We start from the raw sequence: 57,671 nt of genomic DNA, 5'->3' as shown, positions 1-57,671 counted from the left end.
CGCTAAGTGGCTGATCTATATCATGTTTTCTTTCGGGATTTTTTATCAATCAGATTGGATAGGTTTGATTTTCCCTGCTTTGCTCACAACAGGTGCAGTGGTTATATCTCGAGTTTCCTATCGAAAAATAGGCACGGTGACCAAACCATTTTTGTTTTTAATCGGCATCTCCTTTCTATTATCCGGACTTCAGTTTGGTCATCAACCGTCCTTGTTTCACGTAGGAGAAGTAGGATTTAATTTTTCCAACGGATTAGTCACGTTATTATCACTCAGTAAAATACTACTTATCATGATTTTGGGAGGGTTACTTTCAGCTACTACAAGTCCCTTACAAGTCAAACGAAGTCTTGAGCAGCCTCTCTCTCGTCTTCCAATGTTGCGCGTACCAGTAGAAGCATTTTCACTGGCAACCATGCTTATTTTTCGTTTTATTCCCATCATTTTTCGAGAAACAAACCGATTTTCTAAGATTACTCGAGCGCGAGCAAAACACTATACCAAACAGGGAACTATAACATTCACAGATATTGTAGCGTTGATCATCCCACTTCTTCTTTCCGTTTTACAGCTTGGATCTGATCTAGTACTCGCAATGGAATCTCGCGGCTACCAACGTATCGGAATGGAACGTACTTCTAGTACTCACCTACACATGAAGCGTGAGGATTATATCGCTTTATGTATAGGCTTATTGTCGTTTGTTTTTCTGTTATTAGCTCGCTAGGCTCTTATAAGAGCGGCTCTAATTCACGCAAATGGGATATAATTGCAAAAGGCTGGTCGTTTGTTGACGGTACTGCACCATCTAAGCGGATCCATACGGACTTCATGCCCGCATGGATCGCTCCTAATACATCAGATTCAAAAGAGTCACCCACAAATACAGTTTGATCAGGTCGTACACCATGCGGTGCTAATCCTTCTGCAAAAATCCTCACATCAGGTTTTGGAATTCCTCGATCTTCAGATAAAATAATATGGTCTGCCTTAAAATATGGGGAGAGACCTAAACGCATCACTTTTTCGTGTGTAATTTCAGCATGTCCATTTGTGATAATACCTAATGAATAACGGCTAGCTAAACGTTCGATAATTTCAATCACTTCTCGATCAGGTACAATGGCATTTACATAATTTCGCGCAAAATGACGGTTAAAATCATCAATTTCCAGCGTATCTGCATCAATGCCCAATGTTTGTAGCGTATGACCAATTCGATGACGTCGATACTCCACAAAATTAATCTCACCTGCAAAAACTTGTTTCCACAATGCCAATCTATGCTGTTGGAGTGTTTCATAGATCAATTGTGGATCAAATGACGTGGTCAGAGGATGTTCACGCAATGTGGTAAATAGCCCCATTTTAAATGCCCCAGCAGAATTAAATAACGTATCATCCAGATCAAAGAGAATTGCTCGATGGTCGTTCACGTACCCACGCCTCTCTTATATGATAATGTCTTGCTCTCATTTCATGGCGCATGTATTAGAGTTGTTCTGCAATCACCCGTGCCACATATACGCCACTACTCGCTGCCTGAGAAATACCACGCGAAATGCCTGGACCATCTCCAGCACAAAAGAGCCCTGAAATTTTTGTCTCTAATCGCTTATCGACGTCTGCACGAGAGGCATAAAATTTAGCCTCCACACCATAAAAGAGTGTATGATCACTTGCAATTCCAGGTGTCACGACATTGAGTGCCTCGATCATTTCTTGTAGTGCTACCATCGTCTTATAAGGTAGCACGAGTCCCAAATCACCAGGAACAGCTTCTTTCATAGAAGGTTCCACAAACCCTTCCGCAATTCGTTGTGGCGTACTTCTACGTCCTTTTAAGATATCGCCATATTTTTGAATAATAATGGATCCATTAGATAATTCATTGGCATGCCGGCAAATTTGTTTTGCAAATTCATTAGGACGATCAAATGGCTCAGTAAAGCGATGGCTGACAAGCAAAGCAAAATTGGTATTATCCGTTCCAAGTAAAGGATCTTTATAAGCGTGACCATTTGCAGCCATGACACCCGTGTGATTTTCCACCACTACATGCCCAGAAGGATTACTACAAAATGTCCTGACTCGCAAACCGGTTGACGGCGATTGGAAAATAAATTTCCCTTCATATAAATGTTCATTAATCTCTTGCATGACGACATTAGACGTTTCTACGCGTACGCCAATATCGACTTGATTGGTTGTCATTTTTAATTTGTGATTGCGAAATAATTCTGAAGCCCATGTGGCGCCATCTCGACCTGGTGCTAAAATAACAAAGCGCGCATACAGTTCTTCTCCATCGCGCAATCGCACACCAGCAATATGCGCATCATTTGTTTCACTCGTGTTATCTTTAACGAGAATATCCTCGACAAATGCTCGAAAGCGAAGGTCTATCCGCTCTTCTAAGTAAGTAAAAATACTGTTCATCAGTTCTAGGTTCTTATCTGTCCCAATATGCCGCACTTGTGCGCGCAATAACTTGAGTCCAGCACCAATGGCTCTTCGTTCGATCGCACTGACTGCATCTGTTGTAGGATCAGTTATAGAACCTGGAGCACCGTGAGATAAATTAATCTCATCCACATAGCGAATGAGTGAAAGCACCGCAGAGGGTGGCAGGTAATCCGTTAAGAATCCACCAAACTCTGATGTAATATTGAATTTACCATCACTAAAGCTTCCGGCCCCACCAGCTCCATTGATCACCCCACATGCAGGCCAACAACTAGCATATGTTTTAATTTTATTAGCTGGCGGGCACTTCTCAATTTTCCCTTCCATGATCGGACAATGCCGATACTTTGCTTCGACTCCTTTATCGATGAGCAATACTTTTGCTTGTGGTGCGATTCGAGTACATTCATAGGCCGCATATAGCCCTGCAGGTCCTGCACCTACTATGATTACATCGTATGTCTGTGCCACTACTGACGCCTCCGATTAACTTGTCTTACTTAGAAACTAGCTTCTAATTCATCCACTAGTTTGCCTACATAGGCAACTGCTTGGCGCAATGCCTGTGGTTTCTCCATGTCTACGCCAGCTATTTTTAAGAGTTCTAGTGGTGGCAATGTGCCTCCTGATTGTAGCGCTCGCAACCACCGATCCACTGCTGGTTGACCTTCCTCTTCAATCATGTGCGCCACAGCAGTTGATGCACTTAACCCAGCTGCGTATGTATACGGATATAGACCAGCATAGTAATGGGGTTGACGCATCCACGTAAGTCGTGCACCGTCATCGATAGTCACAGTATCTCCCCAAAATTGTGAAAGCACTTCTCCTTTTTGTTCACACAACACAGCTGCCGTGATCGGTTCATCTTGTTCAGCTAGTTCATAGACTCTCCGTTGCAATTCGCCCTCTAACAAGTGGGTCACAAAGTTGTGATAATACGTTCCAATGGATTGTAATAGTACCCAACGCCGCATCCTTTTGTCTGTTGTGTTTTTTACAATATGCAAAGCTAGTAAAAGTTCATTTAAAGTAGACGGGGCTTCAATAAAGTACATGGACGGCCAAACATTTAGCATTCGCTGCTTTTGTCCAGCCAATTCTCCATGGCCTGCATGACCTAACTCATGTGCAAGAGTAAATGCAGAGCGCATATTATCTACCCATGTCATAAGAATATATGGATGAACGCCATATACATCTGCACAAAAAGCACCGGAAGCCTTCCCTATATTATTAGCGCGATCAATCCAACGTTCCTTAAAGGCCCGAGATAACATCTGTCCATACTCTTCACCAAGTACAGATAGTCCTTCTAAAATCATCTTTTCTGTCTCTTCAAACGTTGTTTTCGGCAAAAAATCATCATCTAATGTTACTTTTAAGTCACAGACAAACATCTCATCTAATCCAAGAACACGTTGCCGTAGCTTTGTTAATTTCCTCATGTGTGGAGCAAGTTCCTCTTGAATAATGTCTAAAACATTATTGTACATCTCGACTGTCACCTGCTGTGAATGTAAGAGCATGTGGGTTGCAGACTCATATCCACGTAAACGCGCCATCACGACTTGTCGTTTGACTTCGGTTGCATAGGTAGAAGCAAACGCGTTTTGATATTGCTTCAGTGTGCTAACAAACGAATGATAAGCCTGTCTTCGTAGTGTGTGGTCTGGAGAAAGTTCATAGTGGTCTTCATATAAGGCAAAAGATACAGGATGTTCTTCCCCATGGTCATCGATCACAGGTGCAAATTGCATATCGGAGCTCTTCGTACGTTCATAAATCATCCCAGGAGACTCTAATACTTCTCCAAGTGCGGCCAATACAGCTTCCGTTTCTGGTAACAATTTGTGTGGTTTTGTATCTAAAATATCGTTTAGGTATTTTTGTACATTGGCTACTCGATCATGTGATGCTATGTATGAAGCGATTTTTCCATCTGGCAATGCGACAATCTCAGATTCAATAAAGGAAAGTTCCGTGCTCATGTGCGCATATAATGATCCTACGCGATCCATATTAGCTTGGTTGATCGGGTCTGTTCCATCTCCTGAACTAAGTAAACTGACATAGGTATATAAACGCATCATCCGTATAGATACAGCTTCCATTTCATCTAGGCAATCAGCTAATCGTTCTGCACTTTCACCTAAGTGGCCTGCATACTCGGTGACATGTTCAATAGCTGGTACTATAGCGATGAGTTCTTTTTCAAAATCCTCCATTGTAGAAAATAGATCACTCACATCAAACGTTAGCTCAACAGGAACTTCTTTGCGTGTATATTCATTGACCACTCTATATCTCACTCCTTTGACAAGCTGTACTACCTATATTACCAGACTATGTAGGAATTTGTACGCAAGTTCTGTTCAATCTGGTAGTATAGATTTCGAAGATCGAAACTTTGTGGGGGAGGACTTAATGTGACTGAATATTTAAATCAAACATGGGATTTAGAATCTATTTTTGCAGGTGGGAGTCACTCTGTAGCTCTTATGAAACACTTGGAGTTGACTCAATCCGAGATTGATCAACTACAGGCAGATATCATAGCAACTGACGCACATGCCGATGCAATGGCATGGTCTAGCCTCTTATATCGAATACAAGATGTCTCTGCGAAGTTGCGTGAAGCTGGAGCATTTTGCGGCTGCTTAGTGAGTCAAAATGTAAGAGATGAACAAGCAAAATTATTGTCAGGTCGCACAACACAACTTAGTGCTTCATTAACAAGCGCATATCTTGCTCTAGATGCAAAACTATTGGAAATGAACGAAGATACATGGAATACTTTACTTAATGAAAAAAGTATTGAAGAATTGCGCTTTAACTTAAAAGAACGGCGCATGCGTGCTTCTGATCGACTCGATCAAGCTCGGGAAACACTGATTGCAGATCTCAGTGTAGATGGATATCACGCTTGGAGCCGGCTTTATCGCACGGTCGTATCAAGGATGACTCTTCCCTTTTCAGTAAATGGTACCACAGTAGCGCTTTCTATGGGCCAGGCGGCCAATAAGTTGATGGATCCAGATCGTGCAGTACGCAGTGCTACGTTTAAAAAATGGGAAGACATATGGACGGAATCTGAAGATTTATGTGCAAGTGCACTCAATCACATTGCGGGGTACAAACTAGCTTTATACAAGCATCGTGGCTGGGATTCAGTACTTCACGAACCCTTACAGTATAACCGAATGACCGAGCGTACTTTACAAGTGATGTGGGATGTAATCGAACAACACCATGTACCTTTTGTTGATTATTTACATCGAAAAGCAAAACTTTTTGGAGTCGAAAAATTGAGCTGGCATGACGTTGCCGCACCTCTTGGCGAAGGAAGCAAAACATATACATATGAACAAGCCGCTGAGTTTATTGTTGAGCAATTCGGTAAGTTCAGCACTGACATGGCTGATTTCGCGCAAAAAGCACTACGCAATCGTTGGGTTGAGGCACAAGATCGTGCGGGAAAAGATACTGGAGGATACTGTACTAGTTTTCCTGTAAGCGAACAATCACGCATCTTCATGACCTTCTCAGGAACTTTTGGCAATGTATCTACTCTTGCACATGAACTTGGGCATGCCTATCACCAATCTGTGATGCGTGGAATACCGATCTTGGCAAAGGGCTACGCGATGAACGTTGCTGAAACAGCCTCGACGATGGCAGAACGTATTGTCACTGATGCCGCAGTTAAACATGCAACAGATCCACATGAACGTCTTGCTCTGTTAGAAGACAAAGTACAGCAGGCTGCAACCATGTTTATGAATATTCGCTCACGCTTCCTCTTTGAAACTCGGTTTTACGAACAGCGTCGCAAGGGACTTGTAGGCGCAAGTGAACTCAGTGAGATCATGGAACAAGCACAGCGAGATGCATTTCATCATTCACTTGGCGAATATCATCCACACTTTTGGGCATCGAAACAACATTTTTATGGTACAGGCGTGCCGTTTTACAATTTCCCATATACCTTTGGGTATCTATTTAGCAATGGGATCTATGCTTTAGCGCAAGAAGAAGGTCCTCAGTTTGCAGATAAGTATGTAGCACTTCTAAGAGATACTGGTCGCATGACAGTAGAAGATCTGGCGCGCAAACATCTAGGTGTCGACCTTACAAAAGCAGATTTCTGGGAACATGCGACACGGGTTGCGATCACTGATGCAACTGAATTTATGCAGTTAACGGAGCACATGTAACTACATTACCCAGATAGCTCTTATTGGCTAGAGGAAGGATATTCGTTACAATAGATTCTGGAGGTGGTTGTTATGTTTGAGGCACATAATCGTTTACAGGTTCAAAGTGAAGAACAAAGCCAGATGTTAGAACAGCGATTTTCCAAAGCTGCAGAACATATGAAGAAGGTTCCTGGATTTGTGAAGTTTAGCATGCTCCGTGCTCACGATGGATCCCATTATCTAGTTAAAACTTTGTGGGAAAGTGAACAACATTTTCATGATTGGGTGAAAAGTCCGCATTTTCAAGCAGCACATGGAGGCCGCGAACAAGGTGGCCAAGCAGAGGTAGCTACTTACCGCGTTATTTATTAGTGCATTCCTTATGAGTGTCATGCATAGTACTTAGACAAACATGACGCACAATTTGTCCACAATGTTACGGTCATTGTTACGATCGGACGAACACTGTGTGTTATTTGATCGTATCTCCCCTTTTACTCTCCATATTTGTGGCATACTACACATGTTGAGAGTAGAGGGGGACATTTTAATGAATCAGTTTGATACAGTAGCTATTGCCAATTTATCAGACGAAGAACGCGCACAAACAATGGGTGAACTCTTTAAGCAACTGAGCTCATTATCTGCAGATCAACAAATGGAAGCCTTGCGTCCACTGATTCAAGATATGGCACAAAGAGCAAATGATGAAGAGTACTTTAAGCTTTGCCAAACCAACCTAACTCTAGCAGCCGCTTTACCTGATGCACAGTTGAAACCATTTCTTGCAAATCGCATGAAGGCGTCTGCCAGTTTACCGGCCGAGCTTACAAAGCGAGATATGCAGCACGTTCAAGAAGCGATTTCCAAGGTGGATTCAACGGTTCGCGAAAAAATCACACGCAATATGTAATTACTTTTGATGCATACACAGACACGATGATTTCATGTAGGTCTGTGTATGCATCTTCCTCGTTTGTTTATCCTTCCGTTTTTATATCTATTTTTCGTTCGATGATCGCTGCAAGTGCTACGAATAACACAGCATAAATAAGTAAGATCAAGACACTCATCCATTGAATCGATTGCCCAGCTAGTAACTCCCAGGCCGGTTTTGCCAATCGATAGGTAGGTGTCCACTTTGCAATTTCTTGCATTACTTTTGGCAGTGCTTGTATAGGAGTCCATAGTCCGCCTAGCATAGAAAGCACGAGATATACGAGCGTTCCAAGTACTTGCGCAGCGTTACCTGCCATCCCAATGAGCACACCGAGTGCAGCAAATGGCAATGAACCGATCCATAGCCATAGAAAGACTTCAATCCACCTTACAAGTGGCATAGTGACATGTTGTGAAAATCCAGCAACAATAAAAACGACAAGAATGATCAATAAAGAAAGTGTAAGCTGTGTAAATACTTTTGCTAGCGCATATCCAACCGATGATAATGGCGTCGTTCGCAAAAATCGTACCCATCCGCTTTTACGCTCTGTTGCAAGCCTTACAGAAAGCGTATTAACTGATGATCCTACAACGCCAAACGCCGCCATAGAGACCATAAAGTACTCACTCCAATAGGTTCCATCGATTGCAACTTTAGTCCCTATTTCATTAATAAATATAAAATAAAATGCGATAGGCATACCAAGTGTCAAGAAAAAGAAGCGACGGTCTCTAATGGTACGTAGAAGATCCGCTTTCCACTGTGACCATAGAGCCCTCATGTGCGTGCCTCCTTTTCTATGGTTAGATGCACAAATGCGTCTTCTAAACCGCCACCAGTTACTTGGATATCACTTATGTCGTACTTCTGGATAATTAAGTTTCGCAAAAGCGCATCTGAATCTGATGTTCGTAAAGTAATTTGTCTCCCTGCTGTCTTTACATCAAGTACATGAGGTAACGAATGAAATCCATCGATGTCACATCTCATTCCAGCGATAAACGAAATTTGCCTGCCCGCAAACTGCATCTTAATTCCTTGCGGAGTATCATCTGCAACGATCGTTCCTGAATTCATGACGATCACGCGATCTGCAACCATATCTGCTTCCTGCAAATCATGAGTAGTAAGAAGCAGTGTTTTTCCGGCAGAGATAAATTGACGTAGCTCATCCCAAAATTGTCGTCTGGAAGTTACATCCATGCCTACAGTAGGCTCATCAAGAAAAATGACTTCGGGGTCTCCTGCTAGAGCTAAAGCAAATTGTAGTCTACGCATTTTTCCCCCTGACAAGGTACTCGCCATCGAACGCGAATCAGCGCCTAATCCAGAAACATTGAGCAGATGTTCCACAGGTAACGGATGTGGATAAAACCCGCGAAATAATTGGATGGTCTCAGTAACCGTAAGACGATCGGGCACGCTCACACCTTGGAGCATTACCCCCATGCGAACATGTTGACGTGCGTAACTAGGATCTCCTCCAAATAAGCGCACTTGACCACGAGATGGACGCACTAATCCTAACATCATAGCAATACTTGTTGTTTTTCCTGCCCCATTTGGACCTAGCAAAGCAATTGCGCTTCCTTTTTCAATGGCAAGAGATACGTCGCGCACAGCAACTTTAGAGCCAAACTGTTTTGTTACATTTGTCATTTCCACCACATTTGTCATCAACTCACTCCGTTCGCTCACCAGCCACTCTCCATGTTTTGTGCATCTCAAGATCAGATGGCAAAACAAATTGTTCTCTCATAGCGCGCCATGTCATCACAATCGATCCGATCAGCGCAAAATAAATAAAATAAGCATAAGGAACAAATTGCAAGGTTGATATGCCTAGAATTGCTCCTGCCTGTAATCCAAGAAGGTTCCAGGGAACAATGGCTGAAACTAGTTCAGATGAATCACCAATCACACGTAGTACTGATCGTCGATCGATGTTACGCCTTGCAAACTGTGGTAATAACGTATTACCACTCATGAGCGTTGCTAAGGATTGACTTCCCATTAACATAGCAAATGCAATACTAATCCCATAAGCAATCACGACCATACCTGATGCCTTATGTACGCGAGCAAAGAGGCGTTCAATTAACAGTTCAATCGCACCCCCTAGTGCTGTAACGCCTTGAAATGCCCCAGCCGTAAAAATGAGGAGGCTCGCCTGAACCATTTCTTGTAATCCTCCGACATAAAACTGTTTTTTTAGTATAACGAGTGGATACCCCCTCCATAGTTGACTTGCTAGTAACTGTACGGATTCGTGTGGGACTTTTGTCGCGTAAATGCTTCCAATCACTACAGCAACAATTAAATTATATAGTAAGGGGATACGCAGTGCCGCAAGAATGATCACAAGTATGGGCGGTACAATGAGAAGAAACGTAACCTGTGTCAAATGAACATGATGTAGCACAGGCATATGTGTGTATGTGGCATGTCCCATACTGTATATAGAAAATGTTAATAGGGTTAAAGCTACAGGCAAAATAGCCGTTCGGAGTAATTGACGTAGCGTTACAGATGGAGACAGATCAGCAGCTTTACTCATAATAATTACACTTGTTGACATGGGTGATGAACGGTCTCCTACCATGCCACCAGATACAAGAGCACCAGCTACTACCGGTAGTAGGTGCGGAGGGGTTAATGCAAGCATAGGTGGCCCGAGAATGCCCCATGTCGCCAAGGAACTTCCTATTACCATAGACAATACAGCTGACATTAAGAAAGCAATCCAAATTACATTGCTAGGGCGGATGAAATCTGATCCAATGGCTGTGAGAGTTGGGATCGTTCCATCAACCATCCATAGCGCGATGACGACGCCAACTAATAAAAGTACTACACATACACGCCACATATTTTGCATTCCTATCATACTCGCTCGATGAACTTCTCGCCACGTGGAACCTACAGCTAACGCATACAACATGGCCCCTACATACCCGATGACAATTCCAACATAAATAGGCCAACCTTTGATCATCACAAGGACGATCCCTACCATGAGAATAAGCGGAACAAACCAAGCATGTACTGTGTGTTTCTCTACGTTTATTTTTTTATTAGATGCAATCAATAGATAAACCTCCACGATCTGTAAGATGATTCCACTTGGTATTATACACCAAATCATCTTTACAGCTAGCACACGTCAGCCTGCATCAATGAAATTTCTACCAACATATCCCCCATCCCCATAAAAAGCTTGATGGCAACGAATCTCTATCACTGGCCGCTTGGCACGCTCGTGCAGCACTTATCATTTCATTATTCAGGAGGTTCAACAAATGCACAAAAGACAACAAATGACGTTATCCTTTACAGCCATAGCAATCGTGTTAGCTACGCTGACTCCTATTGCCGTATATGCGGATGCACGTAGCCATATAGAAAAACATGATTCAACCATAGAGCATCAAATACAGTCTCATCCCTATACTGTATCGTTGAAGGTGTATGGTACAACCGATCAAAAAGCACACGTTAAACCCATGGACACACGACAAGTCGTTGAAAGATATGAAACGATGGTTGCAAAAGCTAGGTATCAATATGCAGTAGCCATAGAGCATGCGCGTAAAGACAAATTGAATGGAACAGTAACGTATAAAACAACACTAAAAATAACGAAATATACCCTAATGCAAAAACTTCAGTCCTATATGTCCTCTTTACGCAAGGGTACGCCACCAGAGCGGGTATTGACAGAATTAAAAGGAATTCCATACACATCCCAAGATGTCAAGAAGGTGGGAATCTTTCGTGCCAGTCAACAATCGGCCGATCATATGGCTTTTGAGTACGATCAAGCACTTCACTTACTAGAGACAAAGCACATCAAACATGCTGCCTTTATTTTTCGCTTAAAAAACTTTACTAATAAGGCTCAAAATTTCATCAATACATTAAATATGTGGACCGAAGTATTGAATCATGATAACCAAGAACATAAGAAACAAAATGATGAGTTACACCATTCAACTCATGCAACGGCCACAGTTACTATCGATAGTACCACTACACTTTCAAATAATGAATAAATGAAAGTGATTAAATGAATTGAACTTTCGTTAACTAATTAGCCAACTAAAGATCTTCCAACAACCCTACTCGTTAAACCACAAACGAGTAGGGTTGTTGGATTTTACATATTTATTGAAATAACGTAAAGTAACAAGGAATCTTATGAAGAAGGGAACATGCTCATTGCTCATCATGACTATACACGCATTTGTTTCTATATTTGCCGTAATTAATCCTATAGGAAACCTACCTATTTTCTTAGGGCTCATGGAACGCCAGCATGCAATAGAACAACGTAAAACAGCGCGCAAAGCAGTCACCATCGCCTTTTTGATCCTTGTGATGTTTCTACTACTTGGTCAGACAATTTTACATGTATTTGGAATTACAGTAGCTGCTTTTCGCGTAGCAGGAGGAATCTTGATTTTTGGTATTGCTAATCGCCTACTGCATCCAACTCCAACCACTGTTCCTACCCTTCAAGTTGCAGAAGGAGAAACAAGTATGGAAAAGGAAGATCTCTCGGTCACTCCATTAGGGACCCCCTTATTAGCTGGGCCAGGAACAATTGCTACAGTCATGGCACTATCGGCCGGGCCTGATTTCATAACAAATTCAATAGCAGTATTTATTGGATTTACTCTTGTACTCTCGATTACATTTATCGTTTTTTACTATGCGAATAATATTAGTAAAAGAATTGGTCAAACCGAAATTAATGTTATTTCTCGTTTAATGGGGCTACTACTAGCTGTGATTGCCGTACAAATGATGGCTGAAGGAATTTTAGGACTATTCCCAGGACTAATCCATTAGATAATTTATTACTGGAATAGCCATGCTTCCACACTTACTGTTAGCTAATGAATCTCATTGGTTGATCAATTTGATCATTAAAATGCCCGGCTTCGTGTCGATAGGAAGAGTTTTCGCATTCTTCCTATCGATACGAAGCCGGGCATGATGTAGATACTGATCACTCGTTTTCATCATCTTGCAACAGAATCACTCGTGCTGGCGCAGCGTCTATCCCTATTACCGCGATTGGTGCTGCTACTAGAGTATAGTTTCCAGGCGCGATATGTCCTAATCGAAGTCCTTCGATAATAATAACACCAGAACCCATGAGTACCTTATGTGTTGGGTGATTCGGTTGTGCACGTTCAATCCCAAGCCCATCAATCCCAACGCCGGCAATTCCTATCTCAGCAAGATAGTTTGCTGCGTCTTCGCCCATATAGATAAATTGTGGATTCCAAATTTCATCATAAGAATTTTTCGTCTTGATTAGTAAAAAATCATTCTTTATCGGTGCGAAGCGTTCAATATCTGAGATGGTGATCACTGTTTCAACGAAAGTGAGATCTATGACTCTGCAAGACCGAATCAATTGCGTCAATGGTATACTCTCGGTGCCAGCACCATGCTCAATCATATGGAGAGGGGCATCGATATGCGTACCCGTGTGTGCATCCATATGCAAACGAGTCTCATGTGTTTTGTTGTGCGTAAAATCGCTCGTAGTTTCAAATAATGGACGCTTTTCTTGCACATTTTTATATACTGGCATGTTTAGATGTATGGGCATACTGACGTCAAAGATTTGTTTCATACACCATTCACCTCGTATCAAATGAGTAGAGTCGTAATATTGTGATGTCTGAATGTTACTTCGACCATTCGGTATGAAAGGTTCCGGGACGATCTACACGCTCATAGGTGTGAGCACCAAAATAGTCTCGCTGTGCCTGGATTAGATTTGCAGGCAATCGCTCGCGTCTGTATGCATCATAATACATGAGAGCATTGGCCATTGCAGGGACAGGAATTCCACGTATAGCCGCAATAGAAACGATCTTACGCAATGAATCCTGATATCGATCAAATACATCTCGAAAGTACGGATCGAGTAATAAATTAGTTAATTGTGGATTATTTGTATAGGCACTCATAATGTTTTGCAAGAAACGTGCACGAATAATGCAGCCCCCACGAAAAATACTGGCGATTTTATCAAGTTGTAGATTCCATCCATACTCAGCAGAGGCAGCACTCATTTGGGCAAACCCTTGTGCATAAGAACACATTTTACTTATATATAATGCTTGTCGCACAGCTTCCGAAAATTCTTCAAAATCCTCAAATTCTGTAGATGGTGTAGGTCCTACTAAAACGCGAGATGCTGCTACTCGCTCATCTTTCATACTAGAAAGGCATCTAGCAAATACAGCCTCCGTTATGACAGATAAGGGCACACCTAATTCTAAAGCACTGTCACTTGCCCATCTTCCCGTTCCCTTTTGTTTCGCAGTATCTAAAATCATATCGACCAGCGGTTGATTCGTTTCAGGGTCCATTTTATTGAAGATGTCTGCTGTGATTTCAATCAAATAACTATCGAGTTCACCTTGATTCCATTGTAAGAACATCTCATGCAATGCGGTTGCATCTAACTCTAATACATCGTGTAACAACTGATATGATTCTGCAATCAACTGCATATCACCATATTCGATACCATTATGAACCATTTTCACATAATGACCTGCACCATTAGGGCCTATATAGGTACAGCAGGGTTCTCCTGACACTTGTGCCGCTATTTTTGTCAAAATAGGTTCAATCATTTGATATGCCTTGGGATCTCCGGATGGCATAATCGAAGGACCGTGCAATGCGCCCTCCTCCCCACCGGATATACCGGTACCGATAAAAAGTATTCCATTTTTAGCTAAATCTAATTCTCTTTGAATCGTGTCTTGATAAAAGGAGTTTCCTCCATCTACAATGAGATCTCCTGCCTCCAGATAAGGACGAATCATTGCAATAGTATCATCTGTCGCGGATCCTGCTTTAACCATTAAAATAATTCGCCGTGGACGCTTTATTGATGATACGAACTCCTCTATGCTGTACGTTCCTAATAACTGAGCATTGGGATATTCCGCTATTAATTCTTGTGTCTTATCAGGCGAACGATTGAATAGAGAGACAGAATACCCCCTGCTTTCAATGTTCAGCGCTAAATTTTTTCCCATCACTGCTAAACCAACGACACCAACATCTTGACATTCCATATGATTCACCATCCTAATTAAATTAAAATCTATTACCACCAAGTATGTCCATCTGTTTGTATTAACTCATCTGCCTCTTTAGGACCAGAACTACCCGCTTCATACGTATAAAGCGGATGCCCATCGGCAAATGATTGAGAAATTGGATCAATCCACTTCCAGGCTAGTTTCACTTCATCCCATCTTGTGAAAAAAGTTGAATCGTTCCTCATCGCATCAAAAATAAGACGCTCATAAGACTCTGGAAGATCCTTTGTCTCTTGTGAAAAATCAATGGAAATCGGAGAAACAACACCATCTTGTTCAGGGTTTTTCCCATTTAACTGCAGTGAAATACCTTCTGTAGGATGGACGTGAATTGTTAAAAGATTAGTAAGTAATTTGCCGTTTTGATTAAAATACAATCGTTCAGGTAAATTTTTAAATTCAATAACGATCTTAGTTTCTTTCTTGTCTAGACGTTTACCTGTACGAATGAAAAATGGTACCCCAGCCCACCGGAAATTATCCACAAAGACTTTGGCGGCGATAAATGTCTCTGTTGTCGATTGAGGATCAATTCCCATTTCGTCAAGATAGCCGACTACAGAATGCTTGTCCATATTTCCGGAGGCGTATTGCCCTCTTACGATATGTTTTGTAACATCAGACGAAGTAAATTTGCGAAGTGATCGGAGAACCTTCACTTTTTCATCGCGAACCGCCTCTGTATTGAGCCTACTTGGAGGTTCCATCGCAACCATCATCAGCAATTGCAGCATATGATTCTGTACCATATCCCGCAGTGCACCTGCTCGCTCATAGTAATCAAAACGTTTTTCTACACCCACTAATTCACTTGATGTAATTTGCACGTTGGATATGTAGCGGTTATTCCATAGCGGCTCAAAAATAGAATTGGCAAATCGCAGAACTTCAATATTTTGAACCATTTCTTTACCTAAATAATGGTCAATACGAAAAACTTCATGTTCTTGAAATGCGGATGAGATCCGTTCATTTAACGCTGACGCTGACGCCATATCATGTCCAAATGGTTTTTCGATAATAAGACGACACCATCCACTGCTTTGCGTGACACTATATTCCTTTAAGTATAGCGCTACCTGATCAAATAAATCGGGTGCTAACGATAAATAAAAGATGCGATTTTGCGGTAAATAATTATTTTCTTCAATCGTTTCAAGTGAAGTTTTTAATGATTGATAATCATTGGGTTCACACGCATCAAATGAAAGGTAATATACGTGGTCAATAAATGTTGTGGTTTTCCCCATATCATCTGACGAATGCCTTGAGTATTCCTTTATCGAGGAGAGAATAAATTCTTGATACGATTCTCTAGTCATAGATTTTCGAGAAAGACCTAAAATTGCAAAGCCATGAGGCAATTTGTCGTTTAAAAATAAGTTGTAGAGGGCTGGAATAATTTTGCGCTTAGCAAGATCTCCACTTCCACCAAATAAAACAAAAACCTGATCATCCAATCTCATTCACCCTTATATGGTTGGTTTACATGGTTAGATTTGCTCCATAAACTCTAAACGATTGCCAAACGGATCATCGACATGAAAGCGATCGATTCCAGGCAACGCATCATTCTTTAAGGAATAATCTAATGCAAGTAATTTTTGGCGTAAGGCATCTAGATTTGTAACAAAAATGGCCGGATGTGCTTTTTTAGCAGGTACAAAATGAGTATCTACACCTATATGTAGTTGCTGTTCTCCACACTGAAACCACACTCCGCCATTTATCTTCAACTTTTCTGGTTTTTCAATCTCTTGCATCAAAAGAACTTCTCCAAAAAAATGGCGAGCTTCCACTTCACAATCCGGAGGAGCAGCGAGTTGTATGTGATCGATTCCACAAAACGCATAGTTCATATGAATTCCTCCCAGCCAGTGTAGATACAGTATAACCGATTATCTCACTAAGCACATGCAGTACAATAAGGAGGGCTGTTAATAGATCTCCGAACATATACATGTACTAACCACCTTAAGGAGATTATCACTTGCATGATAAATAAAATAATTAAATGGCTGGTTATCAGCTCTATTTCTTTTACCTTACTTGCAGGTTGTGCAACACAAAATTCTCAGTCACCAGTAACGCACCACCACCATATTACAGACAAAATGAGCCTGCCACACACAAATATAAGTATTCAGAATATATGACGTATCATTCAATTGTGCCGTAAAAATATAAATTAATGAATATGCAAAAGGGCCTATATAGGCCCTTTTGCATATTCATTGCGGTATTGCTATTTACTTACTGGTAGGTACCATCCTTTTGTGCAAGTGCAACGGCCTGTTGATATGCGCTCTGCATGGCTTCTACAGGAGTCTCTTTATTAATTAAGACACCAACTATGGCATTCAATAATACTTGATGTGAAAATTCATCCCACCATGCTACTTTAGGCTCTGCAATCGCACTCCCAAGTACATTCAGAGACACTTGTTGCGCGGTATGTGTGCTAAGGAACTGCGCAGCAGAGTGAGCTACATCAGAACGCACCGGAAGATATCCCTGGCTATTTTCCATCCAGTAGACTTGGCCTTCTTTGGATGTTAGATATTTAATAAATGTAAATGCAGCTTGTTGTTGAGCTGAAGTCGCATGTGAAAATAATCCTAAGTATCCACCATAAAGACTCGTTGATGCATCTTTATCTGCAGGTAATGGTGCTTCAGCAATCGGAAACTTACCTGCTACAGCTTGTTGCAAATAAGGATAAAAACCGGTCGTCCCAATAAGAATAGAACTTGTCCCGTTAGCAAAGTCAGTTTGCGATGCATAGCCATGTGTAAGAACAGCAGAACCGTTCTTAATCATATTGCTCCACAATGTTAACGCTTGTACGGCAGGACCATTTGGGGCAAATGCTGCTTTATTTGGTTGTCCATTAGCACCTACAAAATTACCACCAGCTTGATCAAAAAATGCTAACCAAGGATAAGAATGTACTAGAGTAATAGCGAAAGCCTGATGACCAGATGTGGATAGTTTAGAAGCATCTTGTGTGAATTTATTCCAAGTAGTAGGTGGTGTAGAGATACCTGCTTTTTGAAACTCATCTTTATTGTAATACATGATAGCTGCACCAAGATTAAATGGTAGTAGATACTGATCTCCATTTGGCCAACGACCTGGTTTTAGCATATTTGGGTAAAAAGAAGATAATGAAAAACCATTCTGTCCTGCAATCATTGGACTGAGATTGACTAAACTGCCTGTTTGGATAAATCCAGTTGCCCAAGGTGGATTCATTTGTGAAATGGTTGGAGGATCTTGTGCTACAATGCTGGCTAGTAACTTAGGTTCAAGTGCAGCATCATTAGGTACGACCACATCTTGTACTGTAATGTTCGGGTGCAGTTTTTCAAATGCACTAATCTCACCAGAGAGAGCTACTTCATAAGGCCCTGTCATTTCATTCCAAAATGTGATCGTCACAGGACTCTTACTTGACACAGGTGCAGATGATGCTGCAGGTGTACCACAACCTACTAATCCAGTTGCAAGTACTACACTGCTAAGCGTGGATATAACGACACGCTTTTTATTTAAGTTCTTCACATGAGTTCCCCCTTTTATGCCAATCATGATCTAGTACAATTTTTCAATTATCCTTTAATGCCTGTGTGACTCACCGATTCCACAATTTGACGCTGAGCAATGATGTAGAGAATCAATACAGGTAGTGTAGTAATTGCTGCTGCCGCAGAAAGCACAGTCCAATTCGTTCCATTTGCAGTAGAGAGATAGTTAGCAAGTCCTACTTGAATTGGCTGAACGGAAGGCCCTGTCGTGACAAGTAATGGCCATAAAAAAGAATTCCAGCTTAATAGAAATAAATATATACTCACTGTAGCTAATGCTGGAATTAAGTTTGGAATCACGATTTTCCACAAGTATCCCCAATTACCAACACCGTCAATTTTTGCTGCATCTCGCAATTCTTTTGGCAATGCGCGCATAAATTGAACAAGCATAAAGACAGAAAAACCATTTGCCGCAAAAGGAATAATTTGCGCGGCATAACTATTCATCCAACCCAAGTCGCGAATGATCAGATAGACCGGGACTAAAATTGAATAAAAAGGAATCATCATGGTAGCTAAGATCATCGCCAATATATACTTTGAAAATCTACCCGGCAGATACACTAATGCATACGCCGCTAATACGGAGGTCAAGAGGGCGAGTATGGTAGTCGCAATCCCTATTCCAAGCGAATTGAATAAAAAGTGTAGCCACGGGGCCATTCCCCAAGCAACTTTATAGTTAGAAATAACACCTTGTGGAATCAGTGCTCCTGGAAAGCTATAGGCCCTTACTGAAGTTTCCAATGACGTAGCAAAGATCCACCATATCGGAAAGAGTGTAATGATCGCACTCATGATTAAAAAGAGATAAATAAGGAGACGAGCGCCTTTACTCATATACTTAGCCCCCGTAATAGACTGCTTTTCGGGAAACCCAAAACTGGAATCCAGTAAGCGCCGTGATCAGCAAAAAGAAAACGACAGCCGTTGCTGATGCTTCACCAAAATGAAAATAATTAAATCCGGTTTGATAAATTAAATAAGTAAGAGTTGTCGTTCCGTTGAGCGGACCGCCTCTAGTCAGCGCATAAATTTGTGTAAAAGTTTGAAAGGCATTGATCGTATTCACTACAACAACAAATAGTGTTGTTGGTGAGAGTAGAGGCCAAATAATCTGCCAAAATTGTCGCCATCTGCTTGCACCGTCTACTTGAGCGGCTTCTAATAACTCGCCAGGAATATTGGTTAATCCAGCCATGAAGAGTAGCATTGTGAAACCAAAACTAAACCAAATCGTATAGATAATGAGGCTAATAAGCGCTAAATTTGGATCATTAACCCACCCAATAGTGCTTGGCAGTCCGACTAAAGCAAAGATGCGATCAATCACTCCAACGGATGGTTGAAACATCCATAACCATACAGTGGATGTCGCAACGACCGGCATAACATAGGGCAAGAAGAAAAGGGCTCGAAATAAACCAACAGCACGGATGCCTTGAAACAATAAAATAGCAAATATTAGTGAAAGGGTACTACCAAATACAACGACAGCTGCTGCAAAAATTAAAGTAATTCGCAATGATTGCCAAAACAATGGTGAAATCAGCAATTGTTGATATTGATATAAACCAACAAAATGCGGATCCATTCCATAGACAAAATGAAAAAAGCTATAACCAAATACCATGAAAATCGGAATAATCCAAAATACAGTTAAAATCGAGGCAGATGGAACGAGATACCATAAACCCTGCCGCTCGTCCGATCGTGCAGTCATCTTCACTTGCTTATCCTCTCCGACAGTTCGACTTTTCGCGTTAGAGTATAGGTCACAAGTCCCTCACGATGATAACCGTGGCTGTAGATCACAGGCGCATGATCAGGTGTATACGCAACTTGTTGTAAAAACAACACGGGATCATCCGCAGCTATATGTAACGCTTCTGCTGCTTCTTCTGTTGTACGTTTAATAGTCAGATCAGCAATTGCATAAGAAATACAAATGCCTAATCGACTAAGTGTCGGCAACATTTTATCCGAAAAATCGGACAAGTTGACGGAGATGTTTTGAATGCTTGTAGGCAAGTAATCGACTAGAAAAACGGCTGGTTGACCATCTGCTAAAATCGTTCTTTTCACACGATAACCTGGAGTGTTTTTTGTGACTTTCAATTTTTCACAAACTGCTACAGGAAGTATCAGATGTTCGACATGAATGTCAGCAACAGATGGTTCATATCCATTGTTGCGTACAATATCAGCTACGCTATACAGTGCTTCCAAAGAAGCATTCATGGATGGCAATGGTCCACTAACAAAGGTACCAACCCCGTGTTTGCGAATCACTAATCCTTCTTGCTCAAGCGCACTAAGAGCTGAACGAATTGTTGGACGACTAATCCCCAATTGTTTAACCAATTGATCTTCTGATGGAATGCGATCTCCTGGTCTACTCGCAGCAAGAATCTCTTCTATGCTTTCTCTAGCAAGCCGTTGCCTAGGTATGAAGCTATTCAACACACCACCCCTCAAACACTGCGTCTTAACGATTAGACATAAAACGTTAGACATGAAACGTCAAACGTCTTATGTCTTGGATTATAGCAAGTTTTGAAAGACTGTCAACTACTCATTTCTCTAGAAAACTTCTATATAAGTAAAAGTGTATTTAACATGTGGCTTAAGGTTGCTGTTCCTGTTGCAAGGACATCTCGAACACGAAGTCCATCAATACCGCTACCAATCGCACCGGCTTGCCCGCCGGCTTCTTGCACGATTAAAATACCTGCTGCAATATCCCAAGCGTTAAGATCGTATTCCCAGTAGCCGTCTACTCTCCCAGCAGCTATCCATGCTAAATGTAAGGCTGCAGATCCTATAGCACGCAAATTTCCAGCTGCTGCAACTATTTTTAATCCAGCATCAGTGCGCTCAGAACCTATTCCCCCGCGAGCTGGAAATCCTGTTGCAAGGATCGCTTTTTCAATCTCCTGACGTTTAGATACTTGTAGAGTTTCCCACGGTAAAAATGAATTTGTATGTTCTATAACTACGCTCTTTTCTTTGTGATCAGCTATCTGTAAATCACACCAAATCTGGGCTTCTCGACTACTGGTACGATAGGCACCGCGACCTTTGTAGGCAAGAAAGACTTCATCGTGATATGGATCATAAATTACACCTAACATGACCTTTCCTTTGTGGGCATAAGCGATAGAAACCACTGAAAGACGCATATGCTGTACAAAATTTGTGGTTCCATCCAATGGATCGATGATCCATAAATGTTCTTCCTCACTAACTGCATTAATTGCTTCAATAGATGCACTAGACCCTGGTGCTACCTGTTCCTCACCTAATAACACATGATGAGGATACGTTGCACGTATATGTTTATATATGATCGCTTCACATTGTGAGTCGACTTCTGTTACGACATCAGCAAATGAAGTCTTCATTTTCACTTGTTTACTAGAGTCAACTCTTTCACGAAAATGATCTCCAGCCTCAATGGCAGCCCTTATCGCTACAGAAAGTAATTCATATTTCGGAAGATCAGAAAGCATACTCTCACCCTTTCACATCTAGAACGGTATATCACATAAATATACGTGGCCACCTAATACACGTAGTAAACAGCAAACCTTACTAGTAGATAAAACAGCAATTGCAAAATAAACTACGCTGAATTTTAGCGCAATCTACTTTGCAATCACTCTGGAAAATAGGTGGCCATGTAGTTTCTTACACGCTGTAGGTACCATTTTGACACATAGACAATGAATTGTGCAAGAGTCGACAAAGATTCACACACAGATCATCCGTTTACAGACGTGAAGTCACCATTTTCCTATGTGTATAAAATTCAACGCCATCGCGGCCATTAGCATGCAAATCTCCATAAAAAGAATGTTTCCATCCTGAAAAAGGAAAAAAAGCCATGGGAGCAGGTACGCCTATATTGACTCCAAGCATTCCTGCATCGATCTCTTCTCGGAATTTACGTATGGCACTAGCACTATCGGTATAGATACATGCACCATTTGCGAATTCAGATTGATTGGCTATGGCTATGGCTTCGTCAAGTGTTTGCGCACGCATGACAGACAGCACGGGTGCAAATATTTCATCTTTCCAGATGGACATATGTGTATTGACATCAGTGAAAATAGTCGCGCCTACAAAATAGCCGTCATCTTCTGATACTGGCATATCTTTTCGCCCATCGCGCAAAAGCGTTGCGCCTTCTTTTTGTCCGCTTTCGATGTACTTTAGTGTTTTTTCTTTATGTGACTGGCGTATGACAGGCCCTAGTTGCACAGAACGATCGGACCCATCTCCCATTTTTAGTGCAGAAGCTGCTTGATTTAATCCATCAATTAAAGAATCAGCGATCTCACCGACCGCGACCACTACTGCACAAGCCATACAGCGCTCTCCAGCCGATCCAAATGCTGCAGCTGTAATTCCGCGCACGGCTTCTTCAAGATCGGCATCTGGTAAGACAATGGTGTGGTTTTTTGCTCCAGCGAGTGCTTGCACGCGTTTACCATGTGCCGCCGCTTTTTCATACACATATTTAGCGACAGGCTGCGAACCAACAAAAGATATCGCTGCAATGGATGGATGTTCTAGAATGCCGTTGACTGCATCGTGTGCACCATGAACAATATTTAATACTCCATCTGGCAATCCTGCATCTGCAAATAATTCAGCTAAACGTTGTGCGAGTAACGGTGTGCGCTCCGATGGCTTTAAGATAAACGTATTTCCACAAGCAATCGCAAGCGGAAACATCCAACAAGGCACCATCATAGGAAAGTTAAAAGGCGTGATTCCTGCTACCACTCCAACAGGGTAGCGATACATACCTGACTCCATATTTGTGGCGATATCTGGCAATTGAGATCCCATCATGAGCGTTGGCGCGCCTGCGGCAAACTCCACATTTTCAATACCGCGCTGAACCTCGCCATATGCATCATCGTAACTTTTTCCATTCTCTAGTGTCACTAAGTGTGCAAGTTCTTCCCAGTGTTCCACGAGTAATTGTTGATACTTAAAGAGAATTCTCGTACGCTTTGGAACGGGAGTCTTACTCCATGTTCCAAAGGCCACTCGCGCCGCTTGAACTGCTTGATCAATATCCTCAAAAGTAGATAAAGGTACTGAGTGGATAGCTTCACCTGTGGCAGGATTAAAAACTGTTTCACTATGACTTGATGATGATGGTACCCACTTCCCTCCAATTAAATTATTTAATTGCTTAAGTTGTTCAGTCATATTCAATGTGCTCCCTTCACTTGCTAGTCCCTCTGTAAACTATACAGCTTATTGATTCTCTCACTAAGAGATTTTTTCTTCAGTAATTTGATTGTACTCCGCATCAGTGAGTACAGTTGGATCATTTTTCATGAGCAACCAATACGATATGAGTCCTGCTAAGAGTCCAAAAAACCACCCACCACTCCAAAGGAAGGACAGTGCTGGCACCACTAATCCAAGAACGGATATCGCCCAACCAATCAGTAAAGCATAAACGGCTCGTAAATTAATACCCCGCGAGTAATCATACCGTCCATTTTCAGTGTAGAGTTGCGCTAGATCTAATTTTTTTGAACGCACTAACCAGTAGTCTGCAATGGCAATGCCATCAAATGGTCCAAGTAGCGCTCCATAGGTACCTAACCAAACGAAAATATAATTGCTAAAAGCAGAAAGCACATACCATGGTTGCATGCCAAGTGCTAAAATGCCTGTAATGATAGCACCTAGGCTAAAGGTGATCCGTCGTGGCCACAGATTCTCAAAAGCGCGCGCAGGAGCCATCACATTAGCTCCAACGTTAATGGTCACAGACGAAAGAATCACAATGAGCCCTGCAATTATCACGGAAATAGTTGGGAATTTAACGATTAACATGACTGGATCCCAAATCGCTTGCCCATATAGCAGCACTGTTGCTGAAGTCACTGCAATACCGATAAAGGAGAATAATGCCATGGTTAGTGGCATAGAAAAAATTTGCCCTTTTGTCTGACCTTTTTGCGTCATAGCATAGCGAGTATAATCTGGAATATTGAGAGCCATTGTCGCCCAAAATGCTATGACGCCAATCACAGAAGGATAAAATGCGGCCCAAAAGTGAAAGCCTTTGACTGTGGATGAGACAGATAGCATTGGAACAATCCCACCGACTCGAGTAAGCGCCCAAATGAACAATGCAATAGCAGCCACGACAAGCGTTGGTGCAGCAATACTGGCGAGCCTTCCAATAGCCTGCGGTCCGCGCATCGCAATGAGTACATTGATGGCCCAAAAAATCAGAAAAGAGAGAGCAAGATGAAAGCTAATGGCATCCCATCCACCGACCAGGCGACTTAAAATGGCATCGAGAGCTTGACCGCCAAACCACGAGTTAATACCGAACCATCCAGCTGCAATGATTGCTCGTGCAAGCGCTGGAATGTGTGCGCCGCGACTCCCAAACCACAACCTTGCAAACACAGGATAAGGAATACCAAACTTTGTTCCTGCATGAGAGACTAGCAAAATGGGAATGAGCACAATGATGCTGCCAATCAGGATGGTCAGTACAGATTCCCACCAATTCATCCCTAGCGCAATCATGCCACTTGCCAAGGAATACGTTGGCAAACAAATAGACATACCTACCCAAAGAGCTACAAATCGATTGCCTCCCCACGTATGCTCATCCCTCGTACAAGGGCGCAAGTCTTCATTCCACAGGCTTTCATTGTGCGCTAATTGGCCCATGGCAGCATCGGTTAACGTGACAATGCCAGCATCATTGATCTGAGTGGCCATTTACATTCTCCTCATCGTTATCGTCTCAACCATTACAATAAACGAGCAATGTCTTCGTATGTCTCAGGTCGGCGATCTCTATAAAATTGCCAAGTATTGCGCACTTGCGCAATTAACTCGCGATCCATGTCTCCAATAATGACTTCATCGCGATCTCTACTGCCGATAGCTACAAACTCGCCGCGTGGATTAACTAAGTAGGCTTGACCATAAAATTCGCCCATATTCCACGGTGCCTCCAACCCGACGCGATTAATGGCTGCTACATAATATCCATTGGCCACTGCATGTGCTGGTTGTTCTAATTTCCACAGATACTCTGATAATCCTGCCACTGTAGCAGACGGATTGAATACAATTTCCGCTCCGTTTAAACCCAATAGTCGAGCGCCTTCCGGAAAATGTCGGTCATAACAAATGTATACTCCAATTTTAGCAAATGCCGTATCAAAAACCGGATAGCCCATATTTCCTGGTTTAAAATAGTATTTCTCCCAAAATCCACATCCCGCTGGCCCTGCTTGCACTTGTGGTAGATGATGCTTTCGATATTTACCTAGATAACTACCGTCTGCATCAATGACAGCTGCGGTGTTGTAATACACACCAGGAATCTCTTCCTCATACATGGGTACAATGAGTACAACGCCTAGTTCTTTAGCTAAACCCTGCATGAAATGAGTAGTCGGACCGTCAGGTATCCGTTCAGTAGCTGCATACCACTTCGGATCTTGCTCAGTACAAAAATATGGACCGTAGAAAAGTTCCTGCAGGCAAATAATTTGTGCGCCTTGCTTTGCAGCATCGCGAATCATGACCTCGTGTTTTTCAATGGCTGCCTGTTTATGAACAGCTACAGGTTCCCGTCCATCCGTTTCATGGTGCGCTTGAATCAACCCGATTGTTACTTTTCCATTCATGAAAACTCCCCCTGTCGTCGATTAAAGTATGGAATGAACTCGTAGTACATGGCATATACGCGATCACTCACAAGGAAACGTTAGAAAATCGTTCACAACGCTGGAATTCTCCGAACCCATCTTCACCAACAAAGGTATTGCCATCCACAATTAAAGTACCACGTAAAAAAACATACTTAGGAATACCTGTTACACGCATTCCTTCAAAAATGCTATTATCAACATTCATGTGATGGGTCTCTACAGAAATCGTGCGCTCTACGCTTGGATCCCACACGACAATATCTGCATCACACCCAATGGCAATCGTCCCTTTCCTAGGATATAATCCAAATAACTTTGCTGGGTTTGTTGATGTCAATGCTACAAATTTTTGCAAGCTAAGTTGCCCTTGTATGACCCCGTAGTGATATAAAATAGCCATGCGATCCTCGATGGTAGGTGATCCATTTGGGATTTTAGAAAAATCATGCAGTCCAAGTTCTTTTTGTCCTTTTAAGTTAAATGAACACTGATCGGATCCAAATGACTGTAACTCCATGTTGCGCAACTTTCCCCATAGCACGGCTTGGTTGGATTTTGCGCGCAAGGGTGGTGACATTACATATTTGGCTCCAACAAAGTTTGGACGATCGTAATCGGTCACATCGCATACAAGATATTGAGGACACGTTTCACCATAGATCGGTAGTCCGCGCTTACGTGCATCACTGATTGCATCTGCAGCTTGTGCACATGTCACATGTACAACATAAAGTGGAGCCCCTGCTATTTCTGCAAGGCGAATCGCCCGCTCAGTCGCTTCACCTTCTGCTTCTGGTGGACGGGTCAGCGCATGATACTTCGGTTCCACTTGACCACGTGCCAGTGCTTCATTGACAAGTACTTCAATGACATCGCCATTTTCGGCGTGTACTTGAACCAATGCACCCGCCTTTGCAGCGACTCGCAATACGCGAAACAACGTTTCATCATCCACTTGTAAATTATTTTTATATGCCATAAATAATTTGAAAGAGGTGACTCCTTCTTCTTCTACGATCATCGGAATCTCATCCATTACTTCCTGACGCATATCACCTACCATGACATGAAATGCGTAATCGATAGCAGCCTTTCCATCTGCCTTTTGATGCCAGGTCGTTAGTGCATCCCGCAATGTCGAACCTTTACTATGCAGTGCAAAATCGATGACAGTTGTTGTTCCACCGAAAGCTGCGGCTTTAGTACCCGTGCGAAAGTCGTCTGCAGTCACTGTTCCACCAAACGGCATATCTAAATGCGTATGTGGATCAACGCCACCAGGGAATAAATAGCACCCCGTTGCATCCACCACTTGATGCCCTTTTTCTTCGATATGTTTTGCAATAGCGATTACTTCTCTACCCTCGATGAGCACATCTGCAAACACAACATCGCTTGCAGTAACCACAGTCCCACCTTGTATCAACGTCCCCATGTGATTTCCTCCTTTTCATGTGGTACCATCGCTATACACTCTTCAACTGGACATACCATGGAGCACAAATTGCACCCTACACACTCTGCTTCATCGACCATAAGTTGTGTCACACCAGCATCGTCAATTTTGCGATCAATACATTGATGTGCCGCATCTTCGCAGGCGATATAGCATTTATTACAGTGAATACAGCGTGATTGATCAATGCGCGCTACCACTTTATGGTTAATATCCAGTGCACCCCAGTCTGTAAATAAAGGAACAGATCGACCTACAAGATCCATAGCAGAGGAGATTCCCTTTCGATCTAAATACCGCGTTAGCCCATCGATTAAGTCCTCCACAATGCGAAATCCATGATGCATCGCTGCTGTACATACTTGAGTCGTCGTTGCCCCCATCAGCATAAATTCGACCACGTCTTGCCATGTGGCAATGCCTCCAATTCCAGAAATCGGAACGCTAACAGTGGGATCTCGTGCACATTCAGCTACCATACTGAGTGCAATCGGTTTTACAGCAGGCCCGCAATAACCACCATGTGCACCTTTGCCATTGACATGAGGAATGGTCAATCCCGTCTCGATATCTACTCCGATCAAACTATTGATCGTGTTAATCATGCTCACCGCATGTGCCCCACCTTGCACTGCAGCACGAGCTGTATACCGAATGTCAGTAATATTTGGCGTGAGTTTTACAATGACTGGGACTTCCGCAACTTCTGTCACCCACTCAGTGATCATCGCCACAAGTTCTGGGTCCTGACCAACAGCTGCGCCCATTCCACGCTCAGACATGCCGTGAGGACACCCGAAATTTAATTCAAATCCATCCACTCCGACGTCTTGAACCTGTTTCACCAGTTCATGCCAGCGGTTTCGATTGCATTCCATCATGAGAGATGCAATTAAAGCGTGTTTAGGGAAAGTTCGCTTTACTTCTCGTATTTCTTTTAGATTGACTTCAAGCGGTCGATCTGTGATTAATTCGATATTGTTTATCCCCACCATTCTCTGTCTGCCAAGATGTAAAGCTCCAAAACGAGAGGTGACATTGACGATCGGATCGCCAAGCGTTTTCCATACGGCACCGCCCCATCCTGCTTCAAACGCACGCATCACCTGATATCCGCTGTTAGTAGGTGGGGCTGATGCAAGCCAAAATGGATTGGGACTATGAATCCCAGCCATATTCACGGATAAATCAACCATGATTTTCACCTCCCATTGAGTATGGTTGTTCTTGAACTACATAACGGAGATAGTGATCGATACTTTGTGCCGCCTTCTTTCCTTGCCACGCAGCTTCTACTACCATGGCTTCGCCTTTCATTCCTTTTGCAAAAATGAGATCCCCTATTGCATAAATATTTTTTCGGTTCGTGCAGTAATTTTCATTCACTTTGACAACATTCTCATGCGTTTCAACATCAAATAATTTTATTAATTCTGTTATTTTTTCTTGTCCAATAGCGCGTATGACTTGATCAACTGGTTCAATCCACTCTGTTCCTTCTTGTGAAACAGCTTTGATTCTGCCACCCTCATCTACATGAATTTGTGTGTGTAATAATTCCATGTGACTCACATGGCCATCATCACCCATCAATCGATTAGGGACGCATTGCCATCTAAATTCGATTCCCTCTTGTTTGGCAAATTCGTATTCGAACGGATAAGCAGTCATCTCATTTTCCGTTTTACGATAATAAATTGTCACTTGTTTTGCACCAAGTCTACGTGCGCAAGTTGCCGCATCGATGGCCGTATTTCCTGCGCCGATAATTGCTACACGCGGACCTATTGTTTGTTTCCACTGTCCCATTTTCACTTGTTCAATCATATCAATGGCATCGTAGACACCGTCAAGTTCTTCTCCCTGTATACCGAGCATGGGTACTTTGCCTAAACCAAATGCTAACACTACTGCAGAATACTGCGCGAGAATCTCCTTGACATCAATATCTTCCCCAACACGAGTGTTCAAGCAAGTCTTCACGCCTAATCGTAAAACCTGTTCAACTTCCCACATGGCGACATCGAGTGGCAGTCGAAAAGGAACGATGCCATACGTACACAATCCACCTAACAGGTCGTGTGCATCATAGATGGTCACTTCATGTCCTAGTACTGCAAGTTCACGAGCAGCAGATAATCCTGCAGGTCCCCCACCAATGATCGCCACTCGATGTCCAGTAGATGGGCCAGCGTGAAAAAGTTCTACGTGATCATGCAACCGGAGTTCATCTGTCGCATAGCGTTGCAAGTTGCCAATTTCAATAGGGGAATCTTCTTTGCCTAACACACAGGCACCTTCACATAAATCATCAGTTGGGCACACGCGTGCGCAACTAGCGCCCAGGGGATTGGCAGACATGATGACCTGAGCACTTCCAATGACATTATTGGTTGCTATTTTTCTAATAAAAGAAGGGATGTCGATATGAGTTGGGCATGCCGTTATGCATGGTGCATCATAACAGTACAGGCAGCGAGTAGCCTCTCGCATCATGTGCATCTGTGTCAGTTCATCATACACAAGGTCATGTAACTGGGAATGACCATCCTGTATATCTTGCAACCGTTTCATCGTCTCACCCCCATCTATTAACTTGCATCGCTAACGACCAAGGAAGGTCTTAGTTCTTCGTGCTGCTCATACAATTTCGCCAATGCTTCCCCCATGATGTGAAGTGCCGTTTGCACTTGTTCCTCACTTACTGTGAGTGGAGGTGCAATTCTGATGGCGTTGCCATAGAGTCCGCCCTTTCCAATGAGAAGATGCCTTTCTTTTGTATATTCAAAAAACTCAGCAACTAGATCTGGCGCTGGTTCCTTTTCCGTGCGCACAAATTCCATAGCTTGCATCAATCCACGACCGCGCACATCACCAATCACAGGGTACTGTTTTTGTAATGCTTCTAGTCCCTGCCGCAGACTAGCACCGCGGTTTTGTGCATTTTCTACAAGCCCCTCTTGCTCTATCACATCAAGAGTAGCTAATGCTGCACACATACTCACAGGGTTACCACCAAATGTTGCAATCGTTGGGCCTATATACTTTTCCCCTACAGCACGCGTAGCAATGGTAGCACCGATCGGCATGCCATTTGCCATGCCTTTTGCAAATGTCATGATATCGGGTATTACTCCAGCATGTTCAATGCCAAACCATTTTCCTGTGCGACCAAACCCCGTCTGTACTTCATCTACAATAAGTAGCCCACCGTATTTGTGAGTGATTGCAGCTACTTGTTGAAGGTAACTATCTGGTAGGGTGATAAATCCACCGACACCTTGAATAGGTTCTAGGATCACTGCAGCAATTCGTCCGGACGTAGATGTGACAATCGTTTCTTCTAGATCACGCGCACATTCATCCGCGTACTCATCCATACTAAGTGGCGAATGACTGCGATAATAATAGGGGTTGCGCGCATGTACGATTCCTGGTGTCCCAGACAGCCCCATCCGCCAACTAGACTGCCCTGTTAAAGCCATCGCAAGCGCAGATCGTCCACTATAGCTATGGCGAAGCGCCACGACATCGTAATAACCAGTTGCCATCCGCGCCATCGCTATTGCCGTTTCATTTGCTTCCGTTCCACTTGAGGTGAAAAAGCTCATTTCTAAATCGCCAGGAGTAACTTTTGCTAAACGCTCCCCCAACTTCACCATCGCTTCATGTACGTAGAGTGTAGATAAATGGGTAACTTTTTGTAGTTGTTCTATAATGGCTGTATTGACTTTGCTATTGGCGTGTCCAACAGATACCGTGAGAATGCCACCAAAAAAATCCAGATATTCTCTTCCATCGATATCGTACAAATAACATCCGCTACCATGTTCCATGATAATTGGTTCCTCATAATAAGTAGAAACACCAGGAACAATATACTGTTTTTTTCGATCGAGTAACGATTTTTCCAACTTCTTATCCCCTCTCACTGTGCATGGACTCATCGTTATTTTCCAGTGAAATAAACATATCATGTAGCTAGATAAGAAGCATGTTACAAAGCGTATGAATAATCTGATTACATACGCCTGAAATGTCACGTCGTATTAACTTATTCTGTATTGGTAAATTACACATAAAAACAATATATTCCATGACACACTCTATGTAAAGTATATTGACGTAAACTAAACATGCCTTATATAGTGGTTCTATATTCATATAAACAAGCATACAAAAGGTACACTCGGATCGAAGGACTAAAGGGGGATCTTCATGCTCCATTCATTGACCATTGCTCAAATTTTACAACGCCCTCTGTTTACTAGCGCAAAACTAGTAGGGGGCATCCAAGGTGTGAATCGCAAAGTAAGTTGGGTGCACATCCTCTACATTGAGAACCCACGCAATTTTCTTCATGGCGGAGAACTTATCTTAACTACTGGAAATGGGTTTGCACAGACAAATGATGTACTCACAAATTACGTAGAGCAACTCATCTTAGCTCATGCGGCAGGTTTATGTATTGAGCTTGGACCGTACATTCCTCATATCCCTCAATCGATCATAAGGTTAGCAGATCAACATGATTTTCCAATTATCATCTTTCCTAATTTAGTGAAGTTTGTAGATATGACAAGAGACATCCATGAGCTTATTGTTCAAACCCACAGTTCGTATTCCTTAAAAGAGTATGAAATGATACAAGAAAGCAGACTTGTTGAATCATTACTTCGCGGAGAAGATGTTGCCACGTATCATCCGGTCTCACTGCATGCGAGGCCTTTAACCTATGGAGTATTAGCCCTATCCACTGATCAGTCCTTAGAACTTGAACATTTTGATCACATGCATGAACTGCACGCCATGATTCACTCTATATTTAAAAAATTTTTTTCTCACGTTATTCTATCCATTCAAAAAGAGCACGTCATTATTATCGTGGATCGTCATCATCACTTTCAAACATGGACAAACAGGATCGAACAATCGTGTCAATTACTTGCACACGATGTAGAAGATTCAGAGTGGGCACAAAAAAAGATGTTGGTGGGCGTCGGAACATTTGCAGCAAGTGCATATGAAATTACTAGGAGCTATACAACTGCTCTAGAAGCGTTAGCGATTCAAAGGAAGCTTGGTAGAACGAATCTTTTATTTTATGAACAAGCAGGAATCTATCGATATATATCAAAATTTACTGATAATCACCTATTATTGCAAATGGCGACTACAGATTTAGAGGCAATCGAGGAATACGATCGTAAAAATGAAGCCAATCTTCTCTTCACGCTTAAAATGTACTTAGATTGTGATCGTTCCAAGCAACAAACAGCCAATGCACTCTATATTCACCGTCAAACTCTTTACCACCGCTTGGAACATGTCAAACAATTACTAATTTGTGACCTAGAAGATCCGATTCAACGTCTCGCACTTCATGTTGCAATCTACACCAGGGAATTTCATATGATGTAGATTGCATAGGCAATTTTCTGTTACACTATCTTAAAAGAAGCTTCTGAAATAAAAGATGGATGTCTTTACGCATAGGTGAGATATGGCAACCAAACAGTGGTTTAAACATGGAAAATGGCCGCGTTTTTTCGTTGGGCTACACTACTATACGATTGTTTCCTTTATTTTGCTCCTAATTACAGGTATAGCACTGTTTCTACCTGCCATTCACACCGTGCTCATTCCCTATCTGCGCTTCATTTACGCCGTGCATATTACGCTTGGCTTGATTTTTGCCGCAAGTTTGTTGATGCCATTTATCAAAAGACTCCCCTATGGCAAAAAAATTTCTTTATTTGATTGGCTAATGCCGACCGTTCTTGGTACTGCAATTGTACTTACAGGTATTTTGCTTTTTGGTGTGGATGTTTTTCCTGATGCGTGGCGCGGACCTGCATTTACTTGGCATGGCTATTTTTCTATTCTTCTTAGCGTATGGATCGTCGCTCATGCCTTCTATAAAGCAATTGGCAGTCGGTTTCCCACTTCTCGTACAGCGAAGATCGATCCAAGTCGCCGTGATTTTTTGAAGTGGATTGGAGCAGGCATTCTTGGCACGACTCTCGTAACTATACTTGATCCGTTCACTATGTTACAGCGACTATGGCAACCAGCTAACTCATCAAGTGATCTTGCAAATTCTATTCAATTTCCAGAATATTATACCGTCACAGGTACGTATCCACAGATGGACTTATCCCATTACCGACTTACAGTGGATGGCAAAGTACAATCGCAGCTACTGTTGTCTTATCATCAACTTTCATCATTGACGCAGGAACAAGAAGTTGTCAATTTTCAGTGTGTTACAGGTTGGAGCGTACCCAATGTGCGGTGGAAAGGTATTCACATCAAAACACTGTTGCAACTAGCGAAGGCCCATGAAACAGTGAAATATATCCATTTTTATTCATTTGATGGAGTATACACAGAGTGCTTATCATTAGACGAGGCTCTTTCCCATGAGGTGATACTGGCGACTCACTTAAATAACCAGCCTCTTTTAAGAGAAGCTGGCTTTCCACTTAGGCTGATTGTCCCTACCATGTACGGATATAAGTCTATTAAGTGGCTATCGCGTATTTCTTTTAGTGATGTGCCTATAACAGGGTATTGGGAGCAAAGAGGGTACCCAACACAAGCATTTTTAACCTAGAGACCCTTTATGGTCTGTGATCAGATGACGATAAACCTGCTCGCTTTCCAATACGATACCCTGCGTATCCCGACACGAGTGCCACAAATACAATGAGTATCAAAGTGTGGATTTGATACTCAGATAACATACTAACCAACGACTCTAACAATCGACCAAATACTGCAAACACAACAACCCATAAGGCTGCTCCAATGGCACTTGTTAATGCAAAGATGGCAAATGGAATACGATTTGCACCAGCAACATATGGAATTAAACCACGAATTCCAACTAAAAAACGATATGCTAGTAATAATGGTACTGAATATTTCACGAGTTGCTTTTCAGCTAGAGCAATATGTTCATCTTTTATTCTTAATTTTTTATACACTCGTAGCATAGCAACTTTACCAATTCCACGTCCAATCCAATATGCCGTAATGGAACCGATATATGTAGCAGAAAATAAAACGATTAGTAATAACCATAATGGATAAAAACCTTTACTGGCCTCTATGCTACCGAATGTAGCGAGCGTTTCTGCAGGTAACGGCAATAAAAACGCTTCACCTAAAACGCCAAAAAATATACCCCAAAGTCCTTCATGTGTAAGCCACAACATTACGGTGTGCAAAATCGTAGTCACCTCATTGCTAAATCATACACCAATTATACTCTAATATAAGAGTATTCCATAGATCAAGCACCTGTATTTTATTATTGTTTCATATATCGATTATTAAGGCTTATTCCTGCTGCCATGACACGAAGATGGTACTCCTGTTCTAACCACATTGCACGAGCTGTCTCAACATCTATTACTTTAAAAGTTACTTGTGTGCCTGGTCGCAGTTGTGCTGCCTTGCTTAGGTCTGCTCGAATGATAATATAGGGAATAGGGTAGCCGCCTATCGTTTGCCTCTCCGCTAACAAGATAATCGGTTGACCACTAGGTGGTACTTGTACACTCCCTTCGACAACAGCTTCTGAATACATCTCTTGCTCACGGATACGAATAAGAGCTTCTTTTCCTTGTAGTCGGCACCCCATGCGATCCATTTGTGAAGTGACAGAAAAGATCATATCTCCATGTTGTAAAAACTGATCGTATTCTGGTCCAGGGAGTACATGTAATATGTGAATATGTGGATTTTGTAAATACCACTCAGGTGGCTGCATACGTGCTATGACATGAGGAGTATGTACAATAGATGTGGTTGGTATCGGAGTACCTTCTCCTTTATCATCTAGTTGTATAGGGATCATATCTAAGGCTTGTAATGCTCGTCCCTGATATCCACCCATTGTTGCTCTGCTATAGGTGGAACGGCTACCAATGACTTTCGGTACGCAAATCCCCCCTTTGATGGCTATATACATGCGCGATTGATGTGTTGCCATACCTACAGACACTACTGCATGCTTTGGAATGAAATAGGATGACCAAGAAGGAAATTGTACTTCTGAGACACTGAACCCGATGTTATCATGTGATATGCTGATTCTTATGGAAACATCTGCTCCACACACGGCAATCCACGTTGCCTTAGAAAAATAAAAAACAGGTCCCTTTAATGTACATTCCAATACAGCATCATTTTCTTTATTGCCAAGCAAAAGATTGGCAGCTCGAGCCGCAAAAGCATCTACAACACCTCCGACTGGAATTCCTTGATCTTGATAACCCCATCTCCCTAAATCTTGAATCGTCGTCATAGAACCAGGATGAATAACGGTCAAGTATCCATTCTTAGCGGTTTTTGTCATATCGCTGCCACTGTAATTTCATTGTGTATAAGTTGTTTTTGAAGTGATGAAAGTAATGAAACAGCACGTGCACCATCGCCATGTACACAAACGGTATCTACGTTTACAGTTAGTTCTTGTCCAGTTCGCGCTTTGATTTTTCCTTTTGTTATCATAAAAATCAAGCGTTCAATTACTTGCTTATCTTCTTCGATTAGTGCATCTGGATGTGTGCGAGGCGTTAGCGTGCCATCCTCTTCATAATTACGATCGGCAAAAACCTCTTGTGCTACTGCAAGACCGACTTTCTCACCTGCAACAATGAGTTCACTTCCTGCAAGTCCATATAGTAATAGTTGCGGATCCACATCCCTAATCGCTTGTGCAACAGCCATGGCCATATCTGCAGATATGGCTGCTTGATTATACAAGGCTCCGTGTGGCTTGACGTGATGAAGTGGAACACCATGTATCTTAGTAAATGCTTGCATCGCACCAATTTGATACACAACCAGTTCATAAATCTCACTAGCCGTATACGGGATCCATCGTCTTCCAAATCCCTGTATATCAGGCAATCCTGGGTGTGCGCCTATACTAACCCCATTTTGAACAGCTAATTTGACTGCTTGGTTTAAGACGTGTGGATCCCCTGCATGAAAACCACAGGCGATATTGGCGGAGGTAATGAATGAGAAAATGTCTACATCAGCACCTATGGTATAGTGACCAAAACTTTCTCCTACATCTGCATTTAAGTCTATATGCCACATCAAATTTCCTCCTCGTAGACATTGTGTGCGCCGCAAGAATTACAGTGAACATAGATAAATGAAACACGATCTCCAATGGATAAAAACGTCATCGGATCATTAGATAAAGAAAATAACGGTTGATGTACTCTCCCTAAAATGCGCCATCCACCAGGAGTAGACAATGAGTACACACCTGTTTGCATTCCAGCAATACCAACTGATCCAGTTGGAACTTGTACACGTGGATGATCTAAGCGAGGCATCTGAATTCGTGAGTCTAGACCATCTAAATAAACAAATCCTGGTGAAAATCCAATCATTCTCACTGTGTACACCGTACGCATATGAATAGTAATGATTTCTTCCTTAGTTAACCCACAAAATAAGGAAAGATCAGTGAGATCTAATGCACAATGTGGACCGTAACAAACCTCTATATTCTTAATGACATGGGGGTGATCAACATGAGCTTCTTCCATAGCTAGGAAAGATAGTACTTCTTGTAACCACGCGTCTTTGATCTCAATTGGCTGCATTGCAATGCTACCCCACGGTCGGGTATGTAGAGTTAGCGTATGCCATCCCGGAACCACGTCAATGACATCCTCAATCCATAATGGAGAGAACGGAGAATGATTACTCATCTTTTCGCGAATTTTTTTATACATAGAATGAATGAAATCACGTATTTGTTCATCAGAATGGGTTGTTTTTACGATCTCCAACCGGATTGCACACTCTCCCAGCCAATAACCAATCACACGCATAATGATTCGCCCCGTTTAACTTATTACCAGTTTACTGTAACCTCGTTTTTTCGTTATTTCCGTATACGCTCTTTGTAAGATAAATATTTTGTGCTACAGGATACTACACATGATAGACAGCGGCCAAAATCACATGATTTTATGTTTACCGATATGACAACATGATGGTGTCGCCGGCAATGCGATCACCCAAAAACCATTGAGTTTTTTTACTATCTTTTTTTGTGCAGTTTTTGCACCCCAAATGGTTAACAGCGTTATCGCACCGATAATCAAGAATGCTCATCTCCATTATACGTGACTTGATGTCTCGAACGAAGCAATTATTCATTACAACATCGTTTTATACTTCTTACGCAAAATAACTTGGCCGCATTCTGCCAAGTCCACAACATCTGTTTCACATCTGGGTCGATCCCTTTATAATGAGGATGAAGATTGAGTGATCACGTGGTCGGTTGGATAGATAAGGAGTCTACAATGTTACCATTACTTACATTATTGTTGAAAAAAATATCAAGTAAAGCTACGTGGATTGTTCTTATCTTTGCATGTATTGCGACAGTTGCTGGTGCAGTTCTATTTTCTGTATTTGAACATGTTCCTTTATTTACAGGGATATATTGGGCAATAACAACAGCTACCACAGTTGGGTACGGGGATATTACGCCCAATAACACAGCAGGTCGCCTAATCGCCATAGGTGTCATGATCATTGTCATTCCTGCTTTTGGAGCTCTCTTTGCTCTTATGTCAACCGGACTTATGGAAATGCGAATCAGGAGGTTATTTGGTATGGATACAAATATTCCATCGTCAGGACACATTGTCATCTTGGGCTATATGCCAGAGACGAGAATTGTCATCGATGAATTAGCTCATACTCAGAGTCCACATCTCGTAGTGGCCGACATTGATTCTAATGTCCTACCGCGTGAAACTCCATTCATCAAGGGTGATCCCACAGAAGAATCAGTTTTACGCCTTGCCCATCTTCCCTTTGCTAAACAAGCATTAATTGCAGCTCCAAGGGATGGAGAAGTATTAGAGATGGCCATCGCCGTACATCATTTAGCTCCAGATCTTGCAATTTTAGTTAGCACAAAATCTGATAAAGTGGCACGTGCGTTACAGGCTCTTGGTATCTCGCGTACGGTGTCTACTGACGACTTACTAGGTCACACCCTTGCAAAAAGTTTAGAGGCCCCACATGCTGCAGAATTACTTTTACGGATGGTCAATTCTGATAAGTACTGTATTAAAGAAGTACCTATTCGCACAGAGTGGTTAGATCAACCGCTAAGTGCAGTTCGTAAGCAACATGAGCATGTAGTTCTTGGTATAGCACAAAATGGAGAAGTCATACTAGGCATCGAACATGATCCAAAGATTACAGAAAACGCTATGATTCTGCTTTTGGCTCCGCATGATCGATAATTCGTTGCCTAATGATCGTTTGAATGATCTGGATTGACGTGCAGAAGTGAACGAGATTACTCCTGCACTGTTATACCTATGGCAGTCGTGCAAGTAAGCGTTTTATCGCACGATTTGCTTCTTGTAATACCATTTGCTTATCGATCGTAGTTAATCTGCGATTCTCCATGACAACTCTACCATCAATCACAGTCGTTTCTACATTTGCATGCGTTGCCGAATAAACAATTCTTGCGACCGGATCAACTTCGACTGATGGATAGACATGAAAATCTTCTACATTTAATATACAAAAATCAGCTTTTTTACCTATTTCTATACTTCCTATAAGGTGGTCAAGACCAGCGACCTCGGCTCCACCTAACGTGGCCATCCGCAAGACAGTATGAGCATTCATTGCTGTAGGTCCATAAGATGGCTTTTGAATCAGTGCTGCAAGCCTCATCTCATTAAACATATCTAAGTTATTATTGCATGCAGCACCATCTGCACCTAACCCCACATGGAAGTTCATGGCAAGCATACTAGGTACATCAGCAATGCCTGAGGCCAATTTTAAGTTAGACCCCGGACAGTGTGTCATTTTTACACCACGTGTTTGCATAATGGATCTTTCATTTTCATCCAACCATATACTGTGTGCCAAAATGAGACGTGGACTTGCTAATCCCAAATGATCTAGGTAAGCTACATTGCGCATTTTTCGCTCGCGCTCTACGATTCTAATCTCCTCTTGATTTTCAGCGGCATGTGTGTGAATCTTTACATCATATTGCTGTGCTAGATCGCGCACAGCAAGTAACAATGTCTCAGAACACGACAGAACAAACCGGGGAGCAAAAGCATATTGAATCCGACCGTTATCAAACTGGTGCCAAGTCTTTAGTAAATCAACACTTTCTTGGAGAGATTGTTCTGTTGTTTCAAGCAATCCTTTTGGCACTTCTGATCCCATATCCATCATTACTTTACCGGATAATGCACGTATTCCAGTTTCGGCAATTGCTTGAAATGCTGATGCTGTATGATGAACCGTTTCCATATCAATGATCGTGGTAGTCCCACTTTGAATCAATTCGCCTATACCAAGAAGGGCCGAATAGTAGATTGATTCTTCATCGTGCGCAGCTTCCAGTGGCCAAATTTTTAGCTTTAACCAATCAAGTAATTCTAGATCGTCCGCCTGACCACGAAATAATGTCTGACAAAGGTGAACATGCGTTTGAACAAAACCTGGAATCACCGTCCTCTGTTTGCCGTTGAGTACGCGATCCACTTGGAATTATTTCCCTATAAAAGGGCTATGCGGATGACGATAATACAAATGTTCTTTTTGTAAAATCTGTGATGCTACTAGATCAATCAGAACAATATCTGCGTCTGACCCCACTGCTAGTACCCCTTTTTGTGGATATAATCCAAAAATGTGTGGTGGCGTTGTCGCGGTTAAGCGTGCTATATCCAATAAAGAAAGGTCACGATTTACAAATCCTTCTTCAAGCAAAACCAGCAAACTAGTCTGAGCCCCTGAAATACCTCCCCAGACCTTTGATATATCTGGACTTAATTTCAATTCAATCGGACACGGCGAATGGTCGGATGCAATCGTGTCAACCTCACCTGATCGTACGCACTCCCATAACTCTTCTACTTCTTTACGACTACGTAAAGGAGGTGCGCATTTTGCGATTCCATGCCATTTCTCAGCATCCTCCTCACTGAGTGCTAGATAATGGGGACATGTTTCTACAGTAACTGCAACACCTCGTTCTTTAGCTAATGTGACTGCATGAACAACTTCAGCACAACTTGCATGAACAATATGAAGTCTGCATCCTGTCAGTTCTGCATAAGTAAGAACACGTTGTACCGCTTCAACTTCTGCTAAGATAGGACGTGTCCAGGTATAGTTTTTCATGTCTCGCGGTGCATTACTTGAAAGCCAGGCATCTGTGAGTTGTCTCGTTATCATCTCACTCTCCGCATGCACTGCTAGAATAGAATTCAATTTTAAAATTTCCTCCATACCTTTCCATAAAGATAGATCATCTATACAGGGAAACTCCTCTACCCCACTTGTGGATAAAAAAGCTTTAAAACCGATAACACCTTTTTCATCAAGTTCTGATAATTGATCGATATTTCCTGGGATCAATCCCCCCCAAAGAGCGTAATCTATGCGCGCAAACACGGATGCTGCTGCTTGTTTTGTGTTAAAACCAGAGATCGTAGTTGTGGGTGGTATACTATTGAGTGGCATATCAAAAAAGTAGTTACGCCACCAGCTGCTAAACTACGTGTCGCGGTGGAAAACCCTTCCCACTCTGTTCTACCTGGCTCATTACAATGTACATGTGTGTCAATCATCCCTGGGAAAACATAGAGACCGCTGGCACAGATTTCCTCCCATGCCGGTTCAGAAATGTTTTTCTCTATTGCCGCTATCTTTCCATTTAATATCCCAAGATCTGCACGCACTATCTCATGTTCCTGTATAATCATAGCGTCTCGAATGATCAGATCAAAATGTTCTCCAAGTATCATTCCTTCACCTCTTTTTTAGTAAATCATAGAGTGAACAGGATACTATCTTTGTCGCAAGTTCAAGATCCATAACAGCTACATGTTCATTTGCCCGATGTGCGTTAGCATCCTCTAATGTTCTTGGACCGGCTCCAAACATAATGACAGGTACATCAAATTCAGCAAAATGGCGTGCATCAGTATAGAGCGGAACACCTAGGATAGGAGCAGTTTCACCAGTAATGGCTTGATAATTTGTTGCTACCGTCTGTATTAATCGTTCATCAGTCCTAATCGGTCCATATGCTTCTGCAAGTAAAATACGTCTTATCTCTAAACGAATACCAGGATAACTATCTACAAGAGAAGCAATGAAATGCCTCAGTCGAATTTCTACGTCATCTGCTTCTTCTTCTGGAATCATACGGCGATCCAAGCGAATAACACACTCATCTGGGACTACATTTGTGTTAATACCTGCTTGGATAAGTCCAATGACAAGTGATGGGGAATCAATTCCTGCGATCTGAGAATGAATATCTTTTAATGTATTACGGTACCCATACAATCCATGTAAGATACCGGTCATCGCCTCTAATGCATCAATTCCATCTGTTGGAGATGCTGCATGTGCAGATCTGCCAATAGTTTTCACTTCTAGATGAAGGCAGCCATTGTGTGCATTAACAATAGAATAAGTAAATCCTGCAGTAATTGCGTAGTCTGGTTTTATATATCCTTCTTCTAGTAACCACTTCGGACCAAGCTCTCCGCCTGTCTCCTCATCAAAGGTAAAAGCGAGTACAATTTTCCCTTCTAGTTGCTCAGCCACTTGCTGTAAAGCAAGAACTGCATATGTATAAACAGCGATATCTGATTTTGAAACGGCTGCTCCTCGACCATAGATCGCACCTTCATGAATTTCTCCACCATATGGATCAAAAGTCCAACCAAGTCCCGGTGGCACAACATCTCCATGTGCATTCAGAACAATTTCTGGACCTTGTCCACTTCCAAAGACTTTCGTAGCCAGTACATTCACGATCTTTTGTTGATCTGTAGCATGCTTATCGACGACATCAACTGGCAAGACTTGAATAGTAAAGTCTTCATAGTCCTGCAATTTTTTTATTACATGTGTCGCTATCGCCAAACAGTCTCCTGGTGGATTATCTGATGGAATGGAAATCAATTCTTGAAGTAGACAAACTAGTTGATGAGTATCATGTTCGACTTGCTCAATGATCTTGTTTTTCGTTGCATCCACAAAAAGCACGCCCCCTTCTGCTACGATCGTACTGACAACACGATTAAAAATCATTGGCCAATTGATATATCACACCAAAAAGCACATCGAGAGCAACTTCCATATCTGAGATGTCGACATATTCCGCGGGATGATGACTTATGCCTTCTTTACAACGGACGAATATCATCCCCATCTCAGTAATAGCTCCCATCACCATCGCATCATGGCCAGCTCCACTGACAAGTGGTAAGGCCGTAATTTTGTGTTGTGCCAACACAGACTCTATCAAACTAATCATACGTTTGGATGCTTGCACAGGTGGCGAATATCCAACACATGTAAACGATACGTCCACTCCCCGCAAACGGCATATTTGTTCACATACTTGTATAATAGTCGCAATACTAGACTTGATGAGCTGCTCATCAAGTGATCGAATGTCTAGTGATCCTTCAACGACACCTGGAATGACATTACTGGCACCAGGCAAGACAGATAAATGACCAACGGTTGCAACGAGAGAGTCGTGCAATATTGCTTGCTGCTCAATGGCAAGGATTATTTCTGCGGCCGCGAGGAGTGCATCCTTTCTTAAGGCCATGGGCACTGTCCCTGCATGTCCTGGATTACCCACGACTTTGAAACGATAGCGTGCAGCACCAGCAATACCGTTCACTACAGAACATGGGATCTTATATTCATCCAAAAGTGGACCTTGTTTAATGTGAAGTTCAACGTAGCTAGCTATATTAGGTTGCTTGACAATGACAGTGGTGATAGATTCATCTTCCCCAAGTGCTGTGATCGCTTCAGCCAAGGTAATGCCTTTCTCGTCTTGCAACTGTAAATCCTGTTCTCGAAGCAGTCCTGTAAACCCTTTGCTTCCAATCAATCCGGCTTGAAAGCGAACGCCCTCCTCATCACGAAAAATCATTACATGAATAGGACGTATACAACGCATCCCGCGTGTAGAAAGTTCTTGAACGACTTCAATGCCAGCTAATACCCCTAATACCCCGTCGTATGCACCACCCTCTGGTACAGAATCTATATGAGAACCAACAACTACTGGAGCTGCAGATACATCGGTTCCCTCATAGCGTCCAATGACATTGTGAAACTGGTCTCGAGTAATCACCATGCCTGCTGCTATCATCCATTCTTCCACCTGTTGTGTCGCTCGTTCATCGCTTTCCGTATAGGCTAAACGAGTGACTCCAGGTCCTTGTCCTGAACTAATGTGCGATAATTTTTCAATACGTGAGGCCATTCGCTGTACGTTTAACAATGATTCAGTCACCTCTTTCGCTATCAACGAGCTACACATCCATGGCTCCATACTTATCTGTCATAAAGCGAATAAATATACTATTTAGAATATACAAGCCGCATGGATAAGAAGTACATGTCATAGAGAGCATGCTATACATACCCTTTGTTATGATTCTATCTATATACTTCGTATATTCGAGAAACTTCACGAACGGTATTGATCATCCAACCATATTATTGATATGTAAGTCAATTCGCTATTACACTTGTATATTCCTGCAATATTAAGAAATTTAGTTCTTTCCATTAACCATAGGGATGATCATGCTTCTCTTGTACTAAGCGATATGACGCCCTTTGATCATTGCAATCGTTGTGTCCCATTTGGATCTAGCATAAAGCCGATCTGTGTTTTTTTCTTGATTTTCTTCTTTATTTAAATTAGAATAAATATAAATTGATGCCTACTAAATGAGTGCACTAGGGGGACTATACATGACTAAAAAACTAACCACCTCAACAGGCTCACCTGTTGCAGATAATCAACATTCTCAGACAGCTGGACAACGCGGACCAGTTTTGTTAGAAGACTTTCATTTAATTGAGAAACTTGCGCATTTCAATCGCGAGCGCATTCCAGAGCGCGTCGTTCACGCAAAAGGTGCCGGTGCACATGGCTATTTTGAAGTAACTAACGACGTTTTAAAGTGGACTCGAGCTAGTTTCTTGTCAGAAGTCGGAAAACAGACACCGTTGTTTGTACGTTTCTCTACTGTTGGAGGTGAAAAAGGCTCAGCAGATACGGAACGCGATCCGCGTGGATTTTCAGTAAAATTTTATACAGAAGACGGTAACTACGATATTGTCGGTAATAATACACCTGTATTCTTTATTCGCGATCCACTAAAATTTCCAGACTTTATTCATACACAAAAACGCAATCCAGCAACTAACTGTAAAGATCCAAATGCTATGTGGGATTTTTGGTCATTGTCTCCAGAATCATTACATCAAGTGACTATTTTATTTTCCAATCGTGGAACTCCAAAAACATATCGTCACATGCATGGCTTTAGTAGCCACACATTTCAATGGAATAATCATGCAGGAGAAGCAGTGTGGGTGAAGTATCATTTTAAAACAGAGCAAGGCATTGAGAATTTTCGGCGTGTTGATGCTGTGAAAATGGCAGGCGATGATCCTGATTATGCAACGCGCGATTTATTTGATTCAATTCAACAAGGACAACATCCTGTATGGAAACTTTACGTTCAAATCATGCCTTTACAAGACGCAAACACATATCGTTTTGATCCTTTTGATGTGACAAAGGTATGGTCCCAAAAAGACTATCCACTTATCGAAGTTGGTCGCATGGTTCTCAATCGCAACCCAGAAAATTATTTTGCAGAAGTTGAACAAGCGACTTTTTCACCTGCCAATATTGTTCCTGGCATCGGATTCTCTCCTGATAAGATGTTGCAAGGAAGACTCTTTGCTTATGCGGATGCACACCGTTATCGCGTGGGCACAAATCACGATGCTCTACCGATTAATCGTCCAATTGCACCTGTCCATAATCATCAACGCGATGGTTCCATGCGTTTTGATGGAAACGGTGGAGCTTCTCCAAATTATGAGCCGAACAGCTATGATGGAATAAAGGAAACGCCATCAGTTGCAACGGCACCTTATGAGGTGACTGGGCAAACTGGAAGTCACAAGTACCCATCAGACGATCACTACACACAAGCTGGAGATTTGTATCGATTGTTGAGTGAAACAGAACAAACAGATCTGATTGACAATATCGTCACTGCGATGCAATCGGTCGCATTAGATATTAAAATTCGTCAAGTGAACCATTTTATTTTAGCCGATGAGTCATTTGGAGCACGTGTTGCAAAAGGATTGCAGATTCAAGTTAATCAATAATTGAATGCAATGTAAACCATCCGATCCATACGTCATGAACATGACTATAGATCGGATGGTTTTTTTATTGAAATAAACACCTTCTGATCTTTTGAAAATAAAGTAACCTGTTTCATTTGTTTGGCGTCTAACAAATGACATACAGAAAGGAAGATCAGCATTGAAACCTTACATTTACGCAATAGCTATTGGTATCCTTGGAATTTCCACTATGACTGGATGTGGTACATCACCATTACTATCCTCACCTTCTACTACACATCACGAGAATTCCACACATTCATCAATATCTTCACCAAAATCAACAAGCAAAACGTCATCTCCAACAGTAACTATCCTACCGGCTAAATCAACAAATAACGGATCATCTGTAGTAACAAGCCCGTCTGCGCAAGTGATTCTTTATACACCTATGATGTGGGCTGTCAACACCGTACGAGTCTCTGGAAGAGTCATCGATCCTACGAGTAATAAACAGGTAACCATATGGACGGACATCTCTAGTGGTTATCCTGTGGCCAAAGCAGTAGCTACTCTTTCTGCAGATGGTAGGTTTCACGCAGACTTCCATCTCACTGGAGCAGGTCCACAGACATTTACCTTTCATGCCTCCTATCAAAATGGTCAAAATGCCAGTCTTCAGAGGACCATAAATGTCTTACCGATGTCAACTAACTGGCCCACTCCTCTAGTTGCAGCACGCAATCAAGCAAGGCAAATGGGTACAACATTCCCCATATGGGAGCCAACATGGTTACCACAAACGATTTCCCGAAGAAATTCAATTAAAAACCCTTATATATCTGTCTTTGTTGCAGCAAAATCATTTACCTATACAGATTCAATCTTTGAAACAAATATTCCATACGAGATCAACGAACCAGAGCTCAACTCCATTGCAGCGCCACTTTTAGCAGATGTAGGTGGGACTCACTTTGCATCCAATCACGCAGCAAGACAACAAATGATGTACGGAGTACACCAAGTGTTAGCTAATCAAATCCCAACAGGTACCATTCATTTAGAAACAAATTTAAACGGGATAATCTATCAAGGAAAACAAAAACAAACTATTGTATGGCACGAGGGAGACTGGACATTAGGCGTTCGAGGACCAGATTCCAAACTCAATGTTGAGCAGGCTAAGGAAGTCACGAACATATTAAATTCTATTTATTTACCACCTACCCATGGACTCGTATGGATTCGCAACTTAGCAAACACTCATGGTACTGTAGTCACTACACAAATTGAAATTAGCTTTGCAGAAGATTCTAACTTATTTAGCATTACTTCACAAGGCAACTTGTATGATGCGTTGGTTATGGCTTCATCCATGAAAGAGTACCTGCAGTAGTCATGACAAGATCATCAGAAGTCATTTCGAAAAACTAATTAAAGTTTTTAATCCATGAGTTGTGTCGTTACAATTATATAACTATCATGAATGAAGCTTGGGCCTATCCTCTACATGGATGGGCCCAAGCCAGTAAAATACAATTTAATATTATAACATATAAAGCTGATTTACATGTGTTAGAATCGCTAACACATGTTAACCAATCTCCTATGGTAAAGTACTGATGTAGTTAGAATATTTACATTATCCAGTTAAAAGGAGGGTTTTCAGTGAAGTGGAAAATCAGAATGACCATGTTAGCTGCTGGTTTTTTATGCGCTACAGCATTACCTGCTTATGCAGCAAGTACTGGTGCTCAAGGGAATGTAACAACAATGACTGCACTTCCCGGTAGCACAGAACCATTTTTAACGCATGCTACACTCATTGGTGTACATGATCCAAATAGCACTATGAGTATTACGGTTGCCCTGCATCTGCAAAATCAAAGTCAATTGCAATCTTTACTGCACGATCAATATACAAAAGGATCTTCAGAATATCATCAATGGTTAAAGCCAGGAGAGTTTACTTCAAAATTTGGACCATCTGTTGCGCAATATCAAACGGTCATGAATTACTTACAATCTTCGGGCTTACACATCCAAAAAACTTACGCTAATCGAATGTTAATCGATGTGACAGGCAATACAAAAAATATTGAACAAACGTTTGGAGTTCAGATTGGCAATTATAAAGTAGGCAGCAAGAACTTTTACGCACCCCAATCATCTGTTAAGTTACCTACTCAAGTCAGTTCACTTATATCTGCTGTTATTGGATTAAGCAATTATCACCAAATGCATACTCACCTTATCATGAAACAAACGGCTACTGCCCATCAACTTACAGCGACGTCTGGTTATACGCCGAGTCAAATTGAAACGGCATATAATTATAACCCGCTATATAATGAAGGAATAAACGGATCGGGAGTTACAATTGGAATTCTAACGGCTGATACGTATAACTCAAGTGATATTGCTACATTTGACCAAGCTTATGGCCTTCCTACCCCATCTGTAACGGATGTCAATGTCGGTGGCACTCCTTCTCAAATTAATCCAGAAACCACGCTTGACCTAGAATGGTCGAGTGCTACAGCACCTGGAGCAAATGTCATTATGTACGAAGGTGCAAATTCAAGCTTAGGGACTTTTACCGATGTCTATAATGCAGCAGCTTCTGCGGATGCAGCACAGGTCCTGTCTACTAGTTGGGGTACTGCCGAATCAAATATGTCGCAGTCAGAGTTAACAGCAGACGACAATATTTTTTCTCAGATGGCTTCACAAGGTCAAAGTGTATTTGTAGCTTCTGGGGATAACGGAGCTACTGATGGAACAAGTAATCTTGCTGTTGACTATCCTTCATCAGATCCCTACGTTACAGCATGTGGAGGAACAAAGTTAATTCTCAATAGTAATGATACGATTCAAAGTGAAACAGGGTGGAGTGGTTCTGGCGGTGGACAAAGTTCAGTATGGTCTGAACCAAGTTGGCAAACTGGTGAAAACGTGCCACAAGATGGTCAGCGGCAAACTCCAGATATTGCATTGAATGCTGATCCAAATACAGGATACTCTTTCTATTACAATGGCGCTTGGAATGTGGCTGGTGGAACCAGTTTCGTAGCTCCACAAATGACTGCAACATTCGCTCTCATCGATCAAGATTTAGCCTACCAAGGATATTCTTCAATTGGTGAAGCAGATCCAAATATTTATCAAGATGCAGCCTACAACTATAACACAGATTTTAATCAAATCACTTCTGGTAATAACGGATATTATTCCTGTGGTCCTGGTTATAACAATGTGACAGGCTGGGGATCTATTAACGCGACTAACTTTGTCAATGACTTAGGATAATGAGATTTTACTTTCCCGTGGTCAAAAGAGTCTAAAGATTCTTTTGACCACAAATAATTATATAACACATTTTCTGGAGGAATGGTCGATGCATCAAGAAGAAAATCACATTCTCGTCCAATTTCTTAAGGTGTTAGCTGATGAAAGTCGTTTGCGCATTCTTGGACTTTTGGTGAATCAAGAAGCTAACGTAGAGGAATTAGCCGCCTATCTCAACCTTAAGCCACCCACTGTCTCGCATCATTTGAATCGTTTGCGAGAACTCGGAATCGTCGAGATGCGCATAGATGGCAATGTTCATTTTTATCGATTTTTATCGGATAGTTTAACCAATGTACATCTCATGTTGACACCCGAAAAACTATCCCAAATGACAGAAGATATTCAGGAAGATGCGTGGGAACGCAAAGTATTGCGGGATTTTTTGAGTGGTGAAGAACTAAAAGAAATTCCAGCAAGTCGTAAAAAACGACTTATTGTGCTTACGTGGTTAGCAGGTAAATTTGATATGGGCACTCGCTATGCAGAATCAGAAGTTAATGAAAGAATTAAACGTCATCACCCTGATTTTTCAACCTTAAAGAGAGAATTGGTTGGTCATCAACTGATGGAACGTAAAAATAATGTATACTGGAGACTAAAATCTTAGATGTCTCAATACTTTAGAGGAGTAATCACATGATCACTTCATCCATCTCTGTGTACTGGGGTTCTTTCGTACATGACGAGTGGTCTTTTTATCTAGCAACAACAGAACAAGGTCTTTGTTTTCTCACTTTACCCAATGAAACCTTTCAAACAATGGAGCATTGGGTAAAGAAACATATTTCAAGGCCCGTTTTAATTCATGATGACAATAAGATAGCATTCTATAGTAGCCAAATTATTGAGTATTTAAAAGGAGATCGCAAAGTATTTAGCTGCCCACTTGATCCTCATGGTACTTCATTTCAAAAAAAGGTTTGGTTATCATTGATCCAAATTCCATTTGGTGAACTTAGGAGTTATTCTGATGTTGCAGCAAGTATCAACCATACTACTGCTGTCAGAGCAGTTGGAACAGCATGCGGTGCCAACCCTATTCCTATCATCATTCCCTGCCATCGTGTAATTGGAAAAAATCATACGTTAACCGGATACCGTGGTGGGATACCTATGAAAGCTCGTTTATTGACTTTAGAAGGTGAAGATATCTAGACATCCACTTGCATTTTTTATCGATATGCAAATATAAACCATCCTACATAAAACACACTTCATATCATTTTAAATCGTTATTTTTTAAATTTTTAGTTCAATGTATCTAGTAAAAATTAATCCTGCAGTATATTATTTAAAGACATGGAAGTATCAATTTTTGTTGCCATAAACAAGATTATATTTCCTAATAACGCCTAAAGAGGTTGTGAATAATGAATGATACTTGATGTACAATCGCTGCGCAAGCACTATGTAGGAAAAGATAAAAAACCATTTATAGCAGTGGATGACGTGAGCTTGCAACTAGTAGCAGGAGAAGTACTTGCTTTTTTAGGTCCAAATGGAGCAGGCAAAACGACAAGCATTAAAATGATTGCTGGTCTTATCCAACCAGACGATGGAGAAGCATTCATCTGTGGGCACAGCATAAAAAAACACAGTCGTAAAGCAATATCACATGTAGGTGCTGTGTTAGAAGGCTCAAGGAACTTATATTGGCGTTTAACTCCATTGGAAAATTTAATATATTGGGCTGGCCTCAAAGGGTATCCACATCGCATAGCAAAAGAGCGCGCCATGGACTTATTATCAAATTTTGGTCTGCAGGATAAAGCTCATGATACTCTACAAAAGCTTAGTCGAGGTATGCAACAACAAGTAGCGATCTGTGCAGCACTCATGCATTCGCCTTCCCTCTTATTACTTGATGAACCGACACTTGGACTGGATCTTCAAGCTGCTGATCGCATTCAAGAACTCATCATACGATTAGCAAAAGAAGAACATGTCGGCATTCTATTAACCACTCATCAGATGGAAGTTGCACAAACATTGGCTGATCGTGTATGTATTGTTAGAAAAGGAAGAGTTGTATTAGAGGGACATACACATGACGTACTTGAGCAATTTAGTGAAAATAAATATATTTTTGAACTAGGTGAACCATTAACTCACTCACAGCGCCAAATTATTAGCGAACGTGGTGCAGATTTTGTAGATGAAAAAACATTTTACATATCGATTACCACTCAAAAAGAACTATATGATATATTGCGAACCACAGAACCATGTTCATTACTTAGAATGGAACGAGATCTAGCAGATTTAGCATCTGTTTTTCGCCACTATGTAGAATAAAGGAGCTTAGAACCTTGATATGGCATGCATTTCAGGCTGAATTTCGCCGTATTTTCATTGAGTTTAGACGTTACCCAACTGAATTTATCAGTTCTGTTGCAATTATGATCATTCTATTTTATGGATTATTTTTAGGAGCAGCCTATATTTCAGGTAATAGCGTATTTGGAAATCGATTGAGTGATATTGTCGTAAGTTATGCTCTTTTTTCCTTACTACTTACTGTCATTGGAGATATGGGTTGGTCCATTTCTAATGAAGCACAAAATGGAACATTAGAGCAGCTTTATCTAAATCGCGTTTCAGCCAAAACGGTCTTGTTTTTACGATTAATCGCTAATTTATTGATCAACTTAGGGATGACGCTGATTGTTCTTTTAGTGATTACCTATTTAACAGGGCGCCATCTTCACTTTTCTTGGCTAGACATTGTTCCATTGATTCTGTCGTCGATTGCGGCTAGTGGACTCGGCTATTTAGTAGCAAGTATCACGATCATATTTAAACGAACCAACAATTTTTTAAATCTTCTTCAGTTTATCTTTCTATTTATGGTGATGACTCCATTTACACAGTTACCTGGTGTAGAGAAAAATATTGCAATTATCATACCTTTAGCGCCCATGATAGGTTTATTAAAGCAAATGATGATTAACCATTCGCCATTATTCACACATGGTGATTGGCTATTTTGGAGTTTAATCAATGCATCACTTTGGTTAACGATTGGTATGTTGGTTTTTCTTCGCGCATCAACCTATGCACGAAGAAAAGGAATGCTTGGTCATTATTAGTATATCGGTGGTGTGAATTCAAAGAACGAGCACGTCACTACAGTATGTCGTGCTCGTTCTTTGAATACTTTACAAATAATGATTCTCATTCAAGGAGCATTTTTGCATTAGTGATGATTCAAATGACTTAGTGCAATGGTTGCAATGTTGCTTATTTCATTTTGTAACTGGTTCAATTGCTGTGAAATCGCACGGATCCACACTTGAATACTTGTTAATTGATTAGATACATGAGAAAGTTGAGTAGCATTACTTGTAACAATTTGGTTGGTATGGCCCAAAGATGAAGATACACTATTCATCCATATTGCTACAGCTACAATGAATACAACGGCCAAAATACCTAGCAGCCAAAGAACAGGATGGTGCTTCTGCGAATGTTCATTCTTACTAAACTCTCTCTGGCCATAATCGTTATCATGTACATGATCTGATTGTTCATGGCTTGGGCCGTCCGATTGAGTCACTTTTACCAAACGGTATTGGTTTTCCATCATGTCGGTCCTCCTTGTATAGTGAGAAGTTCATTCGAAGTCGCGTATCCTTACCCTATTAGATTACGAAAGTGATCTCAATTTTTTGACCGTCGTAAACAATAGGACAAATTCATAGTGGTATTTACCGCTGACTTACAATGTTCACGAGTTCCTCATGTACGACAATGCCATTTTGATTGACGAGTCCAAAATTCATCTCTTTGTACGACCAACAGGAACGCCCGATCTTTAATTCCTGCAATATACCTACAAAATCCCGATGCCATGCGATCCTGCTCGCTAGAGGTGCCAAATCAATTACGCCATATTCACCACAGTAGAGCGGTTTTCCGGTTTGCAATGTAAAATCAATAGCAGGCTGTATCAGACCATGAAGATAGGATATGTCAATATACTTCGGCAAATCCTGTAATTGGGAACTATATTCAGGATGCATTCTAGCATATTCTTCAACCTCTCTGAAATCACCAGGATAGTAAAGTGAAGTTTGATATTCACGAGTTATTTTATCCCAAGATGCACCTTGATGTGTAAAGAGATGTGGCTTATAAAAGTGAAATGTATAAATGATCCGATCATCATTAGATACAAGTTCGATAGTAGATAATTGATCAATTGAATTGTAATGATTACCTCCAAAAATTATATATCGATTAGGATCTATACGACGAATGGCTTCAATAGTCTTATGCGCAAGTCGATTCCAACGTTCACTCGTTGGTTCAACTACTTCATTAAGTAATTCAACTTGCAGTTGATCATCGAGTGTGCGGTATCTTGAAACAATGGATTCCCAAAGATGCACATATCGTTCTTGTATGAACGGGTTTGAAAAAAGCGAGTTTACATCAAGCGTGTTAAAGCTATACCCTGGTGCTCGATGTAAATCCAAAATCACACCGAGACCCTGCGTTCTACACCAATCTAAACACTGGTCAATATAAAAATAACCTTCTTCTTTATACACTCCCAGACAATTGTCATCTTCGAGCAATGCATAATCGATAGGCAGTCGTATATGATCCATTCCCCAATCTGCAATCCTTTTGATATCTACTTCTGTAATAAATGTATCAAAATGCTTAGCACTGTATTTTTGAAATTGTGATAACCATCCGCCTAAATTAACTCCTGCCTTAAATGAGTATGTTCTCATGTGATTATTCACCTCCAAAAAATAAAACAAACAGTCTAACAAAAGAACATCTATGATCTATCTTGTGCGAAGATGTTATCAATAAGAGGTTGTTCAAAAAGGATTTTTTTGCGAAAAGTAGTTAGGCTTAACAACTACATTGTCATAATGGCTATGAAATATATGAGTGGTTGCAGGGGATACAGGAGGAATTAGCCAAGTCCAATCTCCTGTAACTTTACGTTCCTCATCTTTTTCCATCTGTTCAAACCGTTCAAACTGCTTCGCAGCAGTGTGATGATCAACGATCATCACACCTTGTTCCTTAAATGAATACAAAACAGCAGTGTTTAATTCAAGTAAAGCTCTATCTTTCCATAAGGATGCCTCTGTTTTCATATTGAGACCTAAAAGAGACGCAACTTTTGGTAACATGTTATAACGATTTGAATCCGCTAAATTACGAGCACCAATTTCCGTTTCCATATACCATCCATTGAATGGTGCTGCTTGAAAGATTAGCCCACCTATATCCAATGTCATATCAGCTATCATCGGGACAGAGTACCATTTAAGTCCCAATGATTGAAAAGATGGTATATCCGGATGAATAATATTGATTTCCAAAACCAATGATTCAGGGATGGAAAACCATTGGGGTGGCTCTTCATTAACTTGTATCACTAATGGTAGTACATCAAACGGTGTGCCTTTCCCCTTCCACCCTAAATCCTCACAAACACGAGTAAACGGCACAGATTGGGGATCTCCAATGACGCAAAGCTCAGATTCATATCCTGCATAGCGTATCAGTTGATGATTCCATACACGCACTTTTGAATGAAATACAGTAATTGTAGGACGTATTCTGCCAAAATTAGTTGCATACTCGATATGTCGATATAGTGCAGATGCTATATCATTAGTAGTTAGTAATTTTCGCTCATCAAATACTTTGAGTGATTGCCAAAATAAACGTCCTATGCATCGATTATTATTTCTCCAAGCCATTCTTGCCCCATGTTCCAGCTCTTCATATGTAAGTTCATAAGTTCCTTCTCGTTCAATAGCATCCTTTATCAGAGTTAATCTATATGTAGTTTCGTCCAGACTTTTACCAAGTTCATCATAGCAAGTCATAATGAACTCCTTAGCTTCCTCGTAAAGTTGCATCTTCAATTGTTCCTTTCAATTCTGCCCAACTGACTTCGTCTTGTGTACATTGTACTCTAAGTTAGGAACTAAACATAATGAATATTTATTTACGAATATCAATGGCTTCCAGTCCAAAAATTATTTTGCGAATATGCATGTGGCATTCTCGCATAACCTCTTGTAATCGCCAAGCATGATTGCCTAACATTCGGACAATCATGCCATTCTTTTGTAAAGCACTACAACCAGCATAAACATCTATTCCCACAATAGAATCAAGTACTTTTCGAATGGCAACTACATGTGACTCGTTCATCATTTCTGATAAAACATACAGAGTACCCACATGAGTAAAAGTTCCCATGATTAAACGATTTGATATGCGCATTGGCTCTATAACAAGCGTGTCCCATACCATGCACTGTTCATCCCAGTACACTGAAAATGTGCTTTGAAATTTTCGAAATAAAAAAACCTCTCCTCTCCCAATGCGTCCAGGTGTAAGTATTTCACCAATAATGGCACTACCACCCGTTTGCATGTAAAGAGTAGTTGCTCCCTCATATCTACTCCCTTCATATGGTACAATCGGTTCAGGTATATATTCAAACAACGCCCCATTTTCAATGTAGAACGTTTGCATCTGAAGACTTAACTCTTGTGTATGTGATGGATGAATTTTACAGGATGATTGGTTTGTCAGATAAAGACTGCTATTACATCCAATGCGACAGATAATGGTCTGAAGATCTCCACCAAATAAGCCTGGGGATGCATCCATTAAATAAATAGTCAGCCCCCCATCTGATCGCGCAAACGGCTTAGCTATTTTTAACGGTGCCTTTTGTGAAGAACTCATCAAGCTCGAACGGCCATTACACTTTTCTACGATACCTTCCCAATATCCATTCACGATGAGAGTTGTTTACCAGATTCTACACGTGCCACAAGCCAATCAACCAATGTCCCTACACCGGTCTCTTTATAGAGATTAGTCATTACGTATGGCCGTTCTCCCCTCATCTTTTTGGTGTCACTCTCCATTACATGGAGACTAGCACGCACAAATTCTGCTAAATCGATCTTATTAATGACGAGCATATCCGATCTCATAATACCAGGGCCACCTTTACGTGGGATCTTCTCACCTTGAGCTACATCAATGACGTAAATAAATACATCCACTAACTCAGGGCTAAATGCTGCAGCAAGATTATCACCACCACTTTCAAGAAAGATCAAGTCAAGGTCAGGAAAACGAGATTCTAATTCAGAAATAGCTTCCAAATTCATTGATGCGTCTTCGCGAATAGCTGTATGAGGACACCCACCTGTTTCAACACCGATGATTCGATCTTGTTCAAGTACCCCTGTATGAGCAAGAATCAGTGCGTCTTCTTTCGTATAGATGTCATTTGTTATAACGGCCACACTATAACGCTCAGTTAAATGAGCACAAAGTCGTTCTACGAGTGCCGTTTTTCCTGAGCCCACTGGGCCGCCAATGCCTATCCGAAACGGCCGATTCCCTGGAAACTGTTGTACTACCCAATCGTGATGATGATGATGATTAGTTCCTTCACACATGATTAGTAAACCCCCTTTATTCTATTGAAAGTCATCAAGACATAAATAATCGCGAGTATAGTGTTTCATGGCGCATAGCTTGAATTTCATGCAAGATAGCTGCATTGGCAAGATGAAGAAAAGCCGGTGGTTGTGCAATTGTATGGCTAGTTACTTGTTCCATATGCAAAAATAAACTCGACAAAATATGCTGACCTTGCGTCTGACCTATGGGCGCAGCACGTACTGCATTTTGAATAAGTGCATTTACTGATGTATACAGATGTGTCAATATTGCCGTTTCTGCAGATACCCCCAAATAAGAACATACCCAACCATGAGCGATCGCTGCATTTCCAAAACATGATCCAGATTGAATCAATTGATCATAGATCTGTAAATGAGCATCAGGATACAATTGCATGCCCATTCGTACATATTGTCGACCAATTTTTACACTTCCAATACGAGATTCTCTTGCTAATTTCGATAATGTCATACGTAGATCTAATAATGTTATAGGTTCTTTCCATGTATCAATATACTCAATCTCATTCCAGTCTTGAATGTGATCAGATAGTAAAGAGTGAGAGAAATATACAGCTGATGCTTCCATAGTCGCAAAACTTCCTACAATGAAACCTTCTAACCAAGCGTGTAAGTCACTTGCACTAGTAATTGTACCTTCAGACAATGCTGTTTCTAATCCAAACGAATGAGAGAAGGCACCTGTAGGAAAACTGGAGTCTGCTAACTGTAATAAAGGAAGCATCGCTTGATCCATAAAGTTCTATCTCCCCTCATTAAAATAAATAATATCTTTGCGCTAATGGTAGTATAGTTACAGGCTCACATGTAGCTAGCTCCCCATCGACACGCACTTCGTACGTTTCGGGATTCACTGTAATTTCAGGCAAACCATCGTTGTGAATCATGTCCTTTTTGCCTATGGTTCGACATCGACTGACTGCGACACACAACTTTTGTAAACCTAGTCGATGATGAACTCCTTGTTCAATTGCAATACCTGAAAGGAAAGTCATAGAACCCTGACTCGTAGCTATTCCAAAGGATCCAAACATGGGCCTATATAATACAGGTTGAGGCGTAGGAATGGAAGCATT

At 41.5% G+C, this 57,671-nt stretch carries 54 protein-coding genes (2 of these 54 cut by a window edge); 16 read left to right on the top strand and 38 right to left on the bottom strand.

All coding sequences use genetic code 11. From position 1 onward, the window contains the following. On the top strand, positions 1-727 hold the final stretch of the coding sequence (locus MM817_RS11355; RefSeq protein WP_241715081.1) for an ATP-binding cassette domain-containing protein. The gene continues 971 nt to the left of window position 1, outside the view; 727 of the gene's 1,698 nt are visible here — the last part of the coding sequence; its start codon lies off the left edge, out of view; it ends in the stop codon at positions 725-727. A 4-nt stretch (positions 728-731) separates the two neighbouring features. Here MM817_RS11355 and MM817_RS11350 read toward each other — a convergent pair whose 3' ends face one another. From MM817_RS11350 to pepF, 3 genes are read right to left on the bottom strand one after another with little or no spacing between them, the layout of a single operon-like run. Continuing rightward, positions 732-1,436 carry an HAD family hydrolase gene (locus MM817_RS11350; RefSeq protein ID WP_241715079.1) on the bottom strand — a complete coding sequence of 235 codons (705 nt, stop codon included), beginning with the start codon at positions 1,434-1,436 and terminating at the stop codon, positions 732-734. Positions 1,437-1,491: 55 nt separating this feature from the next. After that, the gene (locus tag MM817_RS11345) at positions 1,492-2,937 is read right to left on the bottom strand and encodes an NAD(P)/FAD-dependent oxidoreductase (RefSeq protein ID WP_241715077.1); all 1,446 of its coding nucleotides are present in this window, start codon (positions 2,935-2,937) and stop codon (positions 1,492-1,494) included. 29 nt (positions 2,938-2,966) lie between these two features. After that, entirely contained in the window at positions 2,967-4,766 is a 1,800-nt protein-coding gene (pepF, locus tag MM817_RS11340; protein ID WP_241715075.1) for an oligoendopeptidase F, read from the bottom strand. A gap of 129 nt (positions 4,767-4,895) precedes the next feature. Between pepF and MM817_RS11335 the strand changes: the two genes are divergently transcribed. From MM817_RS11335 to MM817_RS11325, 3 genes are all read left to right on the top strand, one after another. Then, on the top strand, positions 4,896-6,683 hold the full coding sequence (locus MM817_RS11335) for a M3 family oligoendopeptidase (protein WP_241715073.1): 1,788 nt from the start codon (positions 4,896-4,898) through the stop codon (positions 6,681-6,683). A gap of 72 nt (positions 6,684-6,755) precedes the next feature. Continuing rightward, positions 6,756-7,037 carry an antibiotic biosynthesis monooxygenase family protein gene (locus MM817_RS11330; RefSeq protein WP_241715071.1) on the top strand — a complete coding sequence of 94 codons (282 nt, stop codon included), beginning with the start codon at positions 6,756-6,758 and terminating at the stop codon, positions 7,035-7,037. Between the two features lie 178 nt (positions 7,038-7,215). Beyond that, a complete protein-coding gene (locus tag MM817_RS11325) occupies positions 7,216-7,578 on the top strand; it encodes a hypothetical protein (RefSeq protein ID WP_241715068.1) in 363 nt (120 codons plus the stop codon). Between the two features lie 67 nt (positions 7,579-7,645). Here the strand turns inward: MM817_RS11325 and MM817_RS11320 are convergent, their stop codons facing one another. Genes MM817_RS11320 through MM817_RS11310 form a run of 3 tightly spaced genes read right to left on the bottom strand, consistent with a single transcriptional unit; the run spans position 7,646 to position 10,696 of the window. Then, complete coding sequence (locus MM817_RS11320) at positions 7,646-8,389, bottom strand: ABC transporter permease (protein WP_241715066.1); 744 nt, start codon at positions 8,387-8,389, stop codon at positions 7,646-7,648. Next, positions 8,386-9,306 (bottom strand): ABC transporter ATP-binding protein, encoded by a 921-nt coding sequence (locus MM817_RS11315; protein WP_241715064.1) that lies wholly within the window; start codon positions 9,304-9,306, stop codon positions 8,386-8,388. The genes MM817_RS11320 and MM817_RS11315 overlap by 4 nt, the downstream gene beginning before the upstream one ends. Then, on the bottom strand, positions 9,290-10,696 hold the full coding sequence (locus MM817_RS11310) for a Na+/H+ antiporter NhaC family protein (RefSeq protein ID WP_241715061.1): 1,407 nt from the start codon (positions 10,694-10,696) through the stop codon (positions 9,290-9,292). Before MM817_RS11310 ends, MM817_RS11315 begins: the two co-directional genes overlap by 17 nt. A 211-nt stretch (positions 10,697-10,907) precedes the next feature. Here MM817_RS11310 and MM817_RS11305 point away from each other — a divergent pair, with 211 nt between their 5' ends. Beyond that, positions 10,908-11,660 (top strand): hypothetical protein, encoded by a 753-nt coding sequence (locus tag MM817_RS11305; RefSeq protein WP_241715051.1) that lies wholly within the window; start codon positions 10,908-10,910, stop codon positions 11,658-11,660. 145 nt (positions 11,661-11,805) lie between these two features. Continuing rightward, the gene (locus tag MM817_RS11300) at positions 11,806-12,459 is read left to right on the top strand and encodes a MarC family protein (RefSeq protein ID WP_241715049.1); all 654 of its coding nucleotides are present in this window, start codon (positions 11,806-11,808) and stop codon (positions 12,457-12,459) included. Between the two features lie 160 nt (positions 12,460-12,619). On the opposite strand, the gene MM817_RS11295 is transcribed toward MM817_RS11300, so the two are convergent. The 16 genes from MM817_RS11295 to MM817_RS11220 form a co-directional block, all read right to left on the bottom strand. After that, positions 12,620-13,255, bottom strand: a complete 636-nt coding sequence (locus MM817_RS11295; RefSeq protein ID WP_241715047.1) for a cyclase family protein — start codon at positions 13,253-13,255, stop codon at positions 12,620-12,622. A 55-nt stretch (positions 13,256-13,310) separates the two neighbouring features. After that, positions 13,311-14,720, bottom strand: a complete 1,410-nt coding sequence (gndA, locus tag MM817_RS11290) for an NADP-dependent phosphogluconate dehydrogenase (protein ID WP_241715045.1) — start codon at positions 14,718-14,720, stop codon at positions 13,311-13,313. Between the two features lie 32 nt (positions 14,721-14,752). Beyond that, positions 14,753-16,213 (bottom strand): glucose-6-phosphate dehydrogenase, encoded by a 1,461-nt coding sequence (gene zwf / locus MM817_RS11285; RefSeq protein ID WP_241715042.1) that lies wholly within the window; start codon positions 16,211-16,213, stop codon positions 14,753-14,755. 27 nt (positions 16,214-16,240) lie between these two features. Then, the gene (locus MM817_RS11280; protein ID WP_241715041.1) at positions 16,241-16,606 is read right to left on the bottom strand and encodes a VOC family protein; all 366 of its coding nucleotides are present in this window, start codon (positions 16,604-16,606) and stop codon (positions 16,241-16,243) included. A gap of 394 nt (positions 16,607-17,000) precedes the next feature. Continuing rightward, positions 17,001-18,311 (bottom strand): ABC transporter substrate-binding protein, encoded by a 1,311-nt coding sequence (locus MM817_RS11275; RefSeq protein ID WP_241715039.1) that lies wholly within the window; start codon positions 18,309-18,311, stop codon positions 17,001-17,003. 47 nt (positions 18,312-18,358) lie between these two features. Next, entirely contained in the window at positions 18,359-19,177 is an 819-nt protein-coding gene (locus tag MM817_RS11270) for a carbohydrate ABC transporter permease (protein WP_241715037.1), read from the bottom strand. A 4-nt stretch (positions 19,178-19,181) separates the two neighbouring features. Next, positions 19,182-20,060, bottom strand: a complete 879-nt coding sequence (locus MM817_RS11265) for a carbohydrate ABC transporter permease (RefSeq protein ID WP_241715190.1) — start codon at positions 20,058-20,060, stop codon at positions 19,182-19,184. A gap of 2 nt (positions 20,061-20,062) precedes the next feature. Next, on the bottom strand, positions 20,063-20,800 hold the full coding sequence (locus tag MM817_RS11260; RefSeq protein WP_241715035.1) for a GntR family transcriptional regulator: 738 nt from the start codon (positions 20,798-20,800) through the stop codon (positions 20,063-20,065). A 131-nt stretch (positions 20,801-20,931) separates the two neighbouring features. Next, on the bottom strand, positions 20,932-21,849 hold the full coding sequence (locus tag MM817_RS11255; protein ID WP_241715033.1) for an inositol monophosphatase family protein: 918 nt from the start codon (positions 21,847-21,849) through the stop codon (positions 20,932-20,934). Between the two features lie 259 nt (positions 21,850-22,108). Continuing rightward, a complete protein-coding gene (locus tag MM817_RS11250) occupies positions 22,109-23,566 on the bottom strand; it encodes a CoA-acylating methylmalonate-semialdehyde dehydrogenase (RefSeq protein ID WP_241715023.1) in 1,458 nt (485 codons plus the stop codon). 63 nt (positions 23,567-23,629) lie between these two features. Beyond that, on the bottom strand, positions 23,630-25,111 hold the full coding sequence (locus MM817_RS11245) for an NCS1 family nucleobase:cation symporter-1 (protein ID WP_241715021.1): 1,482 nt from the start codon (positions 25,109-25,111) through the stop codon (positions 23,630-23,632). A 32-nt stretch (positions 25,112-25,143) separates the two neighbouring features. Further along, complete coding sequence (locus tag MM817_RS11240; RefSeq protein WP_241715019.1) at positions 25,144-26,031, bottom strand: nitrilase-related carbon-nitrogen hydrolase; 888 nt, start codon at positions 26,029-26,031, stop codon at positions 25,144-25,146. 67 nt (positions 26,032-26,098) lie between these two features. Then, positions 26,099-27,490, bottom strand: a complete 1,392-nt coding sequence (hydA, locus tag MM817_RS11235; RefSeq protein WP_241715017.1) for a dihydropyrimidinase — start codon at positions 27,488-27,490, stop codon at positions 26,099-26,101. Beyond that, complete coding sequence (preA, locus tag MM817_RS11230; RefSeq protein ID WP_241715015.1) at positions 27,478-28,707, bottom strand: NAD-dependent dihydropyrimidine dehydrogenase subunit PreA; 1,230 nt, start codon at positions 28,705-28,707, stop codon at positions 27,478-27,480. The genes hydA and preA overlap by 13 nt, the downstream gene beginning before the upstream one ends. After that, positions 28,700-30,085: an NAD(P)-dependent oxidoreductase gene (locus MM817_RS11225; protein ID WP_241715013.1), complete on the bottom strand. Its 1,386-nt coding sequence runs from the start codon at positions 30,083-30,085 to the stop codon at positions 28,700-28,702. The genes preA and MM817_RS11225 overlap by 8 nt, the downstream gene beginning before the upstream one ends. A gap of 17 nt (positions 30,086-30,102) precedes the next feature. Further along, positions 30,103-31,425 carry an aspartate aminotransferase family protein gene (locus MM817_RS11220; RefSeq protein WP_241715011.1) on the bottom strand — a complete coding sequence of 441 codons (1,323 nt, stop codon included), beginning with the start codon at positions 31,423-31,425 and terminating at the stop codon, positions 30,103-30,105. Positions 31,426-31,729: 304 nt separating this feature from the next. Here MM817_RS11220 and MM817_RS11215 point away from each other — a divergent pair, with 304 nt between their 5' ends. Together MM817_RS11215 and MM817_RS11210 are read left to right on the top strand one after the other, a co-directional pair. Then, the gene (locus MM817_RS11215; protein ID WP_241715009.1) at positions 31,730-32,932 is read left to right on the top strand and encodes a PucR family transcriptional regulator; all 1,203 of its coding nucleotides are present in this window, start codon (positions 31,730-31,732) and stop codon (positions 32,930-32,932) included. Between the two features lie 82 nt (positions 32,933-33,014). After that, positions 33,015-34,127, top strand: coding sequence for a molybdopterin-dependent oxidoreductase (locus tag MM817_RS11210; protein ID WP_241715007.1), 1,113 nt, complete (start codon positions 33,015-33,017; stop codon positions 34,125-34,127). A 7-nt stretch (positions 34,128-34,134) separates the two neighbouring features. Here MM817_RS11210 and MM817_RS11205 read toward each other — a convergent pair whose 3' ends face one another. From MM817_RS11205 to pxpB, 4 genes are all read right to left on the bottom strand, one after another. Next, positions 34,135-34,743 (bottom strand): DedA family protein, encoded by a 609-nt coding sequence (locus MM817_RS11205; protein ID WP_241715006.1) that lies wholly within the window; start codon positions 34,741-34,743, stop codon positions 34,135-34,137. An 83-nt stretch (positions 34,744-34,826) separates the two neighbouring features. Further along, positions 34,827-35,876 carry a 5-oxoprolinase subunit C family protein gene (locus tag MM817_RS11200; RefSeq protein ID WP_241715003.1) on the bottom strand — a complete coding sequence of 350 codons (1,050 nt, stop codon included), beginning with the start codon at positions 35,874-35,876 and terminating at the stop codon, positions 34,827-34,829. Next, positions 35,873-36,628, bottom strand: coding sequence for a LamB/YcsF family protein (locus MM817_RS11195; protein ID WP_241715001.1), 756 nt, complete (start codon positions 36,626-36,628; stop codon positions 35,873-35,875). Before MM817_RS11195 ends, MM817_RS11200 begins: the two co-directional genes overlap by 4 nt. Further along, positions 36,628-37,377 (bottom strand): 5-oxoprolinase subunit PxpB, encoded by a 750-nt coding sequence (gene pxpB / locus MM817_RS11190; protein ID WP_241714992.1) that lies wholly within the window; start codon positions 37,375-37,377, stop codon positions 36,628-36,630. Before pxpB ends, MM817_RS11195 begins: the two co-directional genes overlap by 1 nt. A 438-nt stretch (positions 37,378-37,815) precedes the next feature. On the opposite strand from pxpB, the gene MM817_RS11185 reads away from it, so the two are divergent. Beyond that, positions 37,816-38,814 (top strand): ion channel, encoded by a 999-nt coding sequence (locus MM817_RS11185; protein WP_241714990.1) that lies wholly within the window; start codon positions 37,816-37,818, stop codon positions 38,812-38,814. 76 nt (positions 38,815-38,890) lie between these two features. Here MM817_RS11185 and MM817_RS11180 read toward each other — a convergent pair whose 3' ends face one another. From MM817_RS11180 to MM817_RS11160, 5 genes are read right to left on the bottom strand one after another with little or no spacing between them, the layout of a single operon-like run. After that, positions 38,891-40,090, bottom strand: a complete 1,200-nt coding sequence (locus MM817_RS11180) for a 5'-deoxyadenosine deaminase (RefSeq protein ID WP_241714979.1) — start codon at positions 40,088-40,090, stop codon at positions 38,891-38,893. A 6-nt stretch (positions 40,091-40,096) separates the two neighbouring features. Further along, positions 40,097-41,074 carry an allantoinase AllB gene (allB, locus tag MM817_RS11175; RefSeq protein WP_241714977.1) on the bottom strand — a complete coding sequence of 326 codons (978 nt, stop codon included), beginning with the start codon at positions 41,072-41,074 and terminating at the stop codon, positions 40,097-40,099. Continuing rightward, complete coding sequence (locus MM817_RS11170; RefSeq protein ID WP_241714975.1) at positions 40,990-41,358, bottom strand: amidohydrolase family protein; 369 nt, start codon at positions 41,356-41,358, stop codon at positions 40,990-40,992. The genes allB and MM817_RS11170 overlap by 85 nt, the downstream gene beginning before the upstream one ends. 4 nt (positions 41,359-41,362) lie before the next feature. After that, entirely contained in the window at positions 41,363-42,604 is a 1,242-nt protein-coding gene (locus MM817_RS11165) for an ArgE/DapE family deacylase (protein ID WP_241714972.1), read from the bottom strand. A 43-nt stretch (positions 42,605-42,647) separates the two neighbouring features. Beyond that, the gene (locus MM817_RS11160) at positions 42,648-43,901 is read right to left on the bottom strand and encodes a Zn-dependent hydrolase (RefSeq protein ID WP_241714971.1); all 1,254 of its coding nucleotides are present in this window, start codon (positions 43,899-43,901) and stop codon (positions 42,648-42,650) included. Between the two features lie 452 nt (positions 43,902-44,353). Between MM817_RS11160 and MM817_RS11155 the strand changes: the two genes are divergently transcribed. From MM817_RS11155 to MM817_RS11125, 7 genes are all read left to right on the top strand, one after another. Beyond that, the gene (locus tag MM817_RS11155; protein WP_241714969.1) at positions 44,354-45,793 is read left to right on the top strand and encodes a catalase; all 1,440 of its coding nucleotides are present in this window, start codon (positions 44,354-44,356) and stop codon (positions 45,791-45,793) included. A 160-nt stretch (positions 45,794-45,953) separates the two neighbouring features. Then, the gene (locus MM817_RS11150) at positions 45,954-47,150 is read left to right on the top strand and encodes a hypothetical protein (protein ID WP_241714967.1); all 1,197 of its coding nucleotides are present in this window, start codon (positions 45,954-45,956) and stop codon (positions 47,148-47,150) included. A 272-nt stretch (positions 47,151-47,422) separates the two neighbouring features. Beyond that, positions 47,423-49,063 carry a S53 family peptidase gene (locus MM817_RS11145; RefSeq protein WP_241714966.1) on the top strand — a complete coding sequence of 547 codons (1,641 nt, stop codon included), beginning with the start codon at positions 47,423-47,425 and terminating at the stop codon, positions 49,061-49,063. Positions 49,064-49,151: 88 nt separating this feature from the next. Continuing rightward, positions 49,152-49,712: a DUF2087 domain-containing protein gene (locus MM817_RS11140; protein WP_241714964.1), complete on the top strand. Its 561-nt coding sequence runs from the start codon at positions 49,152-49,154 to the stop codon at positions 49,710-49,712. A gap of 29 nt (positions 49,713-49,741) precedes the next feature. Then, positions 49,742-50,260 carry a methylated-DNA--[protein]-cysteine S-methyltransferase gene (locus MM817_RS11135; protein WP_241714962.1) on the top strand — a complete coding sequence of 173 codons (519 nt, stop codon included), beginning with the start codon at positions 49,742-49,744 and terminating at the stop codon, positions 50,258-50,260. A 219-nt stretch (positions 50,261-50,479) separates the two neighbouring features. Continuing rightward, a complete protein-coding gene (locus MM817_RS11130) occupies positions 50,480-51,400 on the top strand; it encodes an ABC transporter ATP-binding protein (RefSeq protein WP_241714960.1) in 921 nt (306 codons plus the stop codon). A 14-nt stretch (positions 51,401-51,414) separates the two neighbouring features. Continuing rightward, complete coding sequence (locus tag MM817_RS11125) at positions 51,415-52,194, top strand: ABC transporter permease (RefSeq protein ID WP_241714958.1); 780 nt, start codon at positions 51,415-51,417, stop codon at positions 52,192-52,194. Positions 52,195-52,301: 107 nt separating this feature from the next. On the opposite strand, the gene MM817_RS11120 is transcribed toward MM817_RS11125, so the two are convergent. From MM817_RS11120 to ureC, 7 genes are all read right to left on the bottom strand, one after another. Then, the gene (locus tag MM817_RS11120) at positions 52,302-52,691 is read right to left on the bottom strand and encodes a hypothetical protein (protein ID WP_241714948.1); all 390 of its coding nucleotides are present in this window, start codon (positions 52,689-52,691) and stop codon (positions 52,302-52,304) included. 121 nt (positions 52,692-52,812) lie between these two features. After that, positions 52,813-53,847, bottom strand: a complete 1,035-nt coding sequence (locus tag MM817_RS11115; RefSeq protein WP_241714946.1) for a glycoside hydrolase family 5 protein — start codon at positions 53,845-53,847, stop codon at positions 52,813-52,815. A 93-nt stretch (positions 53,848-53,940) separates the two neighbouring features. Beyond that, positions 53,941-54,999: a nitric oxide synthase oxygenase gene (locus MM817_RS11110; protein ID WP_241715188.1), complete on the bottom strand. Its 1,059-nt coding sequence runs from the start codon at positions 54,997-54,999 to the stop codon at positions 53,941-53,943. 85 nt (positions 55,000-55,084) lie between these two features. Continuing rightward, on the bottom strand, positions 55,085-55,840 hold the full coding sequence (locus MM817_RS11105) for an urease accessory protein UreD (RefSeq protein ID WP_241714945.1): 756 nt from the start codon (positions 55,838-55,840) through the stop codon (positions 55,085-55,087). Between the two features lie 50 nt (positions 55,841-55,890). Continuing rightward, a complete protein-coding gene (gene ureG / locus MM817_RS11100; RefSeq protein WP_241714942.1) occupies positions 55,891-56,568 on the bottom strand; it encodes an urease accessory protein UreG in 678 nt (225 codons plus the stop codon). A 34-nt stretch (positions 56,569-56,602) separates the two neighbouring features. After that, positions 56,603-57,331 carry an urease accessory protein UreF gene (locus MM817_RS11095; RefSeq protein ID WP_241714940.1) on the bottom strand — a complete coding sequence of 243 codons (729 nt, stop codon included), beginning with the start codon at positions 57,329-57,331 and terminating at the stop codon, positions 56,603-56,605. A gap of 19 nt (positions 57,332-57,350) precedes the next feature. Next, positions 57,351-57,671, bottom strand: partial view of an urease subunit alpha gene (ureC, locus tag MM817_RS11090; RefSeq protein WP_241714938.1) — the 3' portion only. Its footprint extends 1,737 nt past the window's final position; only the last 321 of its 2,058 coding nucleotides appear in the window; its start codon lies off the right edge, out of view; the stop codon is at positions 57,351-57,353.

The organism is Sulfoacidibacillus ferrooxidans, assembly GCF_022606465.1.
GTDB lineage: Bacteria > Bacillota > Bacilli > Alicyclobacillales > SLC66 > Sulfoacidibacillus > Sulfoacidibacillus ferrooxidans.
This window is presented reverse-complemented; position numbering and strand designations above follow the sequence as displayed.

What these genes read in the sequence shown, in the direction of transcription:
- MM817_RS11330 (WP_241715071.1), top strand. Translation starts at nt 6,756, where the DNA reads ATGTTTGAGGCACATAATCGTTTACAGGTTCAAAGTGAAGAACAAAGC.
- MM817_RS11325 (WP_241715068.1), top strand. Translation starts at nt 7,216, where the DNA reads ATGAATCAGTTTGATACAGTAGCTATTGCCAATTTATCAGACGAAGAA.
- MM817_RS11320 (WP_241715066.1), bottom strand. Translation starts at nt 8,389, where the DNA reads ATGAGGGCTCTATGGTCACAGTGGAAAGCGGATCTTCTACGTACCATT.
- MM817_RS11305 (WP_241715051.1), top strand. Translation starts at nt 10,908, where the DNA reads ATGCACAAAAGACAACAAATGACGTTATCCTTTACAGCCATAGCAATC.
- MM817_RS11300 (WP_241715049.1), top strand. Translation starts at nt 11,806, where the DNA reads ATGAAGAAGGGAACATGCTCATTGCTCATCATGACTATACACGCATTT.
- MM817_RS11295 (WP_241715047.1), bottom strand. Translation starts at nt 13,255, where the DNA reads ATGAAACAAATCTTTGACGTCAGTATGCCCATACATCTAAACATGCCA.
- gndA (WP_241715045.1), bottom strand. Translation starts at nt 14,720, where the DNA reads ATGGAATGTCAAGATGTTGGTGTCGTTGGTTTAGCAGTGATGGGAAAA.
- zwf (WP_241715042.1), bottom strand. Translation starts at nt 16,213, where the DNA reads ATGAGATTGGATGATCAGGTTTTTGTTTTATTTGGTGGAAGTGGAGAT.
- MM817_RS11280 (WP_241715041.1), bottom strand. Translation starts at nt 16,606, where the DNA reads ATGAACTATGCGTTTTGTGGAATCGATCACATACAACTCGCTGCTCCT.
- MM817_RS11270 (WP_241715037.1), bottom strand. Translation starts at nt 19,177, where the DNA reads ATGAGTAAAGGCGCTCGTCTCCTTATTTATCTCTTTTTAATCATGAGT.
- MM817_RS11265 (WP_241715190.1), bottom strand. Translation starts at nt 20,060, where the DNA reads ATGACTGCACGATCGGACGAGCGGCAGGGTTTATGGTATCTCGTTCCA.
- MM817_RS11255 (WP_241715033.1), bottom strand. Translation starts at nt 21,849, where the DNA reads ATGCTTTCTGATCTTCCGAAATATGAATTACTTTCTGTAGCGATAAGG.
- MM817_RS11250 (WP_241715023.1), bottom strand. Translation starts at nt 23,566, where the DNA reads ATGACTGAACAACTTAAGCAATTAAATAATTTAATTGGAGGGAAGTGG.
- MM817_RS11245 (WP_241715021.1), bottom strand. Translation starts at nt 25,111, where the DNA reads ATGGCCACTCAGATCAATGATGCTGGCATTGTCACGTTAACCGATGCT.
- MM817_RS11240 (WP_241715019.1), bottom strand. Translation starts at nt 26,031, where the DNA reads ATGAATGGAAAAGTAACAATCGGGTTGATTCAAGCGCACCATGAAACG.
- hydA (WP_241715017.1), bottom strand. Translation starts at nt 27,490, where the DNA reads ATGGGGACGTTGATACAAGGTGGGACTGTGGTTACTGCAAGCGATGTT.
- preA (WP_241715015.1), bottom strand. Translation starts at nt 28,707, where the DNA reads ATGGTTGATTTATCCGTGAATATGGCTGGGATTCATAGTCCCAATCCA.
- MM817_RS11225 (WP_241715013.1), bottom strand. Translation starts at nt 30,085, where the DNA reads ATGAAACGGTTGCAAGATATACAGGATGGTCATTCCCAGTTACATGAC.
- MM817_RS11215 (WP_241715009.1), top strand. Translation starts at nt 31,730, where the DNA reads ATGCTCCATTCATTGACCATTGCTCAAATTTTACAACGCCCTCTGTTT.
- MM817_RS11210 (WP_241715007.1), top strand. Translation starts at nt 33,015, where the DNA reads ATGGCAACCAAACAGTGGTTTAAACATGGAAAATGGCCGCGTTTTTTC.
- MM817_RS11200 (WP_241715003.1), bottom strand. Translation starts at nt 35,876, where the DNA reads ATGACAAAAACCGCTAAGAATGGATACTTGACCGTTATTCATCCTGGT.
- MM817_RS11195 (WP_241715001.1), bottom strand. Translation starts at nt 36,628, where the DNA reads ATGTGGCATATAGACTTAAATGCAGATGTAGGAGAAAGTTTTGGTCAC.
- pxpB (WP_241714992.1), bottom strand. Translation starts at nt 37,377, where the DNA reads ATGCGTGTGATTGGTTATTGGCTGGGAGAGTGTGCAATCCGGTTGGAG.
- allB (WP_241714977.1), bottom strand. Translation starts at nt 41,074, where the DNA reads ATGCCACTCAATAGTATACCACCCACAACTACGATCTCTGGTTTTAAC.
- MM817_RS11170 (WP_241714975.1), bottom strand. Translation starts at nt 41,358, where the DNA reads ATGATACTTGGAGAACATTTTGATCTGATCATTCGAGACGCTATGATT.
- MM817_RS11155 (WP_241714969.1), top strand. Translation starts at nt 44,354, where the DNA reads ATGACTAAAAAACTAACCACCTCAACAGGCTCACCTGTTGCAGATAAT.
- MM817_RS11140 (WP_241714964.1), top strand. Translation starts at nt 49,152, where the DNA reads ATGCATCAAGAAGAAAATCACATTCTCGTCCAATTTCTTAAGGTGTTA.
- MM817_RS11135 (WP_241714962.1), top strand. Translation starts at nt 49,742, where the DNA reads ATGATCACTTCATCCATCTCTGTGTACTGGGGTTCTTTCGTACATGAC.
- MM817_RS11130 (WP_241714960.1), top strand. Translation starts at nt 50,480, where the DNA reads ATGATACTTGATGTACAATCGCTGCGCAAGCACTATGTAGGAAAAGAT.
- MM817_RS11120 (WP_241714948.1), bottom strand. Translation starts at nt 52,691, where the DNA reads ATGATGGAAAACCAATACCGTTTGGTAAAAGTGACTCAATCGGACGGC.
- MM817_RS11115 (WP_241714946.1), bottom strand. Translation starts at nt 53,847, where the DNA reads ATGAGAACATACTCATTTAAGGCAGGAGTTAATTTAGGCGGATGGTTA.
- MM817_RS11110 (WP_241715188.1), bottom strand. Translation starts at nt 54,999, where the DNA reads ATGCAACTTTACGAGGAAGCTAAGGAGTTCATTATGACTTGCTATGAT.
- MM817_RS11105 (WP_241714945.1), bottom strand. Translation starts at nt 55,840, where the DNA reads ATGAGTTCTTCACAAAAGGCACCGTTAAAAATAGCTAAGCCGTTTGCG.
- ureG (WP_241714942.1), bottom strand. Translation starts at nt 56,568, where the DNA reads ATGTGTGAAGGAACTAATCATCATCATCATCACGATTGGGTAGTACAA.
- MM817_RS11095 (WP_241714940.1), bottom strand. Translation starts at nt 57,331, where the DNA reads ATGGATCAAGCGATGCTTCCTTTATTACAGTTAGCAGACTCCAGTTTT.